48 protein-coding genes and 2 pseudogenes (2 of these 50 running past the window's edge) are annotated in these 56,753 nt (G+C 65.2%); 16 read left to right on the top strand and 34 right to left on the bottom strand.

Going from position 1 to position 56,753, the window contains the following annotated elements:
- Window positions 1-1,482 carry the 5' portion of a thiamine pyrophosphate-dependent enzyme gene (locus BMZ19_RS14605; RefSeq protein ID WP_090312092.1) on the bottom strand. The gene continues 168 nt to the left of window position 1, outside the view, so 1,482 of the gene's 1,650 nt are visible here — the first part of the coding sequence; it begins with the start codon at window positions 1,480-1,482; its stop codon lies beyond the left edge, outside the window.
- A gap of 4 nt (window positions 1,483-1,486) precedes the next feature.
- Complete coding sequence (locus tag BMZ19_RS14600; RefSeq protein ID WP_280142166.1) at window positions 1,487-2,779, bottom strand: MFS transporter; 1,293 nt, start codon at window positions 2,777-2,779, stop codon at window positions 1,487-1,489.
- A 276-nt stretch (window positions 2,780-3,055) separates the two neighbouring features.
- Between BMZ19_RS14600 and BMZ19_RS14595 the strand changes: the two genes are divergently transcribed.
- Window positions 3,056-3,961 carry a LysR family transcriptional regulator gene (locus BMZ19_RS14595; RefSeq protein WP_090312090.1) on the top strand — a complete coding sequence of 302 codons (906 nt, stop codon included), beginning with the start codon at window positions 3,056-3,058 and terminating at the stop codon, window positions 3,959-3,961.
- A gap of 38 nt (window positions 3,962-3,999) precedes the next feature.
- Here BMZ19_RS14595 and BMZ19_RS14590 read toward each other — a convergent pair whose 3' ends face one another.
- The 6 genes from BMZ19_RS14590 to BMZ19_RS14565 form a co-directional block, all read right to left on the bottom strand.
- Window positions 4,000-4,509, bottom strand: coding sequence for a RidA family protein (locus BMZ19_RS14590; protein WP_090312088.1), 510 nt, complete (start codon window positions 4,507-4,509; stop codon window positions 4,000-4,002).
- A 27-nt stretch (window positions 4,510-4,536) separates the two neighbouring features.
- Window positions 4,537-4,935 carry a c-type cytochrome gene (locus BMZ19_RS14585; RefSeq protein WP_090312087.1) on the bottom strand — a complete coding sequence of 133 codons (399 nt, stop codon included), beginning with the start codon at window positions 4,933-4,935 and terminating at the stop codon, window positions 4,537-4,539.
- A 16-nt stretch (window positions 4,936-4,951) separates the two neighbouring features.
- On the bottom strand, window positions 4,952-6,556 hold the full coding sequence (locus BMZ19_RS14580) for a flavin monoamine oxidase family protein (RefSeq protein WP_244517243.1): 1,605 nt from the start codon (window positions 6,554-6,556) through the stop codon (window positions 4,952-4,954).
- A gap of 100 nt (window positions 6,557-6,656) precedes the next feature.
- Window positions 6,657-8,000, bottom strand: a complete 1,344-nt coding sequence (locus BMZ19_RS14575; RefSeq protein ID WP_090312083.1) for an amidohydrolase — start codon at window positions 7,998-8,000, stop codon at window positions 6,657-6,659.
- Window positions 8,001-8,019: 19 nt separating this feature from the next.
- Window positions 8,020-9,330, bottom strand: coding sequence for an OprD family outer membrane porin (locus tag BMZ19_RS14570; RefSeq protein WP_244517241.1), 1,311 nt, complete (start codon window positions 9,328-9,330; stop codon window positions 8,020-8,022).
- 216 nt (window positions 9,331-9,546) lie between these two features.
- Window positions 9,547-10,860, bottom strand: a complete 1,314-nt coding sequence (locus tag BMZ19_RS14565; RefSeq protein WP_090312081.1) for a M20 family metallopeptidase — start codon at window positions 10,858-10,860, stop codon at window positions 9,547-9,549.
- A gap of 669 nt (window positions 10,861-11,529) precedes the next feature.
- On the opposite strand from BMZ19_RS14565, the pseudogene BMZ19_RS14560 reads away from it, so the two are divergent.
- Window positions 11,530-12,090, top strand: a pseudogene (locus BMZ19_RS14560) (IS3 family transposase); the annotation flags it as partial.
- A 7-nt stretch (window positions 12,091-12,097) separates the two neighbouring features.
- Here BMZ19_RS14560 and BMZ19_RS14555 read toward each other — a convergent pair.
- Window positions 12,098-12,493, bottom strand: a pseudogene (locus BMZ19_RS14555) (transposase); the annotation flags it as partial.
- A gap of 613 nt (window positions 12,494-13,106) precedes the next feature.
- Between BMZ19_RS14555 and BMZ19_RS22210 the strand changes: the two are divergent.
- The 7 genes from BMZ19_RS22210 to BMZ19_RS14520 all read left to right on the top strand — a co-directional run bounded on the left by BMZ19_RS22210 (window position 13,107) and on the right by BMZ19_RS14520 (window position 21,489).
- Window positions 13,107-13,379, top strand: coding sequence for a hypothetical protein (locus BMZ19_RS22210; RefSeq protein ID WP_139214690.1), 273 nt, complete (start codon window positions 13,107-13,109; stop codon window positions 13,377-13,379).
- Window positions 13,380-13,652: 273 nt separating this feature from the next.
- Window positions 13,653-14,948, top strand: a complete 1,296-nt coding sequence (locus BMZ19_RS14545; RefSeq protein WP_170847778.1) for a tyrosine-type recombinase/integrase — start codon at window positions 13,653-13,655, stop codon at window positions 14,946-14,948.
- 99 nt (window positions 14,949-15,047) lie between these two features.
- The gene (locus BMZ19_RS14540) at window positions 15,048-15,251 is read left to right on the top strand and encodes a hypothetical protein (RefSeq protein WP_090312079.1); all 204 of its coding nucleotides are present in this window, start codon (window positions 15,048-15,050) and stop codon (window positions 15,249-15,251) included.
- Window positions 15,252-15,555: 304 nt separating this feature from the next.
- Entirely contained in the window at window positions 15,556-16,968 is a 1,413-nt protein-coding gene (gene ccoG, locus BMZ19_RS14535) for a cytochrome c oxidase accessory protein CcoG (RefSeq protein ID WP_090312077.1), read from the top strand.
- Between the two features lie 86 nt (window positions 16,969-17,054).
- A complete protein-coding gene (gene mapR, locus BMZ19_RS14530; RefSeq protein WP_090312075.1) occupies window positions 17,055-18,464 on the top strand; it encodes a GntR family transcriptional regulator MpaR in 1,410 nt (469 codons plus the stop codon).
- A 282-nt stretch (window positions 18,465-18,746) separates the two neighbouring features.
- On the top strand, window positions 18,747-19,706 hold the full coding sequence (glk, locus tag BMZ19_RS14525; protein WP_090312073.1) for a glucokinase: 960 nt from the start codon (window positions 18,747-18,749) through the stop codon (window positions 19,704-19,706).
- A gap of 61 nt (window positions 19,707-19,767) precedes the next feature.
- A complete protein-coding gene (locus tag BMZ19_RS14520; protein WP_244517240.1) occupies window positions 19,768-21,489 on the top strand; it encodes an ABC transporter ATP-binding protein/permease in 1,722 nt (573 codons plus the stop codon).
- Here BMZ19_RS14520 and BMZ19_RS14515 read toward each other — a convergent pair.
- Window positions 21,475-22,581 carry a glycoside hydrolase family 5 protein gene (locus BMZ19_RS14515; RefSeq protein WP_090312068.1) on the bottom strand — a complete coding sequence of 369 codons (1,107 nt, stop codon included), beginning with the start codon at window positions 22,579-22,581 and terminating at the stop codon, window positions 21,475-21,477. The two genes, BMZ19_RS14520 and BMZ19_RS14515, sit on opposite strands and share 15 nt — an antisense overlap.
- Before the next feature lie 390 nt (window positions 22,582-22,971).
- On the opposite strand from BMZ19_RS14515, the gene gltS reads away from it, so the two are divergent.
- Window positions 22,972-24,162, top strand: coding sequence for a sodium/glutamate symporter (gltS, locus tag BMZ19_RS14510; protein ID WP_090312066.1), 1,191 nt, complete (start codon window positions 22,972-22,974; stop codon window positions 24,160-24,162).
- Between the two features lie 2 nt (window positions 24,163-24,164).
- Window positions 24,165-25,658 carry a TAXI family TRAP transporter solute-binding subunit gene (locus BMZ19_RS14505; protein WP_090312064.1) on the top strand — a complete coding sequence of 498 codons (1,494 nt, stop codon included), beginning with the start codon at window positions 24,165-24,167 and terminating at the stop codon, window positions 25,656-25,658.
- 47 nt (window positions 25,659-25,705) lie between these two features.
- Here BMZ19_RS14505 and BMZ19_RS14500 read toward each other — a convergent pair whose 3' ends face one another.
- The gene (locus tag BMZ19_RS14500) at window positions 25,706-26,737 is read right to left on the bottom strand and encodes a site-specific integrase (protein ID WP_090312062.1); all 1,032 of its coding nucleotides are present in this window, start codon (window positions 26,735-26,737) and stop codon (window positions 25,706-25,708) included.
- A gap of 180 nt (window positions 26,738-26,917) precedes the next feature.
- On the opposite strand from BMZ19_RS14500, the gene BMZ19_RS14495 reads away from it, so the two are divergent.
- Window positions 26,918-27,970, top strand: a complete 1,053-nt coding sequence (locus BMZ19_RS14495; protein ID WP_090312060.1) for a DNA-binding protein — start codon at window positions 26,918-26,920, stop codon at window positions 27,968-27,970.
- 180 nt (window positions 27,971-28,150) lie between these two features.
- Window positions 28,151-28,633, top strand: a complete 483-nt coding sequence (locus BMZ19_RS14490; protein ID WP_090312058.1) for a copper chaperone PCu(A)C — start codon at window positions 28,151-28,153, stop codon at window positions 28,631-28,633.
- Window positions 28,634-28,681: 48 nt separating this feature from the next.
- Here the strand turns inward: BMZ19_RS14490 and gorA are convergent, their stop codons facing one another.
- From gorA to BMZ19_RS14470, 3 genes are all read right to left on the bottom strand, one after another.
- Window positions 28,682-30,040, bottom strand: coding sequence for a glutathione-disulfide reductase (gene gorA, locus BMZ19_RS14485; protein ID WP_090312056.1), 1,359 nt, complete (start codon window positions 30,038-30,040; stop codon window positions 28,682-28,684).
- Window positions 30,041-30,142: 102 nt separating this feature from the next.
- A complete protein-coding gene (gene galU / locus BMZ19_RS14480; protein ID WP_090312054.1) occupies window positions 30,143-30,982 on the bottom strand; it encodes a UTP--glucose-1-phosphate uridylyltransferase GalU in 840 nt (279 codons plus the stop codon).
- A 554-nt stretch (window positions 30,983-31,536) separates the two neighbouring features.
- Window positions 31,537-31,968 carry a LexA family protein gene (locus BMZ19_RS14470; RefSeq protein WP_090312053.1) on the bottom strand — a complete coding sequence of 144 codons (432 nt, stop codon included), beginning with the start codon at window positions 31,966-31,968 and terminating at the stop codon, window positions 31,537-31,539.
- Between the two features lie 51 nt (window positions 31,969-32,019).
- Here BMZ19_RS14470 and BMZ19_RS22835 point away from each other — a divergent pair, with 51 nt between their 5' ends.
- Window positions 32,020-32,322 (top strand): excalibur calcium-binding domain-containing protein, encoded by a 303-nt coding sequence (locus BMZ19_RS22835; RefSeq protein ID WP_090312052.1) that lies wholly within the window; start codon window positions 32,020-32,022, stop codon window positions 32,320-32,322.
- Between the two features lie 140 nt (window positions 32,323-32,462).
- Here the strand turns inward: BMZ19_RS22835 and BMZ19_RS14460 are convergent, their stop codons facing one another.
- On the bottom strand, window positions 32,463-33,584 hold the full coding sequence (locus BMZ19_RS14460; protein WP_139214689.1) for a DMT family transporter: 1,122 nt from the start codon (window positions 33,582-33,584) through the stop codon (window positions 32,463-32,465).
- A 476-nt stretch (window positions 33,585-34,060) separates the two neighbouring features.
- Between BMZ19_RS14460 and BMZ19_RS14455 the strand changes: the two genes are divergently transcribed.
- Together BMZ19_RS14455 and BMZ19_RS14450 are read left to right on the top strand one after the other, a co-directional pair.
- Window positions 34,061-34,987 carry a phage antirepressor N-terminal domain-containing protein gene (locus BMZ19_RS14455; protein ID WP_090312050.1) on the top strand — a complete coding sequence of 309 codons (927 nt, stop codon included), beginning with the start codon at window positions 34,061-34,063 and terminating at the stop codon, window positions 34,985-34,987.
- Window positions 34,988-35,126: 139 nt separating this feature from the next.
- The gene (locus BMZ19_RS14450) at window positions 35,127-35,825 is read left to right on the top strand and encodes an SOS response-associated peptidase family protein (protein ID WP_090312049.1); all 699 of its coding nucleotides are present in this window, start codon (window positions 35,127-35,129) and stop codon (window positions 35,823-35,825) included.
- A 355-nt stretch (window positions 35,826-36,180) separates the two neighbouring features.
- Here the strand turns inward: BMZ19_RS14450 and BMZ19_RS14445 are convergent, their stop codons facing one another.
- The 19 genes from BMZ19_RS14445 to BMZ19_RS14365 form a co-directional block, all read right to left on the bottom strand.
- Window positions 36,181-36,684 (bottom strand): lysis system i-spanin subunit Rz, encoded by a 504-nt coding sequence (locus BMZ19_RS14445; protein WP_090312048.1) that lies wholly within the window; start codon window positions 36,682-36,684, stop codon window positions 36,181-36,183.
- Window positions 36,681-37,166 (bottom strand): glycoside hydrolase family 24 protein, encoded by a 486-nt coding sequence (locus BMZ19_RS14440; protein WP_090312046.1) that lies wholly within the window; start codon window positions 37,164-37,166, stop codon window positions 36,681-36,683. Before BMZ19_RS14440 ends, BMZ19_RS14445 begins: the two co-directional genes overlap by 4 nt.
- An 88-nt stretch (window positions 37,167-37,254) precedes the next feature.
- A complete protein-coding gene (locus BMZ19_RS14435; RefSeq protein WP_090312044.1) occupies window positions 37,255-37,491 on the bottom strand; it encodes a hypothetical protein in 237 nt (78 codons plus the stop codon).
- A gap of 137 nt (window positions 37,492-37,628) precedes the next feature.
- Window positions 37,629-39,380 carry a hypothetical protein gene (locus BMZ19_RS14430; protein ID WP_170847777.1) on the bottom strand — a complete coding sequence of 584 codons (1,752 nt, stop codon included), beginning with the start codon at window positions 39,378-39,380 and terminating at the stop codon, window positions 37,629-37,631.
- Window positions 39,380-40,102, bottom strand: a complete 723-nt coding sequence (locus BMZ19_RS14425) for a hypothetical protein (RefSeq protein WP_139214688.1) — start codon at window positions 40,100-40,102, stop codon at window positions 39,380-39,382. Before BMZ19_RS14425 ends, BMZ19_RS14430 begins: the two co-directional genes overlap by 1 nt.
- A gap of 49 nt (window positions 40,103-40,151) precedes the next feature.
- On the bottom strand, window positions 40,152-41,114 hold the full coding sequence (locus tag BMZ19_RS22205; protein WP_139214687.1) for a hypothetical protein: 963 nt from the start codon (window positions 41,112-41,114) through the stop codon (window positions 40,152-40,154).
- A complete protein-coding gene (locus BMZ19_RS22460) occupies window positions 41,114-42,661 on the bottom strand; it encodes a hypothetical protein (RefSeq protein WP_170847776.1) in 1,548 nt (515 codons plus the stop codon). The genes BMZ19_RS22205 and BMZ19_RS22460 overlap by 1 nt, the downstream gene beginning before the upstream one ends.
- 12 nt (window positions 42,662-42,673) lie before the next feature.
- Window positions 42,674-44,695 carry a hypothetical protein gene (locus BMZ19_RS22455; RefSeq protein ID WP_170847775.1) on the bottom strand — a complete coding sequence of 674 codons (2,022 nt, stop codon included), beginning with the start codon at window positions 44,693-44,695 and terminating at the stop codon, window positions 42,674-42,676.
- A 60-nt stretch (window positions 44,696-44,755) separates the two neighbouring features.
- Window positions 44,756-44,986, bottom strand: a complete 231-nt coding sequence (locus BMZ19_RS14415) for a hypothetical protein (RefSeq protein ID WP_090312040.1) — start codon at window positions 44,984-44,986, stop codon at window positions 44,756-44,758.
- A complete protein-coding gene (locus BMZ19_RS14410; protein ID WP_244517238.1) occupies window positions 44,983-45,402 on the bottom strand; it encodes a hypothetical protein in 420 nt (139 codons plus the stop codon). The genes BMZ19_RS14415 and BMZ19_RS14410 overlap by 4 nt, the downstream gene beginning before the upstream one ends.
- Window positions 45,403-49,665 carry a tape measure protein gene (locus tag BMZ19_RS14405; protein ID WP_090312038.1) on the bottom strand — a complete coding sequence of 1,421 codons (4,263 nt, stop codon included), beginning with the start codon at window positions 49,663-49,665 and terminating at the stop codon, window positions 45,403-45,405. It lies immediately after the preceding gene.
- A 113-nt stretch (window positions 49,666-49,778) separates the two neighbouring features.
- Window positions 49,779-50,810, bottom strand: a complete 1,032-nt coding sequence (locus BMZ19_RS14400; protein ID WP_090312037.1) for a hypothetical protein — start codon at window positions 50,808-50,810, stop codon at window positions 49,779-49,781.
- Window positions 50,811-50,828: 18 nt separating this feature from the next.
- Window positions 50,829-51,272 carry a hypothetical protein gene (locus BMZ19_RS14395; RefSeq protein ID WP_090312035.1) on the bottom strand — a complete coding sequence of 148 codons (444 nt, stop codon included), beginning with the start codon at window positions 51,270-51,272 and terminating at the stop codon, window positions 50,829-50,831.
- The gene (locus BMZ19_RS14390; protein WP_090312034.1) at window positions 51,269-51,586 is read right to left on the bottom strand and encodes a hypothetical protein; all 318 of its coding nucleotides are present in this window, start codon (window positions 51,584-51,586) and stop codon (window positions 51,269-51,271) included. The genes BMZ19_RS14395 and BMZ19_RS14390 overlap by 4 nt, the downstream gene beginning before the upstream one ends.
- Window positions 51,586-51,900, bottom strand: coding sequence for a capsid cement protein (locus BMZ19_RS14385; RefSeq protein ID WP_090312033.1), 315 nt, complete (start codon window positions 51,898-51,900; stop codon window positions 51,586-51,588). The genes BMZ19_RS14390 and BMZ19_RS14385 overlap by 1 nt, the downstream gene beginning before the upstream one ends.
- 69 nt (window positions 51,901-51,969) lie before the next feature.
- Window positions 51,970-54,084: a ClpP-like prohead protease/major capsid protein fusion protein gene (locus tag BMZ19_RS14380; protein ID WP_090312031.1), complete on the bottom strand. Its 2,115-nt coding sequence runs from the start codon at window positions 54,082-54,084 to the stop codon at window positions 51,970-51,972.
- 40 nt (window positions 54,085-54,124) lie between these two features.
- Complete coding sequence (locus BMZ19_RS14375) at window positions 54,125-55,732, bottom strand: phage portal protein (RefSeq protein WP_090312030.1); 1,608 nt, start codon at window positions 55,730-55,732, stop codon at window positions 54,125-54,127.
- Window positions 55,729-55,947 (bottom strand): primosomal replication protein PriB/PriC domain protein, encoded by a 219-nt coding sequence (locus BMZ19_RS14370; RefSeq protein ID WP_090312028.1) that lies wholly within the window; start codon window positions 55,945-55,947, stop codon window positions 55,729-55,731. The genes BMZ19_RS14375 and BMZ19_RS14370 overlap by 4 nt, the downstream gene beginning before the upstream one ends.
- Window positions 55,938-56,753, bottom strand: partial view of a phage terminase large subunit family protein gene (locus BMZ19_RS14365; RefSeq protein WP_090312027.1) — the end only. Its footprint extends 1,221 nt past the window's final position; only the last 816 of its 2,037 coding nucleotides appear in the window; its start codon lies beyond the right edge, outside the window; it ends in the stop codon at window positions 55,938-55,940. Before BMZ19_RS14365 ends, BMZ19_RS14370 begins: the two co-directional genes overlap by 10 nt.

Below are 56,753 nucleotides of genomic sequence, written 5' to 3'. Positions count from 1 at the left end.
GGCGAAGTCGGGATTGACCAGGTCGGTGCCGCTGACCCGGTGCGGGTGGTGGATTTCCTGGTGGGTGCGGATGGTTCCGTACATGCCGTTGTTGAGCACGACGATCAGCGGCGCCACGCCCAGGCCACGGGCCACGGCGATTTCCTGGCCGTTCATCATGAAGCAGCCGTCACCAGCCACCGACAGCACCTGGCGGCCCGGCTGGGCCAGCGCCGCGGCGATCGCCGCCGGCACGCCGTAGCCCATGGAGCCGTTGCGCGGAGCCAGCTGCGACGGGTAGCCGGTGAAGCGCATGAAGCGCCCGGCCCAGCCGGCGTGGTTGCCCGCGCCCCAGGTGACGAGGGTGTCCTCCGGCAGGCTGGCCTGCAAGTGGCTGAAGATCGCGTTGAGGTCGACGTTGCCGGCAATCGGCGCCGGGCAGCGGTACTGCTCGCCCGCCTCGTGCAGGGCGCGGGTGCGTTCGGCCCAGACCGGCTGCTCGCCCGGCTGCAGGTTGGCCAGCGCGGCGGCGAAGTCGACAACGCTGGCGGTGATGCGCTGCGCCCGCGGGTGGGCAGCGCCCAGAGCGTTGTGGTCGGGCAGCACGGTGACCAGACGGGCAGGGTGGCCGTGCACCGGCAGCAGCGCCCAGCTGTCGGTAACGATGTCGCCCAGCGGCGAGCCGATGCCGATCACCAGGTCGGCGTCGCGCATGGCCTCGGCGAGGGTCTGCGCGCGGCCATAGCCCAGCGAACCGACGTAGCTCGGCGAGCGCTGGTCGATCAGGTCCAGGCAGTTGAAGTCGACGGTTACCGGCAGCTGGTAGCGCTCGGCCCAGGCCTGGATCTGACGGCTGGCGGCCGGGGTCCAGCCGCCACCGCCGAGCACCACCAGCGGGCGGGCGGCGGTGGCCAGCAGCGAGGCCAGTTCGTCCATGGTTTGCGCGGCCGGCACGCTCGGCTGCACGCTGATGGAGTCGGTGGCCTGGACGGCGACGCGGTCGCGCAGCATGTCTTCCGGCAGGCCGATCACTACCGGCCCCGGGCGTCCGGAGCGGGCGATGGCGAAGGCGCGGGCGACCAGTTCCGGCACGCGCTCGGCGTGCTCGATCTGGAACACCGCCTTGGCGGTGCTGCCGAACCAGCCGTCGAGATCGAACTCCTGGAACGATTCGCGGTAGGTCTCGGCGCGCGGGATCAGACCGACGAACAGCACCAGCGGCACGCTGTCCTGCCAGGCGGTGTGGATGGCGACCATGGCGTTGGCCGCGCCCGGACCGCGGGTGACCATGAACACGCCGGGCTTGCCGGTGACCCGCGCATGGGCGTCGGCCATGTAGCCGGCGCCGCCTTCCTGACGGCACACCACCAGCTTGATCGGCGCGTCATGCAACGCGTCCAGCACCTCCAGATAGCTTTCACCGGGAACACAGAACGCGGTATCCACACCTTCGCGGAGCAATTGCTCGACCACGAGCTGACCGCCACTACGCAATTCCGTCATGGTCTCATTCTCCAACTGCTTTGCTTGCATCATCTTTGATCACTTTCATGGCCAGGAGCGTCCCGATCAGGGACACGAGGGAAATCGTCGCCAGCAACGATGCCGGCCCCCAGGAGGCGTTGTCCGACAGCATCAGGAACCAGGTGGCGACGGCCGGCATGAAGCCGGCGATTAGCCCGGCGAGGTTCGCCGACAGGCCTAGGCCGCTGTAGTGCAGGTGGGCGGGGAACAGCTGGGTGAGTAGCGCGCCGATCGGGGCGTAGGAAATCGACGACAGGCCGACGCCGCAGACCATCGCCAGCATGATCAGGCCGTTGTCCCGGGTATCGACCAGGGCGAAGATCGGGAAGGCCAACGCCAGGCAGATCACGTAGCCCAGCGCCACGGTCTTGCCGGCACCGATACGGTCGGCTAGCTTGCCGGCCAACACCAGCACCACCATCTGGGCGACGGCACCGATGGTTAGCCCCTGCAGGATCACCGTGCTGGGCATGCCCAGGGTGCGGGTCACGTAGCCGATCATGAAGGTGGTGATGATGAAGAAGCCGGCGTTGCCGAACAGGTAGGCGGCGATGCCAATCGCCAGGCGGCCAGGTACGCTGCGGAACACCTCGACCACCGGCAGCGACTCGGTCTTGTTCGCGGCAGCCAGCTTGCGGAACTCCGGGGTCTCCTCCACGTTCCAGCGCAGCCACACGGCCAGGCCGACCAGCACAATGGAGACCAGGAACGGCACGCGCCAGGCCCAGTCGAGGAAGGCGTCGCCGGGCAGCGAGGCGGCAAGCGCCACGGCACCGGAGGACAGCAGGGTGCCGGTGGGCGCGCCGAGCTGGACGATGGCGGCGTAGAAACCGCGGCTCTTCTTCGGCGCATTCTCGAGAGCCAGCAGGGTCGCACCGCCCCATTCGCCGCCGGTCGCCACGCCCTGCACAGCGCGCAGCAGGGTGAGCAGGATCGGCGCGACTATGCCCGCCGTGGCGAAGGTCGGCAGCACGCCGATCAGTGTGGTGGCCACGCCCATCAGGGCGATGGTGATGACCAGCGCACTGCGCCGACCGTACTTGTCGCCGATGTGACCGAAGATGACCGCGCCCACCGGGCGGGCGATGAAGCCGACGCCGAAGCTGAGGAAGGCGCCGATCATCGACAGCGACGGATCGCTGCCCGGGAAGAACAATGGCGCGAAGACAATCGCCGCCATAGTGCCGAACAGGAAGAAGTCATACCATTCCAGCGCAGTGCCGATATAAGCGGCGGCGGCAACTTTGCGTAGCGAAGCTGGCTTGGATGGTTCCACTGCTGCAGACGCCGTCAGTTCGTGAGTACTCAATTGGAATATCTCCGATTTCTTAATTATTAGCTGGAGAGCGACTATCCGCCGCGCGGCGAAAATTTCCGCCTACTGGAGTCAACCCGTAATCGTTATTCGCCCAAGCTTCCGAATGATTCGGGCGACTCTCACGGAGAGCCTGGTTAATTTCCGTCATGACATTGAAAAGACTATGGTTCACACTCCATAACGTCCAATGCCTATTTCCTTGCCTATCCATGCTCTTTTGATATGCTTTGATGCATGAACATACGTCGCATCGAATGCTTCCTGATGGTTGTGGATACCGGCACGGTCACCGCCGCGGCTGGCCAGCTGTTCATTGCGCAACCGGCCCTGAGTCGACAGCTGCAGACGCTGGAAAGCGAGCTGGGCTTCAAGCTGTTCGACCACAACCGCAACCGGCTGCAGCTGACCCCGGCCGGACGCGAGTTCGTGCCCATGGCGCGCCTGCTGCTGAGCAATGCACGCCTGGTGCAGGCCGGGGCGAAGAACATCGCCACCGGGCACATCAAACGCCTGCACCTGGCCGCCACGCCGGCCACCATACGCGGCCTGGTGGCACCCTTCCTTGCTACCCTGCCGCCCTCAGCTCCGCTGATCCTAACCCACGAAGCCGAGCACTTTCACATCCATGACCAGCTGCGCAGCGGCATCGATCTGGTGATCTCCCCGGCCCCTTGCGGCGAAGAGTTCGCCAGCCAGTTGCTCGGCATGATTCCGATCAAGGCCTACGTGCCCCAATCCCATCCTTGGGCGCAGGCCGGCCGCACCGCGATCAACCTCGAGGAACTGCTCACCCAACCGCTGATCCTGCCCAGCACGCACAGCGTGAGCCGGGTCGAACTCGATCTCGCCGTCGCCCGTGCCGGGCTGCAATACAGCTCCGTGGAGGAATGCGACGAGGCGCATACCATCCAGGCCCTGGCGGTCAGCGGGCATGGCGTGGGGATCGTCACCGACCGACCGCGCTACGGCGCCTATGGCCTGCACATCCAGATCAGCGAACGCGACGTCCTGGGCGTGACCCTGCACGCCGCCTGGGACCGCCAGCACTACGGCACCGGGACGCTGGAGACCCTGGCGGAACAAGTGCGCACCTACCTGGCTACGGCACGGCAGCTACCGCTGAGCGAGCTGGGCGAGTAGCCCGCAGGGGACACTATCCGTCGCAACCGCAGCCCGCCTCAGGGACGGACGGCGGTCACCTCGATCTCTACCAGCCAGGCCGGATTGACCAGGCCGGCGACCTGCATCACCGAGCGCGCCGGCAGGTTAGGCTGGGCCTCGGTGCCGAAGAACTGGCCGTAGCCCTTCATGAAGCCGGCGAAGTCCATCTTGCCGCCCTTGGTCGGATCGCCGACCAGGAATACCTGCATCTTGACCACGTCCCCCATGTTCAGACCGAGACTCTGCAGGGTCTTGTCGATGGTCTTGAAAACGCTGACGGTCTGCGCCTCGGTGTCACCGTAGGCGGCCAGGCTGTCGGCCGGAGCCTTGGCGTCGATCGCCACTGGTACGCTACCGCTGAGGTTGACCACGGTCGCCGAGGCCGGCACTTCGACAGCCAGGGCGATGGGGAAGCTGGAGTTGGGGATCTTGTGGCGGATTACTGCATCCGCGGCGTTGGCCTGGGTGGCCAGCAGGGCGCCGGTCAGGACGGCGCCGGTCAGGACGTTCTGCATGAGCTTGTTCATCGTTTGGAGTTCCTTGGTTGGTGAAGGTCAGCGCCGGGTGACGTTATTGACGTCCTGCAGCGTGACCGGTTCGGCGTACTGGTTTCCGAAATGGCTACGGATGTAGCCGACCACCGCAGCGATCTCTTCATCGCTGAGGCTGGACTTGAAGGCAGGCATGCCCGACTGGCCATTGGCGACCATGTAGATCGGATAGGCCGCGGCGGCCAAGCGCGGGTTGTTGGCCAACGCAGGGTAGGCGGCGGCCCCCTTGGCCCCCTGGCCTTGGTCCATGTGACAGGCCTGACAGATCGTGTGGTACAGCGTTTCGCCGTCGCGTTGCGCCTGCTGCCCGGCAGTCGATACCGCCACCGCGCTGTCGGCCTGGGCCTGCGCAGTGAGCAGGCCGCCGAGCGCCAGCGTGACTATCAATCGAGGTGTGTTCATCGTGATTTCCTTGCGCTTAGGCGGCGGTCTGTCTGGCCACAGCATGGCGATGCAGGCGGCTGATGGCATCTTGGGCAGAGAGAATGGCGCCTTCCTGCCAGGCCGGGAGATGCGACACATGCTCGCCAGCCAGGATCAGGCGACCGTCGATCTGACACAGGTTGTGGTAATGAGCCTTGCGCGCTTCGTCGCTCCAGACGCCATAGCAGCCATGGGTCCACGGTACCCGGTGCCAACCCACGGCAATGCCGTTGTCGAACTCCTCGCGATACTGCGGGTGTAGTTGACTGCCCTGCTCGAGCGCCTTCTTCACGCGCATCTCGGGGGACATGGCGGTGAATTCAAAGGCATCTTTGCCTTGCCAGACATAGCCGCCGAGCAGCACGCCCTTGCCAGAGCTGCCGTAGTCGCAGTTGGGATAGCCGATCTGGCCAATCGGTGCATCGGTGTAGCTGATGCCACCGTAGATCCGCTCGTCCTGCTCCCAGAAGCGCCGCTTGAACTGCAGGCCGATTTTCGCCGAGGCGCCATAGGGCACCGCACGGATGGCGTTTTGCATCGGAGCGCCAACATCGACCTGCAGCTGGCTGAGAATCGACAGTGGCAGGGTACAGACGCACCAGTCGGCCTTTTCCTGCCTGGTGCCGCCGCTGCCGGTGGTGTCCTCATAGGTGACGGTGACACCGCTGTCGTTTTGCTGGATGCGGGTGACCTTGGCGTTGTAGCGAACCAGGCCATCGATCTGCTTGGCAAACGCCTGGGCAATCATGTCCATGCCGCCGACCGGCTGGAAGATGCTGGTCTGGAACTCATGCAACTGGCCGACCATGAGATACAGCCACAGGCCTGACTGCAGCAGCGCCTGGCGGTCGAGGAGGTCGGAAGTGGCTGCCTCCGGCATCAAGCCGCCGCCGGCATCGACCGCGAAGCCCCGGCGCATGCTGCTGCCTATGGACTTGATGTAGTTGTTGCTGTCATCCAGACCGGCCCAGACACGCAGGCTTTCCAGCAGCTTTTCGCGATCCTCGGCGCTAACCGGCTGATCCAGTGCGCCCTGCTTGACCGACTTGCTCAGCAGCTCGGCGATGTGCCCCTGATAATCAGCCTGTACTTCGCGGTAGCGCTTCGGCTGGCCGTTGAATGCCCGGCTGGAGTGCAGCAAGGCGTTGTGGTTGACCTGGATGAACGGCTCGAGCCTGACCCCGAACTTGCCGCAGTAATCGAGGATGGCATGGTGGTGGTAGGGAATCCGCCACGGGCCGGGGTTGAAGTACAGGCCCTGGTCGAACCGGCAGTCCTGGCTGGCGCCGCCCAGCTCGGTGTAGCGGTCGCCGCCGCGCAGAGTCCAGCAGCGTCCGCCGGCCTTGGCGTTGTACTCCAGCACCTTGACCTTGTAGCCGGCCTTGCGCAGCTCGTAGGCCGCAGTCATGCCGGCCAGGCCGGCGCCAAGCACCAGCACGCTGGCGCCGGCAGGGGCAGCACTCAGTTCGAAATGGCCCTTGTAGCTGGATTCGCCAGCAAAACTGAGGGCGGTCATGGCCTGGTACATGGCCGCCGCACCCGCTGTCTTGCCGATCCACGCCAAGAGCGTACGCCGGCTCAGACCTGTGGACTGTTCCATAGATAACCTCTGCACATCTGTGATTCAGGCAGGGCCTTACGCCGCTGGAAGACCGCTGCCGATAAGGTGATTTCCCGCCTCCGCCAGGAGGCAAAGCCGCTCAGGATTTGTTGCGCGCAGCCGCCAGTTGCTCTGTCACCTGCGGATAGCGCAGGACGAACTCGACATGCGCCCGCACGCCGGTCTTGAGAGTGGCGTCATCCACCGCGAAGAACGGACTGTGGTTGTTGGCCGCCTTGCTCATCTCCACGCCGGCGGGTGTGGCACCGAGGAACACGAACAGGCCAGGCACCTTTTGCGCGTAATAGGAGAAGTCCTCGCTGCCGGCGCTGGGTGAACTTAGCTGCCCGACCTTGCCGTCAGCGGCCTTTTCCAGCGCCGGCAGCATGGCCGCAGTGAGCACCGGGTCGTTCATCGTCACCGGTGCGTAGTTGGCCAGCTCCACCTTGGCCTTGGTGGCATTGGCCTCGGCGATACCCTCGACCAGCGGCGGCAGGTGGCTGTGGATGCTGTCGCGGATGCCCGGGCTGTTGCTGCGGATGGTGCCGGTCATGCTCACGGTTTCCGGGATGATGTTGCCGGCACTACCCCCCTGAATGGTGCCGACGCTGACCACGCCCATGCCTTCGCGCAGGTCGACCCGGCGGCTGACCAGGGTCTGCAGGCCGTTGACGATCTGCGCGCTGGCGACGATTGGATCGGCACCAGTCCAGGGCATCGAGCCGTGGGTCTGTTTGCCGGTCACGGTCACGCGGAAGCCGTCGGCGCTGTTGAGGGCGGCCCCCGGCTTGTAGCGAATCTCCCCGGAGGGCATCTGAGCCATCACATGGATGCCGAAGATGGCCTCGACCTTGGGCTGGTCCAGCGCGCCGTCCTTGATCATATGGCGGGCTCCGTAGATCTGCGTCTGGTCGAAGAAGTCGATGTCCGCCGCGCCTTCCTCGGCCGGCTGGAACAGGAACACCACGGTGCCGGCGATTCTGTCCTTGTTCGCCGCGAGCACCTTGGCGGTGCCGAGCAGCATGGCGGTATGGGCGTCATGGCCACAGGCATGCATCACCGGCACCTCCTTGCCCAGGTGAGTGCCGCGCGCCTTGCTGGCGAACGGCAGGCCGGTCTGTTCCTCGACCGGCAGCGCATCCATGTCGGCGCGCAGCGCTATGGTCGGCCCTGGACGGCCGCCTTCAAGGACGCCGATCACTCCGGTCTTGGCCACCCCGGTGCGCACTTGGATACCCAGCTCGCGCAGGTGTTCGGCCACCAGTGCGGCGGTCTTCACTTCCTGGTTGCCCAGTTCCGGATGCTGGTGAATGTGATGGCGCAGGTCGATGACCTCCCGTTCAACTGCATCGGCAGCGGACTTGACCCAGTCGCTGGAGGCCGGTGCGGCGGACACCGCGCCGAAAGCCAGCATGATCGACAGCAACAGCGAATTGAATTTCATCAGTCAGCCTCGCGCGGGGTCAGAACAGCTTGAAGGGGAAATTGGAGACGATGCGCAGCTCGTTGAAGCTGCCGTCGCCCTGGTTCTGGCTGGCGCGGTGCTGGACGTATCCGGCGGTGAAGTTGGCGCCCTTGATCGGCCCGGACTGCACGGCATAGCTGAGCATGCCGGCCACTTCGTGATGGTCGAGGTCCTTCTGGCCCAGGCCGAACTCGTAGAGGCCGCCGGCACCGCCGCGGTAATGCGTGCCGTCGATATCCCAGCCCTTGGCGTACCACACCGTGGTAGTCAGTCCCGGCACGCCCTGGGTGGTCCAGTCGTACCCGTAGGTCAGGCGCAACGACTTCTCGTTCGGCCCGTTGTATTCGGAGACCAGCGCGTTGGCCAGGTTGATGGCGTTGGAGTCGCGCACGTAGTCGAAGTACTCGTCGCCGTCGATCTGCTGCCAGGCCAGGGTGACCGAGTGCCCCTGATACATGGAGGTGAAGGCCAGGCTGTAGGCGTGATTGTCAATAGGGCCGCCCTTGACGCTGCCCGAGTCCTCGGTGAAGTAGTAGTTGGCGGCGAGGCGATGGCGCAGCGGACCGTCGCCGAACTCCTGAGAAGCGCCCAGGTAGTAGCGGTCCCAGATGTCCTCAAGGTTCGAGTACCAGGCTGAATACTGGCCGCCGGCCCAGGGTTTGTAGTCGAAGCCGGCGAAGGACACCCGGTCGCTGGTGATATCGGCCAAGGTGTACTGGGTTCTGAGCTTCTCGCTGCCCGCACCCACCCGCGGGCTGGCACGGTCGAAGGACCCGACCTGGATATACAGGTTGCGGAACTCCTCGCTGGTCAGGGCGAAGCCTTCGTAGGTCGCCGGCAGGGCACGGGTATCTGAGAAGCTCATCACCGGATTGCGGACGTTGAAACGCCCGGCCTTCAGCTCGGTATTGGAAACGCGCATCCTGATGTCGGCGATGCCCACCTTGCTCCAATTGGCCACCACATCGCCGTCGTCTTCGGTCAGGGTGCGGTTGCGCCCCCCGGCTACCGCGCCCTTGCCGCTCTCCAGGGCGAGGGCGTTGAAGGCCGCGACATCCAGACCGAAGCCCACCGGTCCTTGGGTATAGCCGGAGCTGTACTTGAGGATCGAGCCCTGCACCCAGGTGTTGCGGTCGTGAGTGCGCTCGACGCCCCAATCCTTGCGGATGGCGAACGCGCTGCTGTTCTTCGCCGCTTCCCGCGCATACCAATTGCGGGTACTGAAGGTCAGGCTGTCTTCCTCGAAAAAACCTCCGGCTTGTGCCTGCTTGCTCGCGGCAGTCTCGGCGTACGCCGGCAGAGTGGACATAACGGCACACGCCAGACACGCGCCACCGACGACATTTACCCTATTCATAAAACCACCTTGTTAGTTTTATTAAAAATCATGAACAGGCAGAAAATTAATATTGCCTATTGTTTTTATTGTGCGCAGAGATCCGCAGCAGACATGCTTGGGTTGCCTGTCCACTCGATATCCCGACGATTTGATTAGAAGCTCAGGATTACACCTGAACCGATACTCTCAATTGCCACTACATTCGGGCAACTTGTTAAGTCCGCACCAGCGCGCCATAAATATGGCCAGAACCGCGGCCACCTCCATCATGCTCTGGATGGAAACCCACTCGTCGATGCCGTGGATGGAGCCACCAACCGGGCCGTAACAGGTTGCCGGGATGCCGCCGTACAGGTTGAAGAAGCGCGCATCAGTGGTGCCGGTAAAGACCAGGCGCGCTGCCTCGCTACCGACCACATCGAGGTGGGCCTGCTCCAGGTCGCGGATCACCGGGTCGTTCATGTCGACAACGCAGCCTTCGGCCTGGAAGCCCTGGTAGGTGACTTCGTACTGGGAGGATGCCGCGTGCGGACTCTGCTCGAAGGCCTCCTTGAGCACCGCCTCGACCTCGGTCTTGATCTCCTCGCGGGTGCGTCCCGGGTAGAAGCCGATGCGCACGTCGATGCGGCATTCCGAGGCCACAGAGGAGGTCCAGTCGCCGCCCTGGATCTTGCCGAGGTTGAAGTTCACCGGATGGCGCTGCTGGCTGTAGCAGGCGTGACGCGCCTCGGGCTGATTCCACCGGGCTTCCAGCTTCTTCAGCGCATGGAACAGGTAGAGGGCAAAACCGATGGCATCGGTGCCGTCCTGGGCCATAGCCGCATGAGCGGGCACGCCCATAACGGTGATGCCCAGCCACATCACGCCCAGCTGGCAGGTCATCACCCCGCCGACCGGCTCTGGAATGATCGCCGCATCGGCGGTGTAGCCTTCCACCAGGCAGGCCAGGGCGCCGTTGCCGGTGCACTCCTCCTCGACCACCGACTGCAGGAACACCGGCGCGGCTGGCTCATAGCCGGCCTGCTTCAGCGCCTGGAAGGCAATCGAATAGGCGACGATGCCGGCTTTCATGTCCGACGAGCCGCGGCCATACAGGCGGTCGCCTTCTACCCAGGCCTCGAACGGCGGGCGGGTCCATAGCTTTTCGGTGCCAACCGGCACCACGTCGATATGGCCATTGAGGATCAGCGATTTTCCCCTGCGCTCCCCCTGCGGCTGGTGCACGCCAACCACGTTGGGGCGGCCGTCATAGGACACGAGGGAGGGTGAATAGCCGGGGTGGTTGCGGATCTTGTCCTCGTCGATGTCGAATCGCTCCACGCGCAGGCCGAGACGGTCGCGGAACACGCCTTCCATGTAGACCTGAGCCGAGGCTTCCTCGCCCAGCAGTGAAGGCTGCTCGACCAGTTCGCCCAGCATCTGCACCGCATCGTCGCGCAGCGCTGCCACGCACTCGAGGATTTTCCCTTCGGCCAGCTTAGTACCCGCTTCAATCGTCATGACATTGCAACCTTGGATATTGAGAATCGAACGAACTACAAGGACGTCTCTTTCTCGGCATCAATCGCGCTCGTGCCAGCTCCGCTCAATGGAGGGGAAACCGTCTTTGGGCAGAGCCTAGGGCGGCCATAGATCTACAGTCCAATACCAGTTTTTACTGATTTCCATGCCAAGATTGCATACTTGAGGGCAGCGGACGTCATCAGAACGAGGCCCGGATTGCCCTTCTTTAGCGAACCTGTGCACTGCTATGTTCCGTGTTTCTTCGCCGCTCTTCATCTGACAGCCAAGTAATTGGTTAAGACGGATGAGGCTGTTGCACCATTTCTGGGCGTAAGCCGTTCCCGCTCCAAGGCTGATGTCCATGAGCTCCCCCCCGGTGGCGAGCCAGATACGATTAATGCGGATTTCTGATCCGCTGGAAGGCGAAGCCACAGCTTGAACGGGTGACTCCAGCGTCACCGGGAGAAATGCAGGCAGTGCTTTGCTGGACGAGGGCAGGTCGCCAGCCGTCTCCATCGATGAACTGCAGGGGTGTTGAGATCGTGTCCCGGGACGTGGTGTAACTGCCGTGGCTCTGGCAGTCGAGTCTGCGGGAGCTCAGCTGATCACAGCGGATAGCCGAGCAGGTTGATTGTCACTGAGCGATTGCAGTCCCTCAAGCTGCATGTAGCGGCGTTGCAGACTCCATTCCCGAACCTGCTGAAGCGCGAGTTCGATGTCGGGCGCCCGAACCAAGTGTGGTGTGGTGACATTACCTATATCTGGGCGCAAGGCCGCTGGCATTACCTGGCAGTGGTTCTGGATCTGCATGTTCGCCGAGTCATTGGATGGGCGCTCTCCTGCAAGCCGGATGCAGAGCAGGTCGTCCGTGCGCTCGATATGGCCTACGAGCAGCGCGGAAGGCCACAGCAGGTGATGTTCCATTCAGATCAGGGCAGTCAATATTCCAGCCGCTTGTTCCGGCAGCGGCTGTGGCGTTACCGGATGCGGCAGAGCATGAGTCGACGCGGCAACTGCTGGGATAACGCCCCGATGGAGCGATTGTTTCGTAGTCTGAAAACAGAATGGATACCGCCGACAGGTTACATGACAGCCGGAGAGGCGCAGCGGGATATCAGCCATTACCTGATGCATCGGTACAACTGGCTCAGACCGCACCAGGCCAATGCCGGACTGCCACCCGCCGTGGCCGAGAAAAAACTTAACCCACTGTCCGGGATGGCTTGACCACTACAACCTGACTCTTGGAGATGCCGCTCATGCCCATGGCCTGCACCAGTTCGTCGACCGATCGGGTCGAGACGCCTTGCACGTAGGCCTCCTGGATCACCGCGGCCAAAGCCTTCTCGGCCGTACGCCGGGGCTCCAGGAAAGGCGGGAAATAGCTGCCCTGGCGCAGCTTGGGAATGCGCAGTTCGACGTCGCCGGCACGGGTCTGCCACAGGCGATCCCGGTAGCCGTTGCGGCTGTTGCTGCGCTCCTCGCTCTTGATGCCGTAGCCGGCGCCGCAGCGCGTCTCGACATCGAGATCCATCAGGCGCTGGGCGACGAACTGGATCATTTGCCTGAGCAGGTCGGCATCCGGGCCTTTCTCGGCGAGCTCGTCCAGTGCGATAGTGTGCTTGGTCATCGTGGTTTCTCCGGTGATGGTTAGGTTGGCAAACTCAACCTAGCCGGAAACCACGGTGGCCGTCCTCTCTCACGCCTGGCGGCGTTTCTGGCGGCTCTCAGTTACACCACTTCCTGGGACACAATCGGTGTTGATTCCGAGGTTCCCAGTGGCGGGAAACACTGCATATATATACAGAAAATAAGATGCGACTGAACAAAAACCGGATAGAAGGCGCTGCCGAGCAGGGCGAGCGGGCAAGCCTCCGCGAAGCTCTTGTGATCAAGTCGAAGTGGCGTAGATCCGACGGTTGTGCAGCGAAGGAGTGCGTTCTTACTCGCCTTGTGCCTGTGCCGAACCGGAGCGAGAAGTCAGCAGAGGCCGTAGTAGCCGCCGATACGGGGCGAAGGACCGAACGAGTAGGAGGGCCGAAGGCCGTGTCGCTCGGACGTGCAGTGCATCAGAAGCCCGGCGAGCCGGGGTGTATCGCGGGAAGCCGAGCCTGAAGCGTTGCGCGATGAAGCACGAACGGCGCGGCATGCAACCGGAAGCCTGGGGCGAACATGGTGATGGCGTGGAAACGCGTCAGGGCCAATCGCGTGTCGGTGTATGAGTCGATCCGGGAGGCCTGCGCATGAACCTGCAACACCAGCGCATCGCCGAACTGTGTCAGGCCCTCAAGCTCGACTTCGTTGAATTAGGCCCAAAGTGGGTCAGTTTTCAGTCTGGGGGCGGGCAAACTTTGGTCGTCGCACCCGGAATCTCAAATTGCCTTCCAGTGCCGGAGTGGAGTACCACATTGCGTTCATTGCAAGATGCCTGCAGAGTTACAAATTTGCAGACAAAAAAACGCGCGAGTTTCAATTTTAGCTGCCAGCCCTCAATAAATGCAGGAGATCAGGTCTGAATAGTTTCAAATTCAAGCATTCGCAAGAGAGATGGCAGCAGGTCAATCGGATAGCTTGGTCGGATCCATTATTTAACATAATCTTCATTATGCGAAACCAGGTAGAAGGCTGGGTTTGACGACGGAGGAGCACACCTATGCCAACACATCAATGCAATATCCGATAACGGCCAGACCCGGATATTGCATATACTGCATTCGCCCACCCGGCAGTACCGCCATCACGTTGCACTGCCGTTCCCGCTTCGTACACTCAACGTCAGAAAGTTCAGCATGTCTACAGCCCCGTTTCCTCTGTTCGAGACCTACAGTCGCTTCCTGGGGCTGAACTTCCTGCAGCTCAGCGAAGAACTGCCGACCGTACGCGACTACCTCGCCAGTTTCCCGGCAGAACTCCAGGCCATCGAGGGCTACATGGCGGTCCGCGGGTTTCTGAAGTCCTACGCCGGCAACGAGCCCACCTTCAATTCCTACCGCACCCATGTCGAGCGTCTGCTGCTGTGGGCCTTGCTGGTCGCCCGCAAGCCGCTGCTCGATCTGCGCCGCCGCGATGCCGAAGCCTTCATGGAGTTCTGTCTGCGGCCTCCGAAGGACTGGGTCGGCCCGATGGTCAAATCGCGCTTTGTGCGGATCGGTGGCCGCAAGAAACTCGAGTCCGACAGCTATGTGGTGAACGAAACCTGGCGTCCGTTCAGCATGACCGTGCCCAAACGCAACCGGGCGCTGGCTGATCCGGCCTCACATGAGATCAGTGAGCGCCCCTACAAGATGTCCCAGGGCTCGGTGGCTCAGGTGTTCGCCGTGTGTGGCAGCTTCTTCCAGCACGCCACCGATGAAGGCCTCACCGAGGTCAATCCGTTTCGGGCAGTCAAACAAAAGTCGATCTACAAGCAGCGCAACACCCTGGACGTCTCCGGCCGCTCGCTCACCCAGCTGCAGTGGAGTTACGTGATCGAGACCGCCGAGCAGATGGCCGACGAAGAGCCCGAACTGCACGAACGCACCTTGTTCATCCTGGCCACATTGTTCGCCATGTACCTGCGGGTCTCCGACCTGGTCGGGCGCGACAACTGGGAGCCGACCATGGGCGATTTTCGCCGCGATACCACCGGCAACTGGTGGTTCCATGTGGTCGGCAAGGGCAACAAGGCCGCCAAGATCAGCGTGCGCGACGACTACATCCAGACCTACCTGATCCGCTACCGGCGTCATCTGGGACTGCCTGCCCTGCCCTCGCCCCAGGAGACGCATCCCCTCCTCTCCACCCTCACGGGCCGCGCCGGACTGTCCGACCGCCACCTGCGCCTGCTGCTGCAGGCGGTCTTCGACCGCTCCCTGGCGCGGATGGTCGAGGAAGGCTGGAGTAACGACGAGGTCGATCACCTGCGCTCCGCCTCGCTGCACTGGCTGCGCCACACCTCGGCGACTTTCGATGCACCGCATCGCGACATGAAGGATCTGCAGGCCGACCTGCGCCACAACAGCCTGAGCACCACGCAGAACACCTACTACAACTCGCTGGATGAACAGCGCGCGCATTCGGTGAAAAATCTGCGCGTCAAGGATTAAGGGTGACCTCCTTTGCGTGCGTCCGGCGGTGATTGCAGACGGAGCGAAAATTGACTACCGTCCGCGCCCGGAATCGAAACCCCCTGCGGAAAACCAGCAATGCGTGCAATCCGAGACGAAGACGACTACGACGACTATCCACCCCGTGCGGCAACTGCAGCCGCGCCGCGCCGCGAACGGCGACTGGCCTACGAGATCGCCCTGGGCATCTGGCTGGGCGGCATGGCCCTCGGAACTACCTCGGCCATCGGCTGGTTCCTGATCGGGCTGTTCGCCACGACCACCATCAAGTTCGGCGCCTGAGTTCGGGGGCCGACCGCGATCGATGGCGATGGCCGGCGCCGTGCCATGCCGTTCTGCCGCGCCGGGCGCCAGTCCCGATGCCGCTCTGGCCGCCTGAACAGGCAATACAGGCACTGGTGAGCTCGACCTCGTCGCTGGGATCGAGGCTGGGCATATACGCGGCCTGTCCCACCGTCAGCCAGCAAGTCCTGTCGTATGCCCGTCCCATCTGATCCGCTTTTTCCACGCGGATCTGAGTCTGTTTCCTTTGCAGTCATGCGCCGATCATTGGCCCCATCTTTTGTAGGCCTGATGGAGCCTCACCATGAGCGAACGCATCCCCGCGCAGATCGTCGAGACGGTCGAGCCACGGCCGCCGCGCCTGACACCCGCGCAAGCCGGCGGCGCCATTCACACCCGCAGTTTCACCGGGCTGTTCCGCAACCTGCGCCTGGGCGGCGCCGGAGCGCTGTTCCTGCTGTTCTTCGGCACCGCCTGGCTGAACTGGGGTGACCGCCAGGCGGTGCTCTGGGACCTGGCCGAGCATCAGTTCTACATCTTCGGCGCCACCTTCTGGCCGCAGGACTTCATCCTCCTATCGGCACTGCTGATCATCTGCGCCTTCGGCCTGTTTGCCATCACCGTGGCCGCCGGCCGCGTGTGGTGCGGCTATGCCTGCCCGCAAAGCGTGTGGACCTGGGTGTTCATGTGGGTGGAGAAGGTCACCGAGGGCGACCGCCAGCAGCGCATCAAGCTGGATGCCGCGTCCTGGTCGGCCGAGAAACTTGCGCGCCGCAGCGCCAAGCACGGCCTGTGGCTGGCGGTGAGCCTGGTCACCGCGCTGGCCTTCGTCGGCTACTTCACGCCGATCCGCGCCCTGGTGCACGACCTGTTCACCCTGCAACTGGATTCGACCAGCGCCTTCTGGGTGTTCTTCTTCACCGCCGCCACCTACGGCAACGCCGGCTGGCTGCGCGAGAAGGTGTGCCGCGACATGTGTCCCTACTCGCGCTTCCAGAGCGTGATGTTCGACGCCGACACCCTGATCGTTTCCTACGACAGCGCCCGCGGCGAAAGCCGTGGTCCGCGCCGGAAGGAAGTTGACCACCAGGCCGCCGGCCTCGGCGACTGCATCGACTGCACCCTGTGCGTGCAGGTCTGCCCGACCGGCATCGACATCCGCGACGGCCTGCAGCTGGAATGCATCGGCTGCGGCGCCTGCATCGACGCCTGCGACAGCATCATGGACAAGATGGGCTATGAGCGCGGCCTGGTGCGCTACAGTTCCGAGCGCGAGCTGGCCGGCGGCAAGACCCGCTGGCTGCGCCCGCGCCTGGTCGGCTACGCCGCCGCGCTGCTGCTGATGTTCGGCGCCTTCGGCTGGGCGCTGAGCGTGCGGCCGATGGTGCAACTGGACGTGGCCAAGGACCGCGGCCTGTTCCGCGAGAACAGCGAGGGGCAGATCGAGAACATCTACCGCCTCAAGGTGATCAACAAGACCCAGCAGCCGCACCGCTACGCCATCAGTCTGGTCGAGCCCGGCCCCTTCGTACTGCAGGGCGAGCAGGAGCTGCAACTGGCCCCTGGGGAAATCCTCGACGTGGCGGTGAGCGTGGCGCTGACCGCCGAGCGCGCGGCCAGCAGCTCCGAGCCGCTGCTCTTCGCGGTGATGGACCTGGACGATGAACAGGTGCGCGTCAGCGCCCGGACCACCTTCGTCTCGCCGGTCAATCGTTGATCCCGCCGCAAGGCAATAGCGCCATGGAGCGTCGGCAGCCGGTAGACTCCCTTGTCTCAGTTCCCGTCCCGGTGAATCCCGACAAGATGAAGCGCTACGAGAAGTTTGCCGACGAGATCGCCGCGCTGATCCGCACCGGCGTGCTGGCCCCCGGGCAGAAGGTGCCCTCGGTGCGCCATGCCAGCCGCACCTACGGGGTCAGCCCGTCGACGGTGTTCCAGGCCTACTACCTGCTGGAAAGCCGCGGCCTGATCCTGGCGCGGGCGCGCTCGGGCTACTTCGTGCGCGAGCTGGCAAAGCGCCCGCTGTCCGAGCCCGGCATCAGCGCCCGCCAGGCGCAGACCAGCGCGGTCGACGTCAGCGAGCTGGTGTTCTCGGTGCTCGGTTCGCTGAAGGACCCGGATACCGTGCCGTTCGGCTCGGCCTTCCCCAGTCCCGACCTGTTCCCTCTCGCCCGTCTGGCGCGCTCCATGGCCCATGGCGTGCGCGGGCTGTCGCCCCATGCGGTGATCGCCGACATGACCGAGGGCAACGCCGACCTGCGCCGGCAGATCGCCTTGCGCTACATGGTCAGCGGGGTGATGCTGCCGCTGGAGGAGCTGGTGATCAGCACCGGCGCCATGGAGGCACTCAACCTGTGCCTGCAGTGCGTCACCCGCCCGGGCGACCTGGTGGCCATCGAGGCGCCGGCCTTCTACGCCACCCTGCAGGTGCTCGAGCGCCTCGAGCTCAAGGCGGTGGAGATCCCGGTGCACCCGCGCGAGGGCATCGACCTCGCCAGCCTGGAGGACAGTCTCAGGGAGCTGCCGATCAAGGCCTGCTGGTTCATGAGCAGCCTGCAGAACCCGCTGGGCGCGAGCATGGACGATGACAAGAAGCGCGCGCTGTACGAGTTGCTGCAGCGCCACCAGGTGCCGCTGATCGAGGACGACGTGTACGCCGAGCTGTACTTCGGCACGCAGCCACCGCGGCCGGTGAAGAGCTTCGACCGCGAGGGGCTGGTGATGCACTGCGGCTCGTTCTCCAAGTGTCTGGCGCCGGGCTACCGGATCGGCTGGGTGGCCGGCGGGCGCTACGCCGAGCAGATCCGCCGCCTCAAGCTGATGACCACCATCTCGCCCTCGGTGCCGGCGCAGGCGGCCATCGCCGACTACCTGCAGCATGGCGGCTACGATCGCCATCTGCGCAAGCTGCGCCATGCGCTGGAGAGCCAGCAGGCGTCGATGCTCGCCTCGGCGGCGCGGCACTTCCCGGCCAGCACGCGGGTGACCCGGCCGAGCGGCGGCTATTTCCTTTGGTTCGAGTTCCCCGAACAGGTCGACTCGCTGCAGCTGTTCCAGCTGGCCCTGGCCCAGGGCATCAGCCTGGCACCGGGGCCGATCTTCTCGGCTACCCGGCGCTTTCGCAACTGCGCACGACTGAACTACGGCCACCCCTGGGACGCGCAGAGCGAGCGTGCCATGGAAGTGCTCGGGCGCATCATCGCCTCGTTCTGATCCGCAGCAAGCGCAGCCGTCCGAGGCTGTTTTGCTTTCTACGTCCAGCCGCCATCCTATGCAGCGGGCGGATCGCCATCGGCAGCCCGCTGTCGCAGCCACCATGGGCTCTCCACAGAGTCACCTATACTGCAGGGCAGACCGACCGCGCCCGCGAGATGCGCGGACCTGCCGGTCGGTTGATCCGCCGGGGCATTCCCCGGCCCATCTGGATGCTCTGATTGACCGCGGGCGCGATGCGCGCGGTGTGCATCTCGGTCGTACCTGCACGACGAGGTAAGCATGCTCATCCTGGCGGCAGATATCGGCGGTACCAGTGCGCGCCTGCTGCTGGCCCGCGGGACGGACGACGGGTGGCAGACGCTGCGCCTGCAAACCCTGGCCAGCCGCAAGCATGCCGACTTTTCCAGCCTGCTGCGCGCCTTCCTGCTCTCCGGCGAGCACCCGCAAGCCGCCTGCATCGCCCTGGCCGGTCCGTTGGAGCATCAGCGGGTACAGTTGACCAATCTGCCGTGGAGCCTGGATGCCGCCGAACTGGCTGAGTCCCTGGGCCTGCGCCAGGTCGAGCTGGTCAATGACTTCGTCGCCCAGGCCCACGGCCTGCCCCTGCTGCAGCCACACCAGCTGTGCACCCTGCAGACCGGTGCGGCGCCGCCCGAGGGTGTGCGCGCGCTGCTGGGCGCCGGTTCCGGCCTGGGCATGGCCCTCGTCGCCGGCACACCGCAGCAACCGCTGGTGCTGCGGGGCGAGGGCGGCCACGCCGACTTCGCCCCGCAGGACGAGCAGCAACTGGCGCTGCTGCGCCACCTGTTGCCACGCCATGGCCGGGTGAGCCTCGAGCTGCTGCTCTCCGGTCCCGGTCTCACCCGGCTGTACGCCTTCCTGGGCGGACAATCCGTAGATGCGCCCACCCTGCCCTCCGCCGCGCAAATCAGTCAGGCCGCTGCGGCCGGCGAGGTGCTGGCGGTGGCGACCCTCGAGCTGTTCGCTCGCCTGTATGCCGCAGTTGCCGGCAATCTGGCGCTGACCGCCCTGGCGCGCGGCGGCGTCTACCTGTGCGGAGGCATCGCGCCGAAGATCCTGCCATTCCTGCAGCGCCAGGAGGTGCGCGAGGCGTTCTGCGCCAAGCCCCCGATGCGCGCGCTACTGGAGCGTATCCCCTTGCATGTGGTGCTCGACGAACAGCTGGGTCTGCGCGGCGCCGCGCAGATCGCTGTCCGTCTGGCCCGCCAGGCTGACTGAGCCCATGCCGCCCTCCAGCCCGCCCCTCGCCCCTCGCCAGAAGCACCTGAGTTGGCAGTTCATGCGTCTGGCAGGACCCTACTGGAACAGCGAACGCAAATGGAAGATCCGCGGCGCCGTGCTGCTGCTGGTCGCGCTGACCGAGGCCCAGGTGGGGCTGGCAATCTGGATCAGCTACTGGAACCGCGAACTGTTCGATGTTCTCGAGGCGCGCTCGTTGAGCGACCTCTGGCTGCTGATCGCCACCTTTGTGCTGATTTTCATCCTGACCATGCTGGTCACCGCGCTGCACCTGCACGTGAAACGCTGGTTGCAGTTGGACTGGCGGCGCTGGATGACCACGCGCCTGCTCGACCAGTGGATGGCCCATGCTCGTCACTACCAGCTGCAGTTCACCAGCGGCGAGCACGACAATCCCGACGGGCGTATCGCCGAGGACATCCGCATCGCCACAGAGGCAGCCATCGCCCTGGCCCTGTCACTGCTCTATTCGCTGCTGATCCTCGGCAGCTTCGTCGACATCCTGCTCAGCGTCTCCGGCAGCCTGCCGATCCCCGGCACCGCTCTGGAGGTGCCCGGTTACCTGGTGCTGCTGGCCTTTTTCTACGCTGGCGGCGGCACCGTGCTGGGTCTGCTGCTCGGTCGGCCGCTGATCAAGGCCACCAACCGCCTGCAGACGGTGGAGGCCAACCTGCGCTTCGGTCTGGCAAGGGCGCGGGAGAATTCGGAGTCGATCGCCCTGATGCATGGCGAAGACATCGAACACCGCCAGGCCGATCAATTGTTCGCCGATGTCGGCCGCGGCTGGAATCGCCAGACCTTCGGCTACTTGGGTATCGTTTCCTTCTCCACCGGCTATGGCACCCTGCTGCCGGTCTTTCCGATCCTCGTCGCCGCCCCCCAGTTCATCGCCGGGGCTATGTCGCTGGGCATCCTGATGCAGGCCGCGCAGGCCTTTCAGCGGCTCACCTCGGCCTTGTCCTGGCCGATCGACAATCTCGGCGAACTGGCCAAGTGCCGGGCTTCGGCCGACCGGGTGGTGAGCCTGTACAACGACATGCTGCTGCTCGAGGAGCGCGCCGCCAGTCCGCCGGAGCACCGCATCGACCTGCGCCCGGGGCGGGGCGACGAACTGGTGCTGCGCGGCCTGAGTCTGGCCAACCCGGACGGCCGGCTGCTGCTGGAAAATCTCGACATGACCATCCAGCGCGGCGAGCGGGTGCTGATCAGTGGCGACCCGAGCCTGGCCATCGGCCTGTTCAAGGCTGTCGCCGGGCTATGGCCCTGGGGGCGGGGCGAGATTCGCCTGCCCGCCGGGCAAAGCATCGTGTTCCTGCCACAGCGTCCGTTCCTGCCGGACGGCACCTTGCAGGCGGCGCTCAGCTACCCGCACTCCACCGGCCATTTCAGTCAGTCGAAAATCCAGCATGCGCTCAAATGTGCCGGGGTCGCCTGGCTGGCGCCGCGCCTGGAGGAGAGCGACGACTGGGATCGGGTGCTGCCGCTGCGGGCCCAGCAGCGGCTGGGTATCGCCCGCCTGCTGCTGCATCACCCGGCCTGGGTGTTCATCGAGGAGGCCACCGACGCCTTCGATGTCCAGGGTGAGGAGTGCATGACGGAAGTGCTGCACCGCGAGCTGCAGGGGTCGACGGTGCTGACGATCAGCTTCCACAGCAGCCTGGAAAGCCACTACACGCGCAAGCTGGTGCTGGATCGCCTCTGCGAAGACAAGTACCTGACCTGCGCACCAGCTCCCGCCCCCTGCTCCCTACGCGAACCGTGATGGGAGCCAGCCACGCTCCACGCACTCGCGGAAGCACCAGGCGGGGGTCGTTTCGGTCTTGTAGCTCCAGAAGAACCAGCCCAGATACTTCTCGTAAGTAGCCAACTGGCCGGCCGCGTAGCCGCGGTACGCCACCGCTTCCTGAAAGGCATCCATCTGTTCCAGGGCATGGTTGAATGGCCCTTCTGCCCACAGCGAAACCACCTTCAGGTCCAGCCCCAGGCTCCATTCTCCGCAGAACGTCGGCAGGCCCAGTTCGGTGATGATGGCATCGGCCTCCTGCTTCCACTCACCGGTGGCCTTGCGGATGTGGCCGTAGATGTCCATGTCGATATCGCCGCGTTCGAAACACTGGTAGCGGTGGATGTCGAAGATCACGTTGCGGTACTGCGGCTCCTGCATGAAGCCCAGGTATTCGCGGAAATCGCGAAACCCGTCGTGGAACACCACCGCCACCCGCTCGGCCGGGCAGTGTTTGCGAATGCGCTCGTAGGCGGCCAGGTTGTAGGCCTTGAGGTAGTCGGTGGGCACGTCCCAGCGTGGTTCGTTGAGCACCTCGATGGCGTGCAGCGCCGGATGGTCGCGATAGCGCTCGGCCAGGCGTTCAAGCACGCCGAGCGAGTGTTCCAGATATTCAGGACGGGTGTGCCACTCGCAGACATCCTTGATCCCGCCGTTGTCGAAGCCGTTCTGGCAGCCGGGCGCGGCGTGCAGGTCGAGTACCACGCGCAGGCCGAACTCCTGTGCCCAGTCCATGGCGCGGTCGAGCACCGCGATGCCGCCCACCACGAAGGGATGGCGGCTGACGCCATAGCTCGGGTGATAGGGGTAGTCGGCGCCGAAGATCCAGTGTCCCAGCGGAATGCGCACGGCGTTCAGGCCGTGCTCGGCCAGCCAGGCGAAATCGTCGCGGGTGACGAAAGTGTTCCAGTGGCGGTGCAATTTTTCGCTAGCCGCTTCGCCCAGCTCGGCGCACCAGGTGGTTTCATCGGTGGCGGCCAGCCCCTCGAACAGGCTGGGCACCATCCACTTCTCCAGTACCAGCCAGCTGCCCAGGTTGACCCCGCGCAGCTTCATGCCTGTCTGCTTCATGCCCCCTCCCCGGTCCGCCTCGAATGGGCGCACGCTCTGCTATTCAAGCTAGCAGATCCCCTGTGGCATCAAGCTGGCTCGTGCCCGCACCGTCTGGATGCGCTCCAACAACCTGCGGTTCGACCCGATAACCATGTGCCGGGCAGGTATTGACCAGGGTGAGCATTGCTGTCGCCAAGCGCTCGGCTAAGCTGATCTACAACGGATTGCCGGTAAGGGCAACGTTTCTGCGCCCACAGTGAGGAGGGTGAAGTACTGCCTGTTCCTCATGATCCTGGCGGCCATCATGTTTGGCCTGTTCACCTTTGGCGGCTAGGCGCGATGCCGCATGCAGGCACGTCCTCCGCTTGCACAGCAGCGTCTTGAACGCCGTGAAAAAGGAGCGCTGACGTGACCTTGCAGCCCGTGGAAACCCTGCTGGTGGCGGCGTTGGCGCTGCTGCTCGGCCGCCTGGTCAACCGGCTGATCCCGGTGCTGTCGCGCTACAACATCCCCGATCCGGTGACCGGAGGGTTGCTATTCGCTGCAAGCATGGCGCTGTTCGGCAACTTCAGCGACTTCCGGCTGGAGTTCGACGTGAGCATGAAGCCCGGCCTGCTACTGGCCTTCTTCGCGGCGGTGGGCCTGTCGGCCAACCTCGGCATGCTCAAGCAAGGTGGCAAGCGTCTGCTGCAGTTCGTCATCGTGCTGATTCCCTTCCTGTTCCTGCAGAACATCCTCGGCCTACTGGTCGCCTGGGGGCTGGACATGCATCCGCTGATGGGCCTTGTCGGCGGCACCATCACCCTGGTCGGCGGCCATGGCACCGGCGCGGCCTACGCCGAGCGCTTCGCTGAGGTGCACAACCTGCAGTCGATCATGGAGCTGTCGATGACTGCTGCCACCATTGGCCTGGTGCTCGGCGGCATCATCGGCGGGCCGCTGGCGCAATGGCTGATCAAGCGCCACCATCTGGTCGGCAGCGGCGAGCATGGCGAAGCCGACCAGGATAGCGGGGACGCCCAAGCGTCGGTGGACGCCGGCAACTTCCTTGTCGTGCTGGCTGCAACCCTGAGCGCCCTGGTCGGCGGGCAGCTGCTGGCCGGCTGGTTCGGCGAAGGAGCGGTGACCCTGCCGGGTTTTCTCTGGTGCCTGATGCTCGGCGTGGCGATCCGCAATGCCCTGCCGCTGATTGGGATCCGGCTCAACGACGGGGCGATCGAGCTGATGTCGTCGCTGACCCTGTCGCTGTTTCTGGTGATCACCATGATGGCGCTCAACCTTGGCCATGTCGTCAGCCTGGTCGGCCCGTTGCTGCTCATGCTGATCGGTCAAGCTGTGCTGGCCATATTCTACGGCGCTTGGGTGGTGTATCGCTTCGTCGGCCGCGACTACGAGAGCGCCGCGCTCTCGGCGTCCTTCTGCGGCTTCGTCATCGGCTCCACCGCCACCGCGATGGCCAACATCCAGGCCATCGCGCGCAAGCACGGCCCGGCGCCGCAGGCCATGGTCGTCACGCCGCTGGTCGGTGCCTTTCTCGTCGACCTGCTCAACGCCTTGGCGCTGACCGCATTCCTGCTGCTGCCCGGGCTGGGAGGTTGAACATGCTGCGCCCGTTGCTTATCGCTGTTCTGGCTCTGCTGCTGGCGGCCTGTTCGCGCGGCCCCGACCAAGCCACCCTGGAGAACGATCTGCAGCAACGCCTGCACCAGGTTTTCGGCGAGAGTGTCCTGAGCATCGTCGAGCTGCAGCGCCGCGGTGCGGTCAACGATGTCAATACTCCGGAGGGAGAAAAGCGCCTGGTGATCTATTTCGACGGCACGCTCAAGGTCGAGCGCGACCAGGACTTCGGCTCCTGGGACTCGCCCGGAGTAGCCAGCCTGATCAGCGCGCTCGGCGCAGGCCCGCGTGGGCTGTCCGGCATCCGCAGCGGTGGCAATCGCCAGGGCGATCTGCTCGAAGCCCATGGCAGCCTGATCTACAGACAGGCCGATGACGACTGGCAGGTCGTGGTACCCCAAGGATTCAGTGCGCCACGTGCTCCGGGGCCGAGCGAGGAAGGTCCAGGCACATCCCATGAGCTGTTGATCAGTGCAATCAGCACCGCGCTGCAGCTATCTCCCGGGGCCACTGGCGTCAGAGAGCGGGAGATCATCTCCGATGAGGTAGGACGCTCGCTGGCCAATATCAAAGGGCGCCTGAGCCGCCTGCAGAAAGGCTATCCACTAGCCGGCGGTCCCGAGGCCGGCCAGTACGCGCGCTTCGCCCGGGCGCTGGAGAGCCTGCTCAAGGACAAGGGCTTCGCGCTGGTGCCGCTGAGCACTGAAGGAGGCGTGGCCAACCTGCGCATGCTGCGGCGCGGCGATGTCGTGCTGGCGCTGTCGCAGAGCGACGCGGCCCACTATGCCAGCAACGGCACAGGCCCCTTCGCGGAGGAAGGCCCTTACGCCAGCCTGCGTGCCCTTTCCAGCCTCTATCCCGAGCCGGTGCACGTGCTGGTCCGCGGCGGGGCGATCCGCGATATTGCCGGTCTGCGCGGCAAGCGTGTCAACCTCGGTCAGCCGGCCTCCGCCTCGCGGGATACCGCACTGGCGGTGCTGGCGGCTCACGGTCTCAAGCCTGAGGACCTCGGCGATGCGGCCAGCCTGGGCTTGGCGCAGGCCCTCGAGGCCATGCGCGATGGCCGGTTGGATGGATTGATCCAGGTGATCGGCGCGCCTGCCGACCATATCCGTTCCGCCAGCGAGGTGCTTGACCTGCGCCTTCTGCCGCTCGAAGACCAGGCCATCCGCCAGCTCGCGGCCAGTCGCCCGGGCACGTTCGCCATGCAGTTGGCGCAAGGAACCTATCCACGGCAGACCACGCCGGTCGCCACGCTGGCGGTGAGCAGCTTGCTGCTCAGCGACCAGCAATTCAGTGCCGCCGAGGCCGAGCAGCTGGTCCGGTTGCTGTTTGCCAGAGATAACCGCTGGCTGGCGGCCGGCAGCATCCAGGGCGAACAGCTGTCGCTCGGCAACGCCCAGCGCGGCATCACCATACCCATGCACGAAGGCGCCATGCGCGCGCTGGGGACTGCCGCGGCCACACCGAAGCGCTGACGTGAGGTGGCGCGCCCTTCGCCGCTGTCACCCCGCGCAGGTCTGTTTCACTTGGTCGATTTCGTGATGAGTCCGTCACGCCTGTCGTTGTGGCTGGCGGCCGTCAGGTGATCCTGCGTGACCTCCCGCCCGATGGCCGTCAGCGGCAGGGCGGCCGCGTCCTGCAGGGCCAGGCCGGCAAAGGACGCGGCGGTATCGATATAGCGCAGCGCCGACTTCATGTCCTTCCAGCCGACATAGTTCATCAGCGCCTTGAGGTCCCAGCCGTTGGCGCTGGCCCAGGTGGCGAAGCCGCGGCGCAGGGAGTGGCTGCTATACAGCTCGCCGGGCACGCCGGCCCGGCTGAGGGCCTGGCGCAACAGCGGGATGATGCTGTTGGCATGCAAGCCCTCCTCGCCCAGATTCCCCCAGCGATCGATCGAGCGAAACAGCGGCCCGCGCACCAGGCCGGCGCTGCCGATCCAGTCCACATAGGCCTGCACCGGGCATAGCTGCTTCAGCGCCGGCACTTGATACGTGCTGCCGAGGTTGTCGCGGTCGCCCTTGCTGCGCGGCAGGTACAGGCTCATGCCGACGCCCGGGCGCACGACGATGTCCTCGATCTGCAGACGACACAGCTCGTCGCTGCGAAAGCCGCGCCAGAAACCCAGCAGGATCAGCGCAGCATTCCGCCGGCAGCGCAGCCACCGGCCCGTGTCGCCGGCCGCGCTGGCTGCGGCGCCCTCCTCGCCCAAGCACTCGACCACTTGCTGCAGATGGCGCAACTGCAGGGGCTCGGCCTGCTTCTCCCGGGCCGGATGCAGCGCACGAATGCCCTTCAGCGTCTGGCGTACCACCGGCGCCTTGGTCGGGTCGGGAAAGCCCTGGCTGTTGTGCCACTGGGCCAACGCGGACAGCCGCAGCTTCAGGGTGTTCAGCGACAGCTTGCCGGCGTAGCTGGCCAAGTAGCGGGCGACGCTGTCGCTGGTCGCCGGCAGGAAGCCGCCCCACTCCACCTCGAAATGTTCGATGGCCGCGCGATAGCTGCGGCGGGTGTTGTCGCGGGTGGCGGCCTGCAGGTAGCGGTCGAGATCGGACATGCGCGGTTCCAAGGGCGTTTCGTACGGGTAGCGACGCAACTGGGCGTGCCTGCGGCCTTTCAGGCTGAATAATACCAGTATATCCAGTGTCTTTATTCGATGTTTTTCACGTGCATTCGCCTGTAATTTGATATGTAATTACATGGTACGTAATACGGTACGAAATCAACGGAGAGCGGCATGGCACGCGGCGGTATCAACAAGGCACTGGTTCAGCGGGCACGACAGGCCCTGCTCGCTCGCGGCGAGCATCCGAGCATCGACGCGGTGCGCGCCGAGCTGGGGAATACCGGGTCAAAGACCACCATTCACCGCTATTTGAAGGAATTAGACGAAAATGATCCTCGCCAGACAGGAGGTCAACAGCTCAGCGCAGAGCTGGGCGACCTGGTGGCACGACTGGCGGAGCGCCTGCGCGAGGAAGCCGAGAGCGAGCTGCGTGCCGCACAGGAGGTTTTCGCCACCGAGCGGACAAGCCTGGCGCAGCAGGCTGAACAGGATCGGATACGTATCGGGGAAATCGAGCAACGATGTGCCGGGCTCGACCAGACACTCGCCGCGGAGCAAGCGGCTCACCAGCAACTGCGCGACAACGCCCAGCAGATGCTGGTCGAGCTCGCCCGTCTCGACCAGCTGCAGCGCGATCAGCAGGTGCGTCTGGATGAGCGCGCGGCGCAGATCCGCTCGCTGGAAGAAAAGCACCAGCACGCCCGCGAGGCGTTGGAGCACTATCGTACTTCGGCGAAGGAACAGCGCGAGCAGGAGCAGCGCCGCCATGAAGGGCAGATCCAGCAGCTGCAGGTCGAGCTGCGCCAGGGTCAGCAGACGCTGATCATCAAGCAGGAGGAAGTTCTCCAGCTCAATCGCGACAACGAGCGCCTACTCGGCGAGGCGCGCAGCGTCCAGCGCGAGCGGAGCACGCTGCAGGAACAGCTGGCCCGCCAGAGCCAGGAGCAGGCAGGACTGCAGGTGCAGCTGACACGACTGGAAACCCTGAATACCAGCCTGCTGGAGCAGCTGAACCGCGCTGAGGCCGCGCAGGTCGAGCTGCGCGGCCAACTGGAAGATGCGCGCACCCGGCGAGACGAACAAGCACGGGAGCACCAGCAGGCGGAACAGGCGCTGCACATTGCCCTGGCCAGGGCGCAGGCCGAGCTGCAACTGCTACGGGCGGCCAGCACCGAAGCGCTCAAAACGGCACCGCCGGCCGAGACGCCAACTACAGACGATTGAGTCGCGCCGCAAGGGCCGGAGCAGCCCGCTCTTCAGTGACAGCACCTCACCCCAAAGCAGGCGCGCACTGGAGGGCGGGCCACGCCGAGCAATGGCGCTGCGCCTTTTGGTCGCGCTGGCGCCGTACTACGTTCGCGCGCAAAATTGCAGTGAAATCCGTTCTTCCAAGGAGCACCATCCATGCCGATCCGTTCCCTGACCCTGGCCGCCCTGCTGGCCTGCGTCCTGCCGAGCTTTGCCCATGAGTACAAAGTCGGCGAGCTGACCATCGATCACCCTTGGTCGCGCGAGCTGCCGCCCAACGCCCCTGCCGGCGCCGCCTACTTCACCCTGCACAACCAGGGCGCCGAGGCCGATCGCCTGATCGCCGCAAGCAGCCCGCGTGCGCAGAAGAGCGAGCTGCACACCCACCTTCAGCAGGACGGGATGATGAAGATGGTACAGATCCCGGGCGTTGACATTCCCACCCATGGCGAGGTGGTGTTCCAGCCGGGTGGCAACCACGTGATGCTGTTCGGCCTGAGCCAGCCGCTGAAGGCCGGCGAACAGTTCCCGCTGACCCTGGAGTTCGAGAAGGCCGGCAAGGTTGACGTGCAGGTCAAGGTTGAGTCCGCCGACGATCATGCCATGCCGATGCAGCACGACGCTCACGGCAGCCACTGATGCACACCAAAGGCACCCGCCTAACGGGTGCCTTGTTTCACTTCAAAGCTAGCCGGTCACCGGCGCACGCATGGTGACGAACTCCTCGGCCGCCGACGGGTGAATGCCGATGGTCTCGTCGAACACCGCCTTGGTCGCCCCCGCCTTCAGGGCCACCGCCAGCCCCTGGATGATTTCACCGGCATCCGGGCCGACCATGTGGCAGCCCAGTACGTGATCGGTCTCGGCATCCACCACCAGCTTCATCAGGATGCGCTCCTGGCAATCGCCCAGGGTCAGCTTCATCGGCCGGAAGCGGCTCTCGAACACCTGCACGGCGTGACCCTGCTTGCGCGCCTGTTCCTCGGTCAGGCCGACGGTGGCGATATTCGGCAGGCTGAACACCGCGGTGGGAATCAGCGCGTAGTCTACCGGGCGATATTCCTCGGGCCGGAACAGCCGGCGCGCTACCGCCATGCCCTCGGCCAGAGCCACCGGCGTCAACTGCACACCCCCGGTCACGTCACCGATAGCCAGGATCGACGGCACGCTGGTGCGGTACTCGTCATCGACGCTGACGAAGCCGCGCTCATCCAGCGCCACGCTGGCATTCTCCAGGCCCAGATTGTCCAGCATCGGGCGGCGGCCGGTGGCGTAGAACACGCAGTCGGTTTCCAGCGCACGACCATCGCGCAGGGTTGCCAGCAGGCTGCCGTCGGCCTGACGCTCGATCCGCTCGATGTCGCTGCTGAACTGCAGGTCCATGCCTTTCTTGCGCAGCTCCTCCTCCAGATGGGTGCGCACCGCCTCGTCGAAGCCGCGCAGGAAGCGCTCGCCGCGGTACAGCAGCGAGGTCTGCGCGCCCAGACCGTGGAAGATCGATGCGAACTCGACGGCGATATAGCCGCCACCGACCACCAGCACCCGCCCGGGCATCTGCTCGAGATAGAAGGCCTCGTTGGAGGTGATCGCCAGCTCGCGCCCAGGAATCTCCGGCACCTGCGGCCAGCCGCCGACAGCGACCAGGATGTGCTCGGCACCGTAGCGCTGGCCATTCACCTCGACCTCGTGGGCGCCGAGGACGCGCGCATGCCCTTCCAGCAGCGTCACCCCGCCGTTGACCAACAGGTTGCGGTAGATGCCGTTGAGGCGCTGGATTTCGCGATTCTTGTTGGCGATCAGCGTCGGCCAGTCGAAGCGCGCGCCCTCCAGCGACCAGCCGAAGTCCTGCGCCTGCTCGAGATCGTCGGCGACGTGGGCGCCGTAGACCAGCAGTTTCTTCGGCACGCAGCCGACGTTGACGCAGGTGCCGCCCAGATAGCGGCTCTCGGCCACCGCCACGCGCGCACCGAAGCCGGCGGCGAAACGTGCCGCACGTACGCCGCCGGAGCCGGCGCCAATCACAAACAGGTCGAAATCAAATGCCATGTCGGATCTCCTTGCCATGTGCCGGCAGCATACACCCCAAAAAACAAAACCGCCCTGCACCGGGCGGTACAGGGCGGCTGGCTAACGCTACCGTACGGGCGATCAGTACGCCTTACCGGCCTTGTAGATGTTCTCGAAGCAGAAGTTGGTCGCCTCGACATAGCCCTCGGCGCCACCGCAGTCGAAGCGCTTGCCCTTGAACTTGTACGCGATTACGCAGCCTTCCTGGGCCTGCTTCATCAGCGCGTCGGTGATCTGGATCTCGCCACCCTTGCCGGGCGGCGTCTGCTCGATCAGGTCGAAGATGTCCGGGGTGAGGATGTAGCGACCGATGATCGCCAGGTTGGACGGCGCATCTTCCGGCTTGGGCTTCTCGACCATCGAGTTGACCCGGTAGATGTCGTCGCGAATCATCTCACCGGCGATCACCCCGTACTTGTGGGTCTCTTCGCGCGGCACTTCCTGGATCGCCACGATCGAGCAACGGAACTGCTTGTACAGCTTGACCATCTGCGCCAGGACACCGTCACCCTCGAGATTCAGGCACAGGTCGTCGGCCAGCACTACGGCGAACGGCTCGTCGCCGATCAGCGGGCGGCCGGTGAGGATGGCATGGCCGAGGCCCTTCATCTCGATCTGACGGGTGTAGGAAAAGGTGCACTCATCCAGCAGGCGACGGATGCCGACCAGGTATTTCTCCTTGTCGGTATCGCGAATCTGATGCTCCAGCTCGTAGCTGATGTCGAAGTGGTCTTCGATCGCCCGCTTGCCGCGACCGGTGACGATGGAGATTTCATTCAGGCCGGCGTCCAGCGCCTCTTCAACGGCATACTGGATCAGCGGCTTGTTCACCACCGGCAGCATTTCCTTGGGCATCGCCTTGGTCGCAGGCAGAAAACGGGTGCCGTAACCGGCCGCCGGGAAGAGACACTTCTTGATCATCTGGGAGAAGCCTTGCAGGTAGGAGGGTTCTGGGTGCGCAGTCTAATCAGGCCGCTCGCCCCTTACAATCGCTGCCCTGTATGACGACAGTGCGCTGTAGAGCGGATTGCGCTTACTTCTTGATAAACTTGGTTCGGAGGTGAAACGGAAGCAGGTAATGTTACCCGTGAAACATGATTATGTTTAACAGCGCATAGCGATGCGCAGTCAATGCTGCTTGTATTGAAGCTCGCGCCTGCCGTGGATCGCGCAACCCGAGCGCAAGCCCAAACGAAAAAAGACCGCTTGCGCAGTCTTTTCAAGCCCTGATTCACAGGGGTTTTTTGGTGCCCGAAGCCGGACTCGAACCGGCATGACCTTGCGGCCGAGAGATTTTAAGTCTGCCGGGAAATCCAGAAATTGCGCGGCTTTGGCGTGTTTTTTCCTTCCGCAATCCAAGATAAAACGACGTCATGCAGGCCACGTCCTGCGCAGGTCTTCAAAAAATTGCGGAAACGATTTTCCGCCCATCTCAGCCCGCCCGGGCACCTCATTCCCCACTACTCCAGCAACACTCAAAGCGGGATATGGCAGCGTACGCTGAAACGCACCACCCCCCAAATGGTCAGCTCATCTCCTTCCAGAATCCAGAGTGGCGCATAGCGGGGATTCTCTGACCGCAGCACGATCTGATTGCCTTCGTAGGTCAGTCGCTTTACCAGAGGCTCGCTGTTGAGCGCAGCGATCACGATGTCATTCGCCTCCGCCTCGCGCGAACGATCGACCACCATCAGGTCGCCGTCGAAGATGCCGGCACCCTGCATGCTGTCGCCGGCGGCGCGCACCAGGTAGGTGTGCGGGGCGCGGATGTCGAGGGCTTCGTCGAGGGAAATCTCGCGCTCCAGGTGGTCCTGCGCCGGGCTGGGGAAGCCGGCCGGGACGCGAAAGGCGAACAGCGGCAGTGGCTGGCCGCCGGGGGCGAGACGGATGATGGCTGGGGTGGACATGGCGACACCTAAAATACTGTATTTGCATACAGTATTCTTTGTAGCGCGTGGATGGCAAGAGGGGCCGACGACTGGAGAACAGCCGGTTCAAGGCGGGTGAACGCGGAGCTGGTGCGGCAGGGGCAGCGTGGGTTTACCGGCAGTACAGGAGGCAGCTCGTGCTGGAGCAGCGGGCGGTGGGCAGCTTTGCCGGTGGCAGTGCAGCTGGAGGCAGCGCCGGCGGCACCAGATGCGCGGAAGTCGTGCAGCCAGATGACCTCGTGCGCCGAGGCGCGCTTTCACCTGGAGCAGTGCGGCAACACCAAGCTCGATGGCAATGGCGATGGGGTGCCGTGCGAGAGTTTGTGCCGGTAATGGGATCAGCGGACAGACAACCCGCGTCGCGACTGCCCGCACTGTGAGTCGGTAGACAAGGCTGCGCCGTTGTCTACCCTACGCGCTTGATCACCAGCACGCCTTGCGGCGCAATGCCGCTGCGTGTCCGCCTCGACCTGTTAGGCTTCATTCGCGCTCTTCTTGGCTATTTCAGCGATCGTTCGCTCGACCACGCGACTGATCGTAATGGCCTTGGGCCAATCGATTCTTTTGAAGAACTCATCGCGTGAAAAATCCTCTTCGAGAGAAGCCAAAAATGAATCCAGCCACATGTGGTATTGCCAGCCAGAGGGCGTGAACAGGGCGAGTGCCTTAAACTCAACCTGGGTATTGATACCTACCTTGTATGCCTGCAAATCTGGAACCCCGAGCCCATCCAAATACAACCGACCAAATCCCCTCGGAACAATAGTATTCACTCCGATAAACTCGACTTCAAGCTTAAGTCTGAACTTCGGCGTGTCGATCTCGATGCTGTGATCGGAGTTTCGTCGGACTGCCGCAGATGCGGGGAGAATCAGATCGAACTTGGAATACTGGACGCCGCCAGGACCGGAGGAAGCGGAGACAACTCCGACCTTAGACTTATCCTCCATCGTGGAATCCACGAACGCAGCGCGTTCGTGCATAGGGCGGGAGAATGTGTCCAAAAATCTGTTCTTGAACACAATTCCTGGTACATCCTCGCGAGAAAACTCCGTAAGCAAATCCTCATTGAAGTCAGGCTTATTGAAGAAGTCTGTGAGATGAGTGGAGAGCTTCTCCAGCAAGTAGTATTCCGTAGCCTCAATTACGAGCTGACCAGCGGCCGTAGTTCGCCGGGCAAACGTGCCAGTCACCTCGCTGTATTCAAAGGTCTTTGTGAGTGGATCGGAGTCCCACAGCTTCTTTGGCGCATCGTTCTCGGCAAATAGCGCCCCAAAAGACCTGTTCATGTCCTCAGAGAAGTCGTAGCCCGGCACCTCAACTAGCAGGTTAGTGGTTTGATTGACGCAGAAGAAGCCATCGAAGGAACGGGTCGCGTTGACCGCGATAGCAGTGCGGCGAACAAGGATCACTATGCTCACGACGCTGAGACCAATGCCTACCCAAAGCATTGCTTGTGTACGCTCACCGAAGTACGTTGCTGCCGCTGCAGCAATCAACTCGATTCCAATAGCAAGAAATACCGCAGCGGCGAAGAGTTCAACAACTGCTCGGCGACCACTGAGAACGGCAGAGACTACGGGCTGATAAGACATGATGTTTCTGTGACGCCTAATTATAAATAGACACCAAATGGTGTATGAATCCCCGGACGGGGTTGATGGATAACATTCCTTGTCATTTTCGCGCTCCCTTTCTATGCCGCGGATTTCACGATCATCATGACCGCTTTGCGACGTTATACACCATGACCATCACCCCTTGGCAAGTCACCAATCAGCCCTTCGAATAGCCACTGATTGACTCCCCACGCCCACTCCGGCTATGGTTCTGCCCGTCGCTTTCAATCCAGCGACCTGGGATTGGCGTCCCGGCATACGAGGCGGTCACACAACCGCTGTTTTCTAGCGGTTTTTTTGTGTCCGCGGCATGGCTGCACCCGTTATGGGCGGGCCGTGTGTGGGGGCCTCACGGCCCGCCGGCCCTCGTACCGGTACGCCAACCCGCACGGTTCCGCTCACCCAAATTGGCGTTTGGGTGAGCGGCAAGCAAGCCATACGAGGATTTCCAAATGTCCAGCACCGCAGCACAAGCTCCGTCTTCGCTCCGCCTTGCCACAGTCGATTTTCACGGCCACGCCCTCACCGTCATCACCGGCCCAGCAGGCGAGCACCTTGTAGCCATGAAGCCGATCTGCGAAGCCATCGGCCTTTCGTGGCGCGGCCAAAGCGAGCGCATCCAGCGGCACGAAGTCCTGAAAGAAGGTGCGCGTGTGATACGCACCCCTTCCGCTGGCGGCGATCAGGAAACTACCTGCCTCCCGCTCGACTATCTCAACGGCTGGCTGTTCGGCGTGGATGCCTCCCGCGTGCGCCCGGGGATCCGCGAGCGGCTGGTGCAGTACCAGCGCGAATGCTTCGCCGCGCTGGCCGCCTACTGGCAGCAGGGCGAGGCGGTGAATCCGCGCCGGCGCAGGACCGCTTCGCCGAAGGCCCTGCCCAATGGCCTCACCGGCGAGCAGCAAGGCGCGATCAAGGCGCTGGTGGCCGCGCGCATCGAGGCGCTGCCGGAAACGGCACGCGGTAAGGCTGCGACTCGCTGCTGGTCGGCTCTCAAGTCCAAGTTCGGCTGCAGCTACAAGGAAATCGATCCGGAGCAGTTCACCGAGGCCGTAAACCTGGTCGCACGCATCGTGCTTGAAGGCGAATGGATGGGTAAGCCCTCGAACTTTTCCGAAATCATCGGACGCCCCTTGGCTCGCGGTGAGCGCTGGATGGTCTGCACCGATACGGCAGGCCGTGAGCAGTACAGCCCTATCCCCTACGATGCCTGTGTGATGACCCACAAAGAGCTGATCCAAGCGATGGTGACGCCTGGTGAGCTGGCCGTCTCGACGGAAGAGATGTTCGAGTTTTCGATGGCCGCACTGGCGAACCTCAAGGCCCGCTCAGACTGCCAGAGCCAGCGCGTGAAGCTTCTGACCGATCGGAAGCGCTGAGCGCGATTGATGCGCCACGTCGGCTGAATCGCTGACGCAAGCAAGAGCCCCCACCAGTTATGGCGGGGGCTCTTTCGTTTGGGGGCATGCTTTCGCCAGACAGGTCTACGCTGGACGCTGAAAGTGTGTGGAGGTGGCCATGTGCGGAAGGTTCGTGCAGTCCCTGACGGCGGTCGAGTATCTGGAGGCGCTGCAGATCGAGCTGCCGGTGGTGGGCGGCTTCAGCCCGGAGCCGATCGGCCGCTACAACGTGGCGCCGCGTACCCGGGTGCTGCTGATGCATCAGGAGGAGGAAGGCTTGCGCCTGGAGCCGGTGCCGTGGGGCTACGCCCCGCCCTGGGCAACCGGCCCTCGCCCGCCGGCGATCAACGCGAGGGTCGAGAAGGTGGCGACCGGGAATTTCTGGCGGGAGGCTTGGAAGGGAGGCCGGGCGCTGGTGCCGGCGGATGGCTGGTACGAGTGGAAGCCGGACCCGAACGACCCGAAGCACAAGCAGCCGTTCTACTTCCGCCTGCGCGGCGGCGGGCCGCTGTTCTTCCCTGCTGTCGGCCACCTCCCCCGGCATGGCCGGGAGGTTCAGGAGGGGGATGGCTTCGCGACCATCACGATGGCGAGCGTGGGCGGGATGGCGGAGATCCACGACCGGCGGCCGCTGGTGCTGGGGCCGGCCGAGGCCCGGGCGTGGCTCGATCCGGCGGTGGGGCCGCAGGAGGCCGAGGAGATACTGCATCTCGGGATGCCGGAGGAAGCGTTCGAGTGGTTTGCTGTGGGGCGGGAGGTGGGGAGCGTGAAGAGCGAGGGGGCGGGGCTGATTTCTCCTATCCATGGCTCTTCATGAAAGCAGGATCCACAAGCAGCCACAGCAAGATGGGTGGTTTCACGCACCCATCACATTCAGCCTGTAATGTGACATAGTTCTCGCCCGAGGATGAACTTTCATCAGTTTTCGTGTCTCCCCTAAATGGAATTTCAGGGAATCACCATGCCGAACTCCAGCACCCCTAAAACTGAAACGCACTCATCCACGGCCCAACAGCCTTCTGCGCTGCATAAGCGCTGGGATTGGGCATACCGCAAGATCCGCAGCCTGGACTGTGGCATGCCCAAAGCAGCATGGCACGCGACGCGCTTCGCTCTGTTCGGCAAGAGCGGACGCTTCATGAGCTCCCGTGGGTGGACCAAGCTGAAGGCGTCTAGCGATTAGCTGCCCTCACCCACTCCTGCAGCGCCGTGAGCCGCGCCCGGCACTGATCCGCCCTGCCCGTCACTCGGACAACACCTGCTGCAGCTGATGGGTGTAGGTCTGCTCGGGCTCCGGCTCCATCATCCAGGCCGGCGGCACCGGTACCGGTGGCGGCGGACAGGCTTGGGCAGCTGGCCGGATCGATTCGGACGCGCAGCCGCTGGCGAGCAGCAGCGAGGTCAGCAGCGAGAGCATCGGTAGTGGTCTGCGCATGGGTCAGCTCCTGGTAGCGTTGTTGGTCGATGGCGGCTAGCTGCTGCACGAGCTGGGCGCGGATCTGCTGCTGCTCCGCGATGGCGGCAGCCTGTGCTGCAGCGTTGCGCTCGAGCTGCTGGGCGTGGCCGGCGCGCAGATCGGAGAGCTCGACGCCCATCCTCCAGCCGTTGACCGCCCAGCCGATGGCGATGCCGACCAGCAGGGCGAGTAGCGGCAGGCGCACGGCGGCGGGGATCATGCCAGCACCCCACCAGCCGCGGTGAAGCGCGCCGTCAGGTAATCCAGCTTGTGTTCGTGCTGGCCATAGCCTGCGCCCGGCAGGCTGGCCCAGATGTTCCGGCACTTGGCGATGGCCACGTCGATACGGCCGGACTGGATGTCGCCCAGCGCGCGCCGCTCGCGGATTTGCTGAAGCGCGATGCGATCCTGGTTGATCGGGCCGAAGTCGCAGAGGTCCAGCTGTTTGCGGTAGGCGTCCCAGTAGCGAGCCAGCAGCTGGTAACGGCCCGCGGCCGTCGACTTGATGCCGAGGCGCGGCAAGCTGATCAGCCGGCGCGGGTGATCGTTGTACCCGCGGAACAGGCCGCCACCAACCACCACGTCGTAGCCGTCGTCGTTGCTGGGCTGGCGTGGGTGATCGGTGCCTTCGGACCAGGCGATCATGTCGAGGAAGGCGAGCACGTTGTGGCCGCCGGCTTGAGCGGCAGAGATTCGGGGCATGGGGGTCTCCAGAAACAAGAAAGCCCGCACGGGGCGGGCCACTAGATGTTGTGTGCCGAGGTTGTCGATCGGGCACCAGATGTTGTGTTTAGACCTCTACGTCGTACTGCGGCAGCTCCGGCGCCGGGCCGGTGATCAGGCCGTCGACGATGAAGCAGCGGCTGCCCTGCGCCACGTCGACGCCGCGGGCGGTGATCTGCGAGCCGTTGCGCAGGGTGACGATGCTGCTGCCGGTGGCGGCGCTGACGCTGGCGACGGTGCCGACGATGCGCACGCCGCCGGGCAGCAGGCCGATAAAGCGCTTCCAGGGGTTCACGGTTGCCATTGTTAGCCCCTACAGCGGGTATCTTTTTAGGGCACTGATGACCCCCACGGTCACCCAGTGACCACACCAGAAACACAGCCACGTCCCAACGAGAACGACTAAAAAACCCTCAACAACTGTCTTCATTTTCAGCTACCTCAGTGATGCCGTTCTAGTTTGATTGTCTGGGTCACGCGGCTGGCCCCGACGCCTTCGGCGCTGATCTCGGTCGACAGGCACAGGCCGCGCCAGGTGCCGTCGATGTCGCGCACTTCGCACAGGTGCGCCGGGTCGACCAGCCCGGGGGCGCTGCCGCCCTGCGGGAACAGCGGCAGGCTGAGGGTGACGATCTCCTGGTTACCGCCCTTTGCGATCTCAGCGATGCCGCGGTGACGTGCCGCGTCGGTGCCGGTGATCAGGTCGTCGAAAACGTCCGGCGACGGCGCGCTGCCGGCAGTCCCGGTGCGGCGCACGGCGACAGCGACGCCGTGAGTGGTGCCGCTGACGTAGCAGCTGTCCCAGCTCGGCTGCGGGCTCCACTCGCCGCCCCACTGGCCGACGATTTCGGCGGGGATGATGCGGTCCATCACCGAGGTCGCCCACGCCCAGGGCGCTTCGCGGTAGCGCGGCACCACGGCGAGGCCGTCGCTGTCACGCGCCGGGCGCACAACCCCACCCACCGCCTCGGCCACGCGGGCGATCACCTGCAGGGCGGTCTGCTCCTGGTAGCTGAAGGCGCCGGCAGGGATGGTCCAGTCGGGCGGGCCGAGGGCTGTGTAGTCCCACGACAGGGTGAAGCCGGTGTTCTCCAGCTGGTCGGTGGCCGCCTGCACGGCGTTGATGTCAGCCGCGTTGACCGCGCTGCGCTTGGGCGCGTAAGGCTCGGCGAGCAACTGGGTGCGGCTGACGCCGGTGATGCTGAACCGCTCGCTGGGGAACTTGCCCTGCGTGCTGTAGCGCTCGACCAGGAACAGCCACGTCCAGCCGTTGATGGTCAGCTCGACCGTCTTGGGACCGCTGCTGTCCGGGCGCACCAGGTTGAGTGAGGTGCGGCCGAACAGCTCGGCGCTGAGCGTCCAGGCGAAGGCGTCGATGTCGCGCGCGACCTTGATGCCGGTGGCGTCCACCGGCTCGCGGCCGGGCAGCACCACCAGCGACACGCTGTTGGCGATCATGTAGGTCTCCAGAATGTCGGGCTCGACGGCGGGGTCAATTTCGTAGACAGGGCCGGCGTAGTCGGGGTACGGGATGACGATGCCGGGGTCTTTCGCACTGCCGCGGCCCCACGGCAGGCGCATCCGCTGGTTGAGCTGACGGGCGTTGCCCCACGACTCGGCTGTGCCGCTGTCGACCGGCTGGATGGCACGGCGCAGCGGCGTGAAGCGGAAGTCGAAGAACACCGCCGCCGTGGCGCTGGGCGAGTAGCGGGCGCCGCCGAAGTCAAAGGCGATCAGGCTGCCCGGCCGGTACAGGCTTGCGGCCAGCTCCCCCGCAGCGTCGTAACGCTGGCCGAATTCATCGCTGCGGTTATAGCGCTGGCCGGTGCCGATGTCCTTGCGCGCCGGCTTTGGGTTGTAGAGCAGCCGCAGCCGCAGGGTATCGCACGGCTGGATGCTGCGATCCCAGCCCAGCGCGCGGCTGATGTCACAGGCAGGCACGTCACCCCAGGGCGCGACAGTGGGTGCTGCGCTGGTTGGCTCTGCCCTGCCCCACGGATGTCGATTGCCGGCATCCTGCGCCGGCACGTCGCCCCAGGGCTGGGCGCTGACCTGCTCGCGCGGCAGGCCCTGTTGCCAGGGTGCGGCCGGCTGGCGGTCCTGCGCCTGCAGGCGCGCCCAGGGTGCGGCGCTGCTCGGGTCGCCGGGCCGACGTGCACGGCTCCAGCGACCGCGCACGTCGGCAGTCAGCATCAGATCATCTCCACGGGTACCGGGCCATGGGCCAGCGGGCGGTAGTAGCGCACGGCAACGGCGCGGGCGGTGCCGAGCTGCCGCGGGGCGTTGTCGCCGTCGATAGGCCACCACTCGGGCTCGGTCGCCGGCAGGGTGCCGGCCTGGGTAACTTCGTAGAGCCAGCCGACGAAAATCGACGGACGCACGCGAGTACCAACGCCAACGACCAGACCGGGCGCATACGCCACGCCAAAGTCGTCAACACCGAGGGCAAACACTGACCCGCCAAGCACATCGATCTCCGCGCTGCCGCTATCGCCACGAAATGCGCCGGCCAATCGCCATGTGCCATCTGCCAGTCGCTCGACGAATACCGCCTCCCGCACGGCATCGAGAGCGTCGACGCGCATACGTACCGCCACCTGAGCCGGATCGCCGCTGGCTGGGCCGCTACCATCGGTGATGTCGATAGTGATATCCATGTCGCCGGCGATCGAAACGAATGTTGCCTTAGTCTGTTTCGGCGAAGCCATCGTCACGGCAGCCACAAGCCAATCACCCCACCCCAGCATGGTCGAAGCATCGAGCTCGGCGTAGCGACTCCAGACATCACCGCTGACATCCCATGTCTCGCAGAGCTGGTTGGCCGTTTCGTAGCCGCGATACAGACGCACTCGCTTTGCATCAGCGGTGTACTCTCCATCACGCATGACGCGCAGGCGTATCTTGTAGATGGGCATCGGCATTGTCGGCAGTGGCACCGATTGACATCTGATCACTTCCATTAGGTCACCAGTATGCCGGATTTGTTGTGAGCACCAGAGACGGACTGTAGTTTCCAGAAATTCCGCCTGCATAGTGATGTTCACCCAGCTGGGCCCACGCACCGCGAGTCACGAGGCTCGGCGAAAGACCCAGCGCTTTCAGCAATGTACTTTCCGAATAAATAGCAATCGGAGACAAGCAAAGTCCGCGTAACCGGCCAACCAGCGTGTCGCCATACAGCCAGTAGCATGGATATAGCGGAAGCTCATCGAGCCCCCCCGAATAGGGCATTCCCCATGAGCTACCGTTAGCCGCGCTGCCAACGTCGAGCGCAACCGAAACTAGACTTCCGCCGACAGAATCCAATAGAAGTCCGCTTTCAGGATCACGCAATGCGCTGCCAGCACACCCGCCAGAATGGAATCGGTTGTATAAGGCGCTTGAAGCAGAAGATGAAAGGGCACCTCCGATGACAATAGATCGATTGCTGGCGTCGTCCCCGCAGTACAACATGACAATCGATTGTGAGCCCTGAAAATTATTGAGATCATTGCTATTTGCATAAAATACGAATGTTCTCTCATCTGCCAACAGGGTCCAGGTTGTGCCGGCAAAGGCGGCGCGCAAGGGGATACGCTGTTGGTTTGTTACATTCCCACTGCGAACCCCGTCACCGCTCATCAGACCCGATGCATTGACTGAGTCACACGATGCGCCGATTAGGCACTGCATGTACCCGTAGGTATTGTTGCTGCCGGTTGGGGAATACGCCTGAAAATTGAAATATGCCGGCGCCACACCGTTACTCTTCAGCACAATGCCATTGGTGTTGTCATAAATCAGCGACCACCCGGCTGGCGGGGATGATCCCGCGCCATAGCCATCAACAAGGCACGCGCGCAGTACGGCGCGGAATGTCTGGAACCAGCTCGCCTGGTTGACCGCCGGAGCGCCAGGGTCACTGGAGTGGTATTTCCTGATAGTCATCAGTCTGCATCCCCTCTGATCTGAATCCTGAACTGGTCATCCTCAACCACCCCCTGTCCGCTCAGCACGGTGCGCACCATCCACAGCGGCCCCAGGCAGCTGTCGGTGTTGAAGCGCACGGCATTGCCGGCAGCCCAGCCGGAGCCCCAGCCGGCGGCGAGGATTGTGAAGTACGGCGCCCCGGTCGCCGGGTTGATCGGCGCGCAGTCGCTGCTGGTGGTTCCGGTGGTGATGACGCCGAGCTTCTCCTCGACCACGTTGAACTGCGTGGCCGAGGTGAACACAATGGCCCACTTGCCGGCGATGGCGCCGCGATTGGTGACCACCTGCGGGTAGTTGAGGCTGTTGTAGTTGCTGGTGGTGGCATCGCCGATGGGCGCGTCGGTCCAGTTCGGCGCGCCGCTGTTCCATGTCTTCTGCGAGAACCACTTGTACAACCGTGCCTGCAGGTCGCCCCAGGCCACGGCGCTGCTGACCTTGGTCTCGGCGGACGGCAGATCCCAAGGCACGGGCGAGCTGATGCCCAGGGTGCCGGTGATCTGCACTTCGGTGCACAGGGCCATGTGCTCGACGCGATCCTTGATGGTCAGCGGCAGGCTCAGCGGGGTCGCCTCTGCATCCTGCAGCAGCAGCGGGTTGGCCCAGGTGACGGTGCCCAGCTCGCGGTCGGTCGTGTACTGCGCAGGGTCGAGGGCGATGCCGGCGGCGTCGACTACCTCGATGGCTGCCTGGTGGTCACGGGCCAGCTGCAGTGTGCCGCCTGCCACCGGGCTGGGAACGCTGGTTTCGGCGGTGTGGTGGATGACCAGCACCTCGCCTTCGCGGTAGATCGGCACGCGGCCGTCGGCCGGCAGGCGCACGGGGTCCAGGCCGATCAGGTCGGCGTTGAGCGGCAGAGCGCTGTAGAGCACGCCGTTGTAGCGCAGCAGCGCCGGGATGCACGGGATCTCGCTCGCACCGCTGGTGTCGTCCGGATCGCTGGTGAAGCGCAGGCGCACGACGCCGGTGGTGATGTCGACGTTGCCCCAGATCACCGGGCCATTGAAGTCGCCGTTATTGTCTGCCGAGCCGGTGACCACCTGGGCGGTGTCGGCGCGCACGACGGTGACCTGCAGGCTGGCCGCGCGCAGCGGGGCGCCCGGCGTACGGAAGGTCGCCCCGACAACGCCGAAGCCGGCGTTGCTGGTCAGGCAGCCATTGACGGTGATGCCGCTGGCCGCAGCGGCCGGATAGCTGCCGAGGGTCGCGGTGCCGCCGGCATAGTCGACGGTGCCCACCGCGCTGCCGGCGTTGGTGCTCGAGCTGATGTCGGCGTAGAGCACGCCGTCGCGGTCGACGTAGGTTTTCCCCGCCCAGCTGAGCAGCAGCGAGCCGGGGACGATGGGCTCCTCGACGGCGGGCAGCAGGTCGAAGGTCAACTGCGGCGCAGGCTGCACGTCGGTTTCAGTGACGTAGCCGATGCCGGCGGGCTGGCTCTTGATCACCAGGGTGCCGCCGAACTGCTCCTGCAGGGTGGTGCTGGTGCTGATTAGTTTGATGTCAGACATGGGCGGCCCTTACTAGGAGACGTGGGAGATATCAAAACGCTTCTTCTCCTGCTCGTAGGTGTATTCATTGAACGTGTAGTCGCCGCGCACGCGCAGGGTGAACACGCCCGTGGTGTAGTCGATGGTCCCGCTGTGGCCGATCCAGCCGCCGGCGCCGTCGTCCTGGGCGGATACGTCGACGATGGTGTTTTGCTCGTAGGTGACCTGCTGCGCGACCGAGGGCACCGGGGTCTTGCGGATCACCGACCAGCTGGCCTGCACGGTGCCGGGCTGCAGCGGCGCGCCGGCGATGGTGCCGCTAACGGTGCCGGCGCCGTCGGGTGCCGGGTTGAGCACCTGGGTACCGGCGCTGGCCGCGCCCTGCTGGTAGCTGTAGCTGATGCTGCTGCCGGCATCCGGGGTGCTGGTCAGCTCCATGTCCAGCTCACCGGTGGCGTAGACGATGCTGCCGCTGGCCTGGCCGGTGAGGCCTCCGAGGCTGTTGTCGGTGATGGTCTTGGTCACCCCGCCGACCAGGTAGGTGGCGGAGAGGCTGCCCGGCATGATCCCGTCGTGCGGCAACCGGTGGCGGATGCGCGCCTTGGCCGACACGCCAGCGCCGGTGCGCTGGGTGAATTCGGCGGCGTTGCTCGCCACGTAGCTGTAGATGATCGCGCTGTCGACGTCGGGCAGGGCCTCGAGGGTGAAGCTCACGCTGCCGGTGCCGAATGCCAGGGTGCCGCTGCCCTGCCCCGTCAGCTCGCCGTTGCCCGGGTCGACCAGGTCGTACCACTTGCCGAGGGCCATGTAGCTGATGGTCAGCGTGCCCGGCTTGGGCTTGGCGTCAGCCAGATTCAGCGTGTAGGCATAGCCGCGGTTGGCCAGGCCGATGACGATCTCGCCGGTCACCGCCGGCCCGGTGATGGCGGCGGCCGGGGTGTAGGTGACGCTGGCTGCGCCGGTGTAGGTGGTGGCGCGGTAGGCGTTGATCTCGCCGGTCTGGTAGTCGACGCTGATCTGGCTGAAGGTGTTGCTGCCGGAGACGAAGACGAAACCGCCCTTGCTGTCGTCGCGGTAGACGCCGCCGTTGATGGTCAGGGTGATCGACCCCGGCAGCGCGCCGGTTCCGAGGAAGCTGCGCGACTGACCGGCGACCACCTGGGCGAAGATCAGCGCGGGCGAGCGTGCGGCGCCGCTGGCGATCATCTGCCGGCGGTTGTAGCCGCCGAGCTGGTCGATCAGCGGCGTTTCCTTGGTCGCGCTGGGGACCAGCTGGCTGTAGACGCTCTGCACCTTGACGGTGAGGTCGCCATGGGCGACGGCGTCAGCCAGCGGGCTGATGCCGTAGTAGCGCGCGGCATCGGCGACCTGCGTCGACAGGATCAGCGACTTGGCCTGCCCGGCGAGGTTCTTGTCGGTGGTGCCGGCCGGGTTGACGGTGCCGCCCGGGTAGTCGGCCAGCAGCGCGGCGCTGATGCCCAGCTGCAGGCGGCGGCGCGGCAGGGTCAGGTACTGGCCGCTGGCGTATTCGTAGATGAAGTTTTCGACCTGGGCATCGACGCTGGTGATGCGCACGTACTGGCTGCTGGTGCTGCCGTTGACCAGCTGGCAGACCTCGCCGATCTCGGGGATGCGGTGCTCTTCGCGCTGCACGCCGGTGATGGCACGCTGGCCCTTGAGCTGGTTGCCGAGCAGCTCGAAGCGCGCCGGCACGCTGGGCACCACGTAGTTCTCGATGGCGGCGCGGGCGGCGGCGCGCTCGTCGGTCTGGCTGCCGCTGTTGAACAGCAGCACGCTGACGCGCGGGTCGGCCGGGCCTTCGGTGACGATGGCGTGGGCGCCGAGGTAGGCGTCGGCGTTGTCGGTGAGCACGCCGGCGAAGCCCTTGCGCAAGTTGATGCGGCCGGTGGTGCGGTCGAGGCGCGAGATGTCGGAGTACAGGTTGTTGACCTCGCCGTCGACTACCGCGGTGCCGGTGGCTCGGCCACCGCCGTCGTCTTCGTCGGTCAGGCGCTGGCTTTTCAGCAGTTTGACGTCGGTCTGGTTGATCGCCATGAAAAACTCCGGGCATGAAAAAGCCCGCGCGGGGCGGGCTCTTGGCGTTACGGGTGACGGTTACTGCTGCGGGTAGTCCCAGCGCAGCAGCTGGGCGCTGCGAGTGGCGGCCAGCGCATCGGCGACGCTGCCGGCGTCGAGCGGCTCGGCCAGCTCATCGACGGTCAGTTCGCGGGCCTGTTCGGTCAGCCAGCGGCCGGGTGGCTCGTGGCGCTCCATCACCGCCACCACCTCCTCGGGGGTAGCGGCGGCGACGATGGACTGGCCGAGCCAGTAGGCGGTCAGGGTCATGGTGCCTCCGGGGGTGCGACGGTGAGCAGGGACAGCTCGATTTCGTATGGCCATTGATCTGGTTCGACGCTGCGCCACAGCGGCTTCGCCTTGAGCGGTGCGCCGTTCGAGTGGTCGAAGATCACGCTGAAGGTGCGTCCGTCCGGCAGCTGCAGCGGCATCACCCGGCCGGGGATGTCGCGCAGCACTTCCAGCGAGCGCACGGTCGCCAGCGTGAACCAGGCGCCTCCGTTGGATTTCAGGGTGATCGGCCTGCCGTACAGCTTGCTGCCCTGCTGGACCAGCAGCGCGCCGGAGAGGCTGCGCTCCTGCTCCTGGGCGATGGGCGTCCAGTCCCATTCATCCGTCCATTCCAGCTGCTCGCCGCCCAGGGCGGGGTCGGCGGCGAGGTCGACGCTGTCGAGGGTCATTGCCATTTACGTGGTCCTCAATCCCGCCTCGGCGAGGATGTCGAGCAGTTGGGTTTGCTGGCCCTGCGGCACGCTGACGTCGACGCGCTGGCCGCGGGTGGTTTCCAGGCGGATGACTGTGGCTGGCGGCGGCGCGGGCTGTGCTGCGGCCGCTGCGGCTGGCTGCTGTTGCTGGCGTTCCTGCTGGGTCTTGACGATGCGCTGTTGCTCAGTCTCGGTCTGGATCTCGCGCAGCACCTGCATGGCGCGGCTGAGATTGGTGATCGCCCCGCTGTCGCCGCTGGCCCTGGCATCCTCGAGCTGCGCCTGCAGTTCGCGTTTGCGCTGGGAGAAGCGGCGGGCCTCGACGGCATCCTCGCGGCCCTGCAGCTGGTCGAGTTCCGACTGCAGGCCCTCGAGGGTATTGCGGGTCGAGTCGCCGAGCGCCTGCATCTGCTGCTCGGCCGAGGCAATGGCCGATTCGAGGCTGGACAGGTCGGAGTCGTCCAGCAGGTTGAGGCTGCCGGCCGCGCCCTTGGCGGCGGCGATGAACGACTTGAGGCTGATGGTGCCGTTTTCGTAGCGCTCCATCAGGCTCTGCAAGCTGGCCTTCTGGCCGAGGTAGGCCTGCTGGGTCCGCAGGCTGGCTTCCTGCGTGCCTAGCATCCACTTGCTGAACCCAGTGTTCGATTTTGACAGCAGCTCTGTCTGCGCCATCTGAACGCCCGCCAGCTCGTCCGACACACCGCGCAGCGATGCGCGGGTGGCTTCGAGGCCGCTGGTGTCAATGCCGACGCTGACGCTGCTGACGCCGCGCAGGCGGTCATAGGCAGCCAGGGCTGCCGCCGACATGGCTGCCAGCGGCTCGCGGGCGCGGGACAGGACGCCGCCGAAGAAGCCTTCCATCGCCGACATGTCGCGCTGGGTCTCGACCTGCCCCTTGCGTTGCATGGCCATCAGCTCGCCGCTGGCCCGCCGCTCCTCTTCCATCCGCTGACCGGAGATGCGGCGCAGCTCCTCGTTGGTGAGGATGCTGTCTTCCAGCGCCTTGTTGTACATCTGCTGGGATTTGCTGCCCTGCTCGGCACCCTCCTCGGCCGCCTGGCCGGCTTCCCGTGCGGCCGCGCCCAGCTCGGCGTACTTGGCCTTGATCGCCTCCTGTACCTTGGCGTACTGCTCTGCGCTCATGCGGCCTTCGTGGAAGGCGCGCGAGGCGGCCACGCCGATGTTGGCCAGGTCCATGGCGTTGGCGGCTTCGCCGACCTTGGACAGGGCGTCTTCCATGCCGTTGATGGCCTTGGCCGACTCCTTGGCCTCGGCCTGCAGTTCGCTCATGCGCGCACGGGCGGCAGTGGCCGCTTCGGTGCTCGTCCCCTGCCAGGCCTTGTAGGCGCCCTCCAGCTGCTTGAGGGCGTCCGGGTCGTCGATCTTTTCGCGGGCGGATTGGAAGGCGGCGACGATGATGCGGGCGCTGTCTTCGGCGCTCTTGCCACTGGCGGCAGTCTGGGCGATGACCTGGTCGAAGCCATCCAGTACGTCGCGGGTGCCCTTGTCGAAGCCGGTACTGATCTGCTCCAGGTCTAGGCCCAGCTTGGCCAGCGCGGTGTTGAGGCTGGCCTCCATGGTCAGCCCGAGGGCCTGGCTGTCCCGGCTCATGCCGGCGAATACCTGCTGGGCGACCTGCTGCAGGCGCACCAGATCCTCGCCGCTGAGTTTCTGCAGGCGCTCGGTCAGGAACTGCTGGATCTGCTCGCCGCTGAGCACGCCGTACTGGCCGAGGTACTGCAGGGTCTGGCCCATGTCGCGCAGCTGTTCGGCGTTGCGCGGGTCGAAGCCCTTGCCCAGCTCGGCCAGCACCTCGTCGACGTCCTTGCCGCTGCGCTTCAGCTCGTTGAACCGCTCGATCAGGCCCATTGCGCCGGTGGTTAGATTGCCATTGAGGGCGTCAGCCGCCGCCTTGGCCGCTGGCTCGATGCCAGCCAGCGCCTTGCGGGTGCTGGCCAGTGCGGCGGCGGCCTTCTTGTACTCCTCTTCGGTGACCTTGCCGGCCTCCTTGCCGTAGATCGCGGCCTTGAGCTGGGCCTTCTGGTATTCCTCCTGCGCCTTGAGGCGCTCGCGGTAGCCCTCGCGCTCGCTGTCACTGGCCTTGCGCAGCTCGGCGGTTGACTTGATCTGTACGTCGGTGACGACCTGCATGCCCTGGGCGGTCTGCAGCGCCTGGTCATACTGCGCGAGCATCTGCTGCCGGTTGCGCTCGATGGCCGCCTCGGCGTCCTTGGCGGCCTGGGAGTGCTTGCCGAGCCAGTTGCCGAGCGCCTCGCCGGCATCGGCCGCCATGTAGGCGGCGGTGGCGTAGATCGACATGCGCCCGGCGATGGAGAGCATGGCCGAGCCGGCTGTCACGGCAGCGCCGCCGACCTTGGCGAGACCACCCTGTGCGGCGGCGCTGACCTTCTGGGCGGCAGACAGGCGCAGCGTGGCGGCGGTTGCAGCGTTGGTCTCGGTGGTCATGGCCCGCAGCTGCAGCGATGATCGCTGCACGGACGCGCCCCACTCGACCATCGACGAGACCATGCCGGCGATCTTGAACGCGGCATAGGCGGCGCCGAGCGCTTTCAGTTCGGTCGCATGGCGGGCCACCCACTGACCGGCACCCTCGATGCTACTGGCCAGCGAGACGAAACGGTCGCTCCAGCGCTTGGCCATGGCATCGAGCGATCCGTCGGCGTCCATCTGCGCGACGGTATCGAGCAGCGCTTTCAGGCGTCCCTTGGCGTAGTCGAGGGCGCCGCTGTCGGCGACCTTTGACAGGAACCCCTGCCAGACGTCGGACAGCTGACTGGTGAGGCCGGTCAGGGTGCTCATGTTGTCCGCAGCAGCACCGCCGGCGCCGCGGGCCATTTCGTCGAGAAGGTCGCTGATCACGTCGCGGCCGAGCTGGCCGGCGCCGGCCATTTCCATCAGCTTGGCGGTGTTCTTCCCGGTGACAGAGGCCAGCATGTCCCACGCTGGCACGCCACGCTCGACCAGCTGCAGGATCTCCTCGGTCTGCAGCTTCTGCTTGCCCCAGGCCTGACCCACGGCCGTGACCAGGCCGAGCAGGCGGTCCTGCCCGCCGCCCAGCTTCTCGTTCTGGTCGACCAGCGCCTGCAGCGCGCCGCCCATGGGGTCGACGCCGAAGGTCTTGAGCTGGGCGAAGGCCTCGGTCACGTCGGCCACGGCCAGCGGGGTGGTCTTGGCGAAGCCCTTGATCCAGGCGGTGGCCTGCTCGCCGCCCTTGATGGAGTCCATCATGGCTTCCATCTGGTTGCCCAGGCGCTCGGTCTTGTCGCCGGCCTGCAGCATGGCGGTGATGCCGTTGCGCACGGCACCGACTGCGGCATCGATGGCGAGGAAGCCGGCGACGTAGGCGGCCATGCTCCGTGCGGTGTCGCGCAGGCGCTGGCCGTAGGTGGCGGTCTGCTCATTGAGCTGTTGCTGTCCACCGATCTGCTCACGCACGCGGGCCAGCGAATCACGCTGGGCCTGCAGCAGGTCGCGCTCGCGCTGCTCCAGTTCGCGTACGCCTCGTGCGGCCGAGGCGGTTCCGCTGCGCATCTGGTCGACGGCATCGGCGTTGGCCTTGACCGCCTCCTTCGCGCCCGCCACGGCGGACTCCAACCGCTGCTGCTCGACGGTCAGGCGGGCGGTGTCGATACCGGCAGCCTGGGCAGCGTCGGCCAGTAGCGACTCGGCTTCGCGCAGACGGTCTTGCTCGCGGCCGAGGGCGCGTGCGTTGCGCTCGGCTTCCTTGAGCGACTGATTCAGGCGGGTGTTGGTCGGTACGCTGTCCAGCTCTTCGCGCAGGCGCTTGACCTCTGCGCCGGCTTCGTCGGCATAGCGTTCGGCCTGCCGCAGGGCGGCGGTGACGCCGGCATCGCCGGGGGACTTCTCCAGCTCGGCAGTCAGCTTGCGGACTTCGCGGGCTGCCTCGCGGGAATTCTGCTGGGCTCCCTTGAGCGCCGCCTCGATGCCCTTGCTGCTGGGCGCCGCGTCCAGCTCGCGGCGCAGCGCCTCCACCTCTTCCTGCGCCTTGTTGTAGGCCTTCTGCGCCCGCTCGGCCATGGTGCGGGTGTTGTCGAGCTGGTCGGCCAGCCGGGCGGCGCCTTCGGCCTTGCCGAGGGAGTCCTGCAGTTCCTCGCCAACGGCGCGCAGTTCGTCGAGCGCCTCGGCGCCCTTGGCCGCTTCTGCGGACAGTTCGTCCTTTCCGCGCAGGACGACTTGGATCAGGCGCTCTTTGATGCCGGCCATGCACTTTTCTCCGGGCAATAAAAAACCCGCCGGAGCGGGTTTGTGTGAATTCGTTGGCCGTTACTGTAACGGCCGTTGCTCCCGCCCAAGCTGCAGGCGGGAGCCTTGGCGACTTACGCCGCCTTATTCACCTGCCGCAGGGTGTAGAACTGCGACAGTTCGTCGCCGGTGCGGGTGTAGTCCTGCATGCACTCGAAGGTCACGGCCAGGCCGACGTACTCGGTGCTGGATAGCGACAGCTCGGCGATGGTCTTGAACTTCACGCGGTGCAGGGTGGCGTCGTAGGGCTCGCCATTCTGTGCGTCGTTGAGGCCGGCGAAGTGCATGGTCTGCTCAACGGACGCCGCCTTGAACACCTCGACCACGCTGGCCTCTACGCGCGCGTAGTCGACGCTGATGCCGGAGGCGCCGATGCGCGAGTTGGCGGTGATCTGCAGGCCATAGGAGGTCAGCAGGTAGTCGATGCCAGCCTCGACCTCGGTGCCCGCGGCCACGGTGATGGTGAAGGTGTCGTCGGCGATGAACTGGGTCGTGCCTGCCGTGACGGTGAAATTGAAGCCGCCGGCACTGAACTCCTCGCCGACCGTGCCGCTGCCGATCACCGTGCCGCCCGACTTGGTGACGGTGAACGCAGACGCGCTGCTGAGGGTGACGGTGTAGGTGCCGGCGGCCACGCCACTGGTGGAAACCTTGCCATCAGTGCCGTTGTTCAGCGTGCCATCACCGCCATTGCCTTCAGTTGCGATGGCGTCTCCAGTGGCTGGCAGGGCTTTGACGGTGGCATCGGCGCTGGTGTCTACCAGGTTGGCGAAGACGACGTGCTCGCCCGCCTCACCTGCGGTCGGGTGGACCTCGCCAGCGACGGCGCCGGCAGCCACGCCCTTGACCTTGGCGTTGAGCAGCAGGGCGAGGTTGGGCGGGGTCACGTCGTACAGGGTGAAGCTGCCGGTCACGGCGGTGATGCGGGTGACGCTGTTGTTGTTGCCGACACCGGTGCGGTAGTTCGGCAGGGCCTTTTCTTCGGTGGCGTGGGCGAGCTTCAGCTCGTTGCTGTTGCCGACCTCGCCGAAGCCGCGGCGGGACTGGAAGGGCTTGGTGCCAACGACACCGTGGCCGATAAGGGAACGGTCCTGGGCATGGATCATGGGGGGTCTCCCGTGGGGTTACTTGAGGTGCTGGGTGTAAGTGATCTGCAGCGGCATGACACGGCACGACCAGCTGTGGCCGTCGCCGGCTGGCATGGGCGTTTCGGCCTGCCAGTCGAACCGGGTCACACCTTGCAGACCAAGCCAGCGGCGGTACTCGCTCAGTGCGACCTTGACGCCGAGGCGACCCGCACGCAGCAGCGCCGGGAAGTTGTCCCGGCGAGTCATCAGCACGATGTTGACGCTGACCTTTTCGGTGCAGCTGCCGAAGCCGGGGTCCTCAACCACTTCACTCTGACCGGGCTGCACGACGATCAGGTCGTCAGGAAGGCTGTCGTCGTCGGCATCGATGATGCGCAGAACCTCGTCCTCGACCACCAGGGCGCCGAAGTCCGGCACGCTGGCGAGTCGCTCCAGCAGGGCGGCGTTGATCGCCGACTGCATGTCGATCAGTAGGGTCATTTGCGGACCTTCACGAAGAAGCTGATGAGGTGGCCGTCATCGCTGGCGATGTCTGTGATTACAAACACCTCGCCGTTGACGCGGTAGGCACCCTTGCGGTCGAAGGGCTGCAGGGAGGACTTGCTGACCGTGACAGTCACGGCCCGCTCGAGGCGGCCCTGGTCGAGGCGCTCGACGTCGCGGTCGACCATGGCATCGAGCCCGGCGACCAAGGTGGCTCCCTGGGCGTCGAGATGGTCGACCACGCTGTCAGCGAGACGGGGCAGGCCGACGCGATGCAGTCGGCCCATCAGGTTGGCGAAGTTTCCGGCCATCAGTTGCTGAGGCGGACACTGGCATAGCCGCCGGATTCAGCGGTAACCAGCTTTCCGCAGGCAACAGCCTCGGCGGTGGCGGCCGCTACCAGCTCGCCGGCGAGCAGGCCGACGGTTGCGCCGGCGGCAAGGCCGGTATCGGCCGGGACACTCCAGACGCCGGACGCGTGGCCCTGGAAGGTCTCGCCTTCGGCAGCGTCGCCGTTGGCGATCACTACCAGCGTGCCGATGGCGTAGATGCCGCCGGAGAGGACGCCACCAACTGGGGCAATCAGGGGCAGGACGTTGCCGTCCTGGATGAAGTTCTTGGCCATGGGGATCGATCCTCAGGGGCGGAAATGAAAAGCCCCGCGCGGGCGGGGCTATGGGGTCAGGCCATCAGATCAGGCGCCGAGCGCCTTGTTGATGGTGCGCCAGGACATCGGGGCGACGCCGGCGTCCATGCGGACCTTGAAGGTCGCGCCGTCGACGGTGAAGCCCTGCTGCTGCTCCATGTAGGGCTGTTCGTTGCCGTCGAGGTAAGCCACTTCGATGGTGTCGTGAATGCCCGGGTCGGCGGCGAAGTAGGTGTTGAGCTTCGACTGCTTGTCGAGGCGGGCGTCGGCGATCACTTCGACCAGGCCGCGCACCGGGTTCGGCACCTTGGCGTTGGCGTTGGCCGGGTCGAACTCGGCAGTCACCAGTGCGTTGGCGGTGGAACGAAGGGCAACCGGGACCAGCATGTACTTGGCCATGATGTTGAGGATGGCATCGCCCTCCTCCTGGACTTGCATGGCCGACAGGGCGGCGTCGATGCGACCGACCGACAGGGCCGCGGCCGGGCTGAGCAGGTTGCCGTGGTCCGCGTGGAACAGGGCCTTGCCGTCGCTCATCTTCGGATTGCTGCCGAGCACGGCATAGACCAGGTCGCCGACGGTGCGGATGGCGGCGCGGCCCATGGAGCGCGGGATGCGGTCCAGCGCGCTGAGGTCGTCGTTGATGACCACCTGGCGGGTGATGCTGAACAGCTTGCCGTAGGTGGCGAGCACGATGCTCTCGGCGCGGTCGCCCATGGTGGCGTGGGTGTACTCGGCGCCTTCGTCGACCTTAGTCAGGTTGGGGAAGCTGGTCAGGTCGACGCGCTTGGTGGGCTTGAAGTCGGTCAGGGTGCCCTTGGCGGTCCACTTCTGGAAGGTCTCTTCGGCTTCCTGGTAGCCCTTGAGCATGGACTTGTTGGCAATGTCACCGAGGATGTGGCCGAAGTCGCTGCTGCTGTGGGTGAAGGCCAGGCCGACGATGCCCATGCGGTCCTGTCCGGAGATGCCGATGCCGCGGTGGAGCAGCGAGGCGCGGGCAAGTTCGGCCAGCGGCATGCCGACGAACTTGTTGTCCTTCTCGGCCTTGATCAGACCGATGCGCGCCTCGACGGAGTTGCGCACGGAGTCACCGACCAAGTTGCCGTTGCCGGCGTGGATGACGGCGGCCGGGGCGGTCGGGGTGGTACCCTCGCCGAGCTTGGCGAGCAACTTAGCCTGGGCTTGGGCGACGCTGGTGTTCATGTCGCCGAGGCATTCCTGCAGCAGGTCGGGGTGGGCGGCGAACGGTTGGAACAGGGCGCTGATGCCCTGACGGCGCTGGTTCTCCTCGGCGATCAGTTGGGCGCGGATGGCTGCGGCGTCCGGGGCCTGGGCGGCGGGCGCCGGAGCGGCCGGGACGGCAGCCTGGGGAGCCGCGGCAGCCGGGGCAGCGGAGGTAACCGGAGCGGCAGCAGGGGCAGCGGCGGCCGACGCAGTCGCTTGGGCAGCCGGAGCGGCCGGCACGGTGGTGGCCTGGGCGCGCGGTGCGAGCAGGGCCTGCAGTTGTTCGGGCATGTTGGCAAACTCCTTGAATCGTTGGGACGTGAGTTGTGCAGCCGCGGCAAGCGGCTCGGTCATTTCATCGGCAAAGCCGGCGGCGACGGCGTCGTTGCCACTGAGCCAGGTTTCCGGCTTGAGCATTGCGCGGATCTCGTCCTCGCTCTTGCCGCTCTTGCGGCTGTAGGCAGCCAGCAGGTTCTTCTCGTTGCGATCCAGGAAGTCGGCGTAATCGCGCATGTCGTCGGCGTCGCCGACCTGCCCGCCCCATGGCTTGTGGATCATCAGCCAGGCGTTTTCCGGCATGTGCAGGGTGTTGCAGGCCATGGCCACCACCGACATCATTGAGGCGGCCACACCGTCGACCCAGCCGTGCACATCGCCGGGCAGGCCGCGCATCAGGTTGTAGATGACGAAACCGTCGAGGACGCTGCCGCCGTAGCTGTGCATGCGCACGTCTACGCGCTTTGCCTGCATGGCGCCCTTGTCGCGCAGCTCCTGGGCAAACGACTTGGCGCTGACGCCGTAGTCGCCGATGTCGCCGTACAGCTCGATTTCCACATCGCCGCCGGCGCGGGCGTTGATGCGGTACCAGCTCTTGGCGTCGACCGCAGGCGTGCGGATGCTGGCCCGCGGCTCGAGCAGCGGGCGCTGATGGCTCCCCATGGGTGCCTCCTGTTGTGGTGACTGTTACGGGTAATACGGGTCAGGACTCGGTGAAGTCCGGACCCGGGATGGGCAGGTTGCCGCCGACCTGGTTGACCAGCTCGCGGGCCTCGTCGGCGGTGATCATCTTGCCGACGCCGAGGTAGGCCTTTTGCACCGCCTCGACCGGGGACAGGCCATCCTTGGCCTTGCCGTCGTGGGAGGCGTCGGAGCTGAACACCAGCCCCTTTTCACGATTGGTCTTGATCTCGGCCTCGCGGGACTTCTTGAGTTCCTGCGGGTTGCGTCCGCGGGCGCGGGCGACCTCGGCCTCGTCGGCGAAGCCGGCCTTGACCAGCAGCTCCCATGCGTTGGCTTCGTGCTGCGGGTTGATCCAGGGCATGACCGGCCCCTGGTAGACCGCGGCGTAGACAGTGCTCGGGTCGACGTCGGCGGGCACCTTGAGGGCGCCGCTGAGCATGGCCATGGCCAGCCACTCGCGGTACACCGGCCGACACCAGTAGTCGATGAACTCGTGCTGCAGCAGGTCGTAACCAAGCTGGGCCTCGACCAGTTCCTGCCGCTGGGCGCTGTAGGTGCCGTCGTAGCTGCGGGCCACCGTCGAGTAGGCGCTGCGCCCGGAAGCGGCGATCGCGCGCAACTGGCCGTTGCGGAAGCCCTCGAGCACGGTGCTCGGCCGGTTGCTGGCGATGGTGCCGATCTCTTCGCCGGGCAGCAGGTCGTCGAAGACCATGCCCGGAGCGATGGGGAAGCTGCGGCGCACCGGCGCTTGGCCGTCCTGCGGCCTGACGTACTGCTCGGGGTCGCCCTTCTTGATGTACATGGCCAGGGCTGCGCTGATGCGGGCAGCGACGCGTTCGCTTTCTTCGTAGTCCTTTAGGTCGGCGAGGCGGATAAGCGCGGCATGCAGCAGCGGCACGCCGCGGTTCTGGCCGATGCGCTTGCGGTAGGCGATGTGGATGATGCTGTCGGCCTCGACCCGTTTGGTCTGCAGGCTGAGGGCATAGCCGCCGAGGCCTCCCGGGTGCTGCTTGAGCAGGTGGTAGGCGCGCTTGCGCCGCCAGGCGTCGCGCTCGATGCCCTGGACGATGCCGCGGCCTTCGTCGTTGTACTCCCAGGGCAGGTAGTCGGGTTCCAGCAGCTCCAGCGAGAAGGGGATCGCGCCGGGGTGCTGGTAGTTGGGGATCTTGCCGCGCAGCTTCTGGGCCAGGGCCTCGCCGTCGCGCAGCCAGGTGCGACAGATCAGCCGTTCCATCTGCGGGCGGGTCAGCTCGGCAGAGCACTCGGGGCGCAGGGACCATTCGGACCAGGCGGCCTTGATCGCGGCGGCGAACTCGGTGTGAACCTCGCCGGCGTAGGTCAGCGGCAGCGGCTCTATGCCGATTCCGGCACCACCGACCACGCGCTCCTCCAGCCTGTCGAACAGGCCAGTGACGATGTCGTGGTCTTCGTCGAGCTTGCGGCACTGGGCGCGCAGGGACCTGGCGTCGTGCTGCAGGGACAGGTCGGCGCTGCGGGTCTGGCCCTTGCCCTTGTGGGTACGGCTGGGCTTGGCCGCTTCATAGGCCTTGATGGCCTGCTGGGCGGCGAGCCGGCGCACCACGATACCGGGCGCGATTGGCGCGAGCAGTCGGTCGATGAGGTTCATTGGAACTCCGCCAGGCTGTGGCCGCCGCTCTGGCCGCGGGCGCGGGCCTGTTCGGCGGCGACGCGCCGTTCCCACTGCAGGCGGCCGGTGCGGATCTCGCTGAGGTTTTCCATGGTCAGGGTGCGGCCGGAGAAGCTGACGCTGCGCCCTTCGAGCACGGCGACTTCGGCCTCGATGTACTTCTGGACCATGCTTTCGGCTTGGGTCATAGCCATGGGTCGTTTCCGATCTTGAGCCAGCTGGGATAGGCCGGCGGGGCTTCTGGGGCGGGCGCCTGGGGTTTCGGCGCGGGCTGTTCCTTCTTGCGCAGGGGCTTGAGCGCCTTGACCTTGTCCAGCACTTCGCCGGCGACCGGCCGAGCTTCGGCGCAGGCCAGGGCTTCGAGGTCGAGGCCGAAGCGCTGCTGGCTGATGCGCAGGGCGGCGGTGGCGTACACCAGGCAGTCGAGCGCTTCGTTGCGGCGGCCCTTGGCGTCCCAGCGGTAGACCCGCTGGCCCTTGACGATCTTGGGCACCTTGCTTTCGGCGGTGAGCTGCTTGAGTTCGGTCTCGTCGCATATGTCGTTGTTGGCCGGCAGGTGGATGACGCCGGGCTGCGGCTCCCAGGCGTTGCTCTTGCCGTGATCGACCGGCTGTTTGAGGCGGCTGAGGATCAGTTCCTTGGCGTTGTCGGTGCCGACTTCGGTCTTGTATGTGCGCTGTTGCTTGTCCCGTTTGCGCGGGAACCGGGCGATGGGCTTTCCATAGGTGCTGGCCCCGAAGATGGGGATGACCCAGTGCACGCCGTGGCGGCGGCTCTCGGCGTGAACTTCGTCGGCGTAGTGGCCGCCGGCGTCCCAGCACCAGCGGGTGACGGCCATGACCTCGCCGTCGATGCGGGTGAACTGGCGGCGGATCTCGATGCCAACCTTGCGGCGCAGTTCCTCGCTGGCCGGGTCGCCGGTGAGGATGAAGCGGCGGACCAGCCAGGCCTCTTCGCCAGCGCCGAATGCCCAGACGCGGCCTTCGTAGCGGTCGTCCTG

Origin of the sequence: Pseudomonas linyingensis (assembly GCF_900109175.1) — a bacterium.
Classification (GTDB): domain Bacteria; phylum Pseudomonadota; class Gammaproteobacteria; order Pseudomonadales; family Pseudomonadaceae; genus Geopseudomonas; species Geopseudomonas linyingensis.
This window is presented reverse-complemented; position numbering and strand designations above follow the sequence as displayed.

Coding starts and splice junctions, on each gene's coding strand:
- BMZ19_RS14470 (WP_090312053.1), bottom strand. CDS start 31,968: ATGTCCACCCCAGCCATCATCCGTCTCGCCCCCGGCGGCCAGCCACTG.
- BMZ19_RS14375 (WP_090312030.1), bottom strand. CDS start 55,732: ATGAACCTCATCGACCGACTGCTCGCGCCAATCGCGCCCGGTATCGTG.
- glk (WP_090312073.1), top strand. CDS start 18,747: ATGCTCATCCTGGCGGCAGATATCGGCGGTACCAGTGCGCGCCTGCTG.
- BMZ19_RS14540 (WP_090312079.1), top strand. CDS start 15,048: ATGCGTGCAATCCGAGACGAAGACGACTACGACGACTATCCACCCCGT.
- BMZ19_RS14490 (WP_090312058.1), top strand. CDS start 28,151: ATGCCGATCCGTTCCCTGACCCTGGCCGCCCTGCTGGCCTGCGTCCTG.
- BMZ19_RS14570 (WP_244517241.1), bottom strand. CDS start 9,330: ATGTCCACTCTGCCGGCGTACGCCGAGACTGCCGCGAGCAAGCAGGCA.
- BMZ19_RS14415 (WP_090312040.1), bottom strand. CDS start 44,986: ATGACCCTGACCGCCTACTGGCTCGGCCAGTCCATCGTCGCCGCCGCT.
- BMZ19_RS22205 (WP_139214687.1), bottom strand. CDS start 41,114: ATGACTATCAGGAAATACCACTCCAGTGACCCTGGCGCTCCGGCGGTC.
- BMZ19_RS14500 (WP_090312062.1), bottom strand. CDS start 26,737: ATGTCCGATCTCGACCGCTACCTGCAGGCCGCCACCCGCGACAACACC.
- BMZ19_RS14460 (WP_139214689.1), bottom strand. CDS start 33,584: ATGTCTTATCAGCCCGTAGTCTCTGCCGTTCTCAGTGGTCGCCGAGCA.
- BMZ19_RS14450 (WP_090312049.1), top strand. CDS start 35,127: ATGTGCGGAAGGTTCGTGCAGTCCCTGACGGCGGTCGAGTATCTGGAG.
- BMZ19_RS14380 (WP_090312031.1), bottom strand. CDS start 54,084: ATGGGGAGCCATCAGCGCCCGCTGCTCGAGCCGCGGGCCAGCATCCGC.
- BMZ19_RS14370 (WP_090312028.1), bottom strand. CDS start 55,947: ATGGCTATGACCCAAGCCGAAAGCATGGTCCAGAAGTACATCGAGGCC.
- BMZ19_RS14520 (WP_244517240.1), top strand. CDS start 19,768: ATGCGTCTGGCAGGACCCTACTGGAACAGCGAACGCAAATGGAAGATC.
- BMZ19_RS14405 (WP_090312038.1), bottom strand. CDS start 49,665: ATGGCCGGCATCAAAGAGCGCCTGATCCAAGTCGTCCTGCGCGGAAAG.
- BMZ19_RS14455 (WP_090312050.1), top strand. CDS start 34,061: ATGTCCAGCACCGCAGCACAAGCTCCGTCTTCGCTCCGCCTTGCCACA.
- BMZ19_RS22455 (WP_170847775.1), bottom strand. CDS start 44,695: ATGGCGATCAACCAGACCGACGTCAAACTGCTGAAAAGCCAGCGCCTG.
- mapR (WP_090312075.1), top strand. CDS start 17,055: ATGAAGCGCTACGAGAAGTTTGCCGACGAGATCGCCGCGCTGATCCGC.
- BMZ19_RS22210 (WP_139214690.1), top strand. CDS start 13,107: ATGAACCTGCAACACCAGCGCATCGCCGAACTGTGTCAGGCCCTCAAG.
- BMZ19_RS14445 (WP_090312048.1), bottom strand. CDS start 36,684: ATGATCCCCGCCGCCGTGCGCCTGCCGCTACTCGCCCTGCTGGTCGGC.
- BMZ19_RS14385 (WP_090312033.1), bottom strand. CDS start 51,900: ATGGCCAAGAACTTCATCCAGGACGGCAACGTCCTGCCCCTGATTGCC.
- BMZ19_RS14565 (WP_090312081.1), bottom strand. CDS start 10,860: ATGACGATTGAAGCGGGTACTAAGCTGGCCGAAGGGAAAATCCTCGAG.
- BMZ19_RS14495 (WP_090312060.1), top strand. CDS start 26,918: ATGGCACGCGGCGGTATCAACAAGGCACTGGTTCAGCGGGCACGACAG.
- BMZ19_RS14595 (WP_090312090.1), top strand. CDS start 3,056: ATGAACATACGTCGCATCGAATGCTTCCTGATGGTTGTGGATACCGGC.
- BMZ19_RS14425 (WP_139214688.1), bottom strand. CDS start 40,102: ATGCCCATCTACAAGATACGCCTGCGCGTCATGCGTGATGGAGAGTAC.
- BMZ19_RS22460 (WP_170847776.1), bottom strand. CDS start 42,661: ATGTCTGACATCAAACTAATCAGCACCAGCACCACCCTGCAGGAGCAG.
- BMZ19_RS14590 (WP_090312088.1), bottom strand. CDS start 4,509: ATGAACAAGCTCATGCAGAACGTCCTGACCGGCGCCGTCCTGACCGGC.
- BMZ19_RS14505 (WP_090312064.1), top strand. CDS start 24,165: ATGCTGCGCCCGTTGCTTATCGCTGTTCTGGCTCTGCTGCTGGCGGCC.
- BMZ19_RS14585 (WP_090312087.1), bottom strand. CDS start 4,935: ATGAACACACCTCGATTGATAGTCACGCTGGCGCTCGGCGGCCTGCTC.
- BMZ19_RS14400 (WP_090312037.1), bottom strand. CDS start 50,810: ATGATCCATGCCCAGGACCGTTCCCTTATCGGCCACGGTGTCGTTGGC.
- BMZ19_RS14395 (WP_090312035.1), bottom strand. CDS start 51,272: ATGACCCTACTGATCGACATGCAGTCGGCGATCAACGCCGCCCTGCTG.
- BMZ19_RS14575 (WP_090312083.1), bottom strand. CDS start 8,000: ATGAAATTCAATTCGCTGTTGCTGTCGATCATGCTGGCTTTCGGCGCG.
- BMZ19_RS14410 (WP_244517238.1), bottom strand. CDS start 45,402: ATGGCAATGACCCTCGACAGCGTCGACCTCGCCGCCGACCCCGCCCTG.
- BMZ19_RS14435 (WP_090312044.1), bottom strand. CDS start 37,491: ATGGCAACCGTGAACCCCTGGAAGCGCTTTATCGGCCTGCTGCCCGGC.
- BMZ19_RS14430 (WP_170847777.1), bottom strand. CDS start 39,380: ATGCTGACTGCCGACGTGCGCGGTCGCTGGAGCCGTGCACGTCGGCCC.
- BMZ19_RS14545 (WP_170847778.1), top strand. CDS start 13,653: ATGTCTACAGCCCCGTTTCCTCTGTTCGAGACCTACAGTCGCTTCCTG.
- BMZ19_RS14390 (WP_090312034.1), bottom strand. CDS start 51,586: ATGGCCGGAAACTTCGCCAACCTGATGGGCCGACTGCATCGCGTCGGC.
- BMZ19_RS14440 (WP_090312046.1), bottom strand. CDS start 37,166: ATGCCCCGAATCTCTGCCGCTCAAGCCGGCGGCCACAACGTGCTCGCC.
- BMZ19_RS22835 (WP_090312052.1), top strand. CDS start 32,020: ATGGCAAGAGGGGCCGACGACTGGAGAACAGCCGGTTCAAGGCGGGTG.
- galU (WP_090312054.1), bottom strand. CDS start 30,982: ATGATCAAGAAGTGTCTCTTCCCGGCGGCCGGTTACGGCACCCGTTTT.
- ccoG (WP_090312077.1), top strand. CDS start 15,556: ATGAGCGAACGCATCCCCGCGCAGATCGTCGAGACGGTCGAGCCACGG.
- BMZ19_RS14515 (WP_090312068.1), bottom strand. CDS start 22,581: ATGAAGCAGACAGGCATGAAGCTGCGCGGGGTCAACCTGGGCAGCTGG.
- BMZ19_RS14580 (WP_244517243.1), bottom strand. CDS start 6,556: ATGGAACAGTCCACAGGTCTGAGCCGGCGTACGCTCTTGGCGTGGATC.
- gorA (WP_090312056.1), bottom strand. CDS start 30,040: ATGGCATTTGATTTCGACCTGTTTGTGATTGGCGCCGGCTCCGGCGGC.